Origin of the sequence: Streptomyces sp. NPDC127038, assembly GCF_042725875.1 — a bacterium.
GTDB lineage: Bacteria > Actinomycetota > Actinomycetes > Streptomycetales > Streptomycetaceae > Streptomyces.
This window is the reverse complement of record NZ_JBHXDQ010000004.1, coordinates 45,237-101,021: the sequence shown is the minus strand read 5'-3', so window position 1 is coordinate 101,021 and position 55,785 is coordinate 45,237. Positions and strand designations below refer to the sequence as shown.

Sequence of the window (55,785 nt, the reverse complement as noted above, 5' to 3'; positions counted from 1 at the left end):
AGGCGGCGAGGTGGTGCGCCGTGTCACGGGCCGGCCAGCCGCCCCGGTCCTGGAGCACCTGGGGCAGGTCCCAGTGGTAGAGGGTGACCGAGGGCGTGATGCCCGCCTCCAGCAGACCGTCGACCAGCGCGTCGTAGTGGTCGAGCCCCTTGGCGTTGACCGGGCCGTCGCCGCCCGGCATCACCCGGGGCCACGCGACGGACAGCCGGTAGGCGTTGGTGCCGAGCCGGCCCATGAGGGCGATGTCCTCGCGCCAGCGGTGGTAGTGATCGCAGGCGACGTCCCCGTCGTCACCGTTGTCGATCTTGCCGGGGGTGTGCGAGAAGGTGTCCCAGATGGAGGGGGAGCGGCCGTCCTCGGCGACGGCGCCCTCGATCTGATAGGCCGACGTGGCCGTGCCCCACAGGAAGTCCTCGGGGAGGGCGGCAAGGTCGATGGTCACTGAAGTCCCTTCGTCATCAATGGGGTCGATGTCCTCGGCGGAGCCGGTCACTTGACGGCTCCCGCCGTGAGGCCGGCGACGAGATAGCGCTGGAGCAGCAGGAAGCCGGCCACCACGGGGACGCTGACGACCAGCGAGGCGGCCATGATCTGGTTCCAGTACACGTCGTTGAGCGTGGAGTAGCCCTGGAGGCCCACGGCGAGCGTGCGGGTGTCGTCGTTGGTCATCACCGACGCGAACAGCACTTCGCCCCAGGCCGTCATGAAGGCGTAGACGGCGACCGCGACGATGCCGGGGATGGCGGCCGGGACGACGACGCGGAAGAGCGCCCCGAGCGGCCCGCAGCCGTCCACCAGCGCCGCCTCGTCGAGATCGCGGGGCACCGAGTCGAAGTACCCGATCAGCATCCAGATCGAGAACGGCAGCGAGAAGGTCAGATAGGTCAGGATCAGACCTCCGCGCGAGCCGAACAGCGCGATCCCGGTGGCGTTGCCGATGTTGACGTAGATGAGGAACAGCGGCAGCAGGAAGAGGATGCCGGGGAACATCTGCGTGGACAGCACGGTGACCGTGAAGACGCGCTTGCCGCGGAACTCGTAGCGGCTGACGGCGTAGGCGGAGAAGACCGCGATCACGACCGAGCAGGCCGTGGCCGCCCCCGCGACGATCAGCGAGTTCGCGAAGTACTTCGCCAGCGGCACCGTCGACCAGATGTCGATGTACGGCCGTATCGTCAGTCCGCTCGGGATCCAGCGGAACTTCCCGGAGACGTCCGCGAGCGGTTTGAGCGAGCTGGAGACCATCACGTAGACGGGCACCAGGACGAAGCTCGTGAGCGCGGTCAGGAAGATCCGCCGGGACCACAGGAAGGACCGCGGCGGGGCCATCGGGGAGCGGTGCGTGGTGGAGGCGCTAGACATCGGCCGTCTTCCTTCCCCGGGAGGTCAGCAGCAGGTAGACGCCGGTCACCACGAGCAGGAAGAGCAGCAGCAGCACGGACATCGCCGAGCCGGTGCCGAAGTTCCAGGTGACGAAGGACGCCTGGTAGATGTGGACCGAGATGAGGTCCGCGGAGTCCGGGGCGGTCTTGCCGAACAGGACGAACGGCGTGTTGAAGTCGTTGAACGTCCACAGGAACAGCACCAGCACCAGCACCTGGTTGACCGGCCGCAGCGACGGCAGGGTGATGCGGCGCAGCTGCTGCCACATACCGGCGCCGTCCAGGGAGGCCGCCTCGTACAGCTCGCCCGGGATGTTCTGCAGGCCCGCCATCACGATCAGGAAGGCGAACGGCCAGCCCTTCCACACGGACACGGTGAGCAGGGCGTAGAAGCTGTTGTCGCCGATCAGCCAGAACGACGGCTTGTCGGTGAGGTGGAGCTGGTCGTGCAGGACGTGGTTCACCAGGCCGTTGTCGTGCTGGAACATGAACACCCAGGTGATCACGGCCGCGTAGACGGGCAGCGCGTAGGGCACCAGGAACAGGGCCCGCAGCACACCGCGTCCGACGAAGTTGTCCTGCATGTAGACGGCCGCCGCCGTGCCGATCAGCCAGCACAGGCCGACCGAGAGCAGGGTGAAGGAGACGGTGACGAGGAACGAGTGCAGCAGCGCCTTGCCGACGGGCTCGTCGAAGTGCACCGAGACCGAGTAGTTGTCGAAGCCGGCCCAGGGCGCCGTGCCCCAGTCGCGGATGTAGAACTGCGTGAGCTCCTTGAAGCTCATCACGATGCCGATCACCATCGGCACCAGGTGCACCAGGAGTTCGAGCACCAGCGCGGGCAGAAGCAGCAGGTAGGGGAGTCCGATGCGCTTGATCCGCCCGGTGCGGCGCGGGCCTCGCGCCGCACCGGGGGAGCTCTTGCGCACCGTCCGCTCGCCGGGTTCGGCGGAAGCGGCGGTCGTGGTGGTCATGACGGTGTCCGCACTCACTTCTTCGGCATCTGCTGCTGGGCCTTCTCGAGCGCGGCCTTCACCGACGCGGTGGTCACCGCGCGTCCGCCGGCCGCGTCGGCGAACAGGCCCTTGATGGCCGTACCGACGGCCGTCTCGAACTGAGACTCGTCGGCGACCTGCGGAAGCGAGGCGGCACTCTTGGCCAGGGTGTCCTTGATGACCGTGTTCGAGGGCGTGTCGAAGGCGGCGTCCGTCTGGGCGGACTTGATCGGCGGGATCGTGGTGTAGGCCTGGTTGAGGATCTTCTGTTCGGCGTCACTGGTCAGGAACTTCACGAACTTCGTGGCGCCGTCGAGGTTCTTGGAGTTCTTGAACACCGCGACGTTGATGCCGGCGACCATCGAGTTGACGTTCGCGCCCTGGCCCGGCGTGCCGGACTGCACGGGCACCGGGGCGATGCCGTACGCGTCGTCGGCCATGCCCTGGCTCTTGAGGTTGGCGGCCGCGGACTGCCACAGCAGCATGGCGTTCTTGCCCTTGGCGAAGTCGCTCACCGACTGGTTCTGGGCGTACTCGGCGTTGCCCGGGGCGATGATCTTGTCCTTCGCCATCAGGTCGACGTACTGCTTGACCGCGGCGACGACCCCGTCGCTGGTGAAGTCGGCCTGGCCGTCGGCGGTGAAGAAGTCGGCGCCGTGCTGCTTGGCGAAGACGAAGGCGTGGTGGATGTTCTCCGAGGGGTTGGAGCCCTCCGCGCCGAGGCCCCAGTGACCGCCCTTGGAGAGCTTCTTGCCGTCGGCGACCAGCTCGTCCCAGGTGGCCGGCGGGTTCGCGATCCCGGCGTCGGCGAACATCTTCTTGTTGTAGTAGAGCGCGTACGACATCGAGTACAGCGGCACCGCGGCGGGGTCCTTGCCCTCGGCGCCGGTGGAGCCGAGTACCGACTCGACGAAGCGGTCCTTGCCGCCGATCTTGGCGAAGTTCTTGGCGTCCCAGGGCAGCAGCGCTCCGGTGGCCTGGAGCGAGGCGCTCCAGCTGTTGCCGATGTTGAGGACGTCGGGGCCCTGACCCGAGGTCGTGGCGGTGAGGATCCGGTTCAGCAGGTCGGTCCAGGGCACGACCTCCAGCTTCACCTTGATGCCGGTCTGCTTCTCGAACTTGGCCAGCTCGGGGGCGAGCGTCTGCTTGTCGATCTCGATGCTGGCGCCCTGGTTGGAGGCCCAGTACGTGAGCGTCTTCGGCGAGGCGTTGGACCCGTCGCTCGACGAGCCGCCACCACAGGCGGTCGCGGCGGTCAGCAGGGTGATGGTGACCGCACCGGCGGCCGCGGCTCGGATTCTGCGCATGGCTGCTTCTGTCCCTTTCCCGGAGGGAGCGATGACGGCGTCCGTGTTCACTTCCCGAACGACCCTCATGGCTTAATTTAGGACGTGAGTTAAGACCCGGAAGAAAGTCGCGTCAAGGGATCGCACAGGGGTATCTTGCAGGTCGGGCAGGTCGGAAGGGACATCACATGGCGGGTCGGAACGGTCGGACAGTGCGTGACCTGCGGCGGGGCAACCGGACCGCCGTACTACAACGGTTGTATTTCGACGGGCCGTTGAGCCGCTACGAACTCGGTCCCGCGACCGGTCTGAGTTCCGGATCCATCAGCAACGTGGTCGCCGAACTCGTCGCCGACGGCCTCGTGGAGGAGGCCGGAAGCGTCGACTCCGACGGCGGCCGCCCCCGCACCCTGCTGCGCGTCGTGCCCGGCAGCGGCCACATGATCGGCGTCGATGTCGGCGAAACCCGCGTCCGCATCGAGCTGTTCGACCTGACCCTCACCGAACTCGCCCGCGTCGAGCGTCCGTTGGAGCACCCCGGGTACGAGACCGACCGGCCGCTGCGGCGCCAGGAGTACGACGTCGACGTCATCGTCGGTCATATCCGCGACGGCATCGCCGAGGTCCTGGCCGAGGCGGACATCGCCCCCTCACAGCTCCTCGGCGTCGGCATAGGAGTGCCCGGCATCGTCGCCCGCACCCCGGAGCAGGGTGCGGTCGTGCACGGCCAGACCATCGGCTGGGACGCCGTCCCGCTGGAGTCCCTGCTCCGCTCCGCCTGCGAACTCCCCGACACCGTCCCGTACTTCGCGGACAACGGCGCCCGCACCCTCGGCCAGGCCGAGATGTGGTTCGGCGCCGGACGCGGCGCCCGCAACGCGGTGGTCGTGCTCTTCGGTTCCGGCGTCGGCGCCTGCCTGGTCACCGAGGACGTCGAGAACGGCCGCTCCGTCGAATGGGGGCACCTGACCGTCCGGGTCAGGGGCCGCCGCTGCCGCTGCGGGGCACTCGGCTGTCTGGAGGCTTACGCGGGAGCCGAGGCGCTGCTCGACCGCTGGCGCGAGGAGGGCGGGCGGCCCCCGGAGGGCACCGACGAGGAGACCGCGCTCACCGCGATGCTCGCCGCCGCCTACCCGCCCGAGGGCACCGAGCCCGACCCGGTCGCGCTCGCCGTCCTGGAGGAGACCGCGGAGTACCTGGGCGCGGGCCTCTCCGACCTGATCAACCTGTTCCAGCCCGAACGCATCCTCATCGGCGGCTGGGCCGGACTCCAGCTCGGCTCCCGCTTCCTGCCCGCCGTCCGCCGGTACGCCTCCTCGTACGCCCTGCGCTACCCGGCCCAGCACGTCACCGTGGACCTCGGCCGCCTCGGCCCCGACGCGGTCACCGTCGGCGCCGCGATCCTGCCGCTGGCCGACTTCTTCGCCCGCGGCGGCCGGCGGGCGGAACCCGCGCCGGCGGGCCCGTCCCCGGCCTGGCGCACGGCACTGGAGGAACGGGCACCGCACTGAGCAGGGTCCCGCCCGCGGGCACGGCCTCCGGGGCGATCGACCCCGTGCCGGCGTCCGCGCGGTTCACCCGAAGGCGTTCACCCCGGTCAGCTCCGCCGACAACTCCCAGAGCCGGGAAGCCTGTTCGGGATCGGTGGCGTAGTCGCGCACCCCGGTCCTGCCGCCGTCCGCCGGGGCGGGCTCGGCGATGTCGCAGTCCTCGCAGTACACCCCGCCGAGGCCGTCCAGCCGTGGCGAGGTCGCGGCCCACACCTGGGTGGCCGCGCCCTGTTCGGGGGTCTTGAAGCCCTCCGGGTTCAGCGGCTTGCCGTCCTCGTCGATCCAGCCGCGCTCGACCATCTCCGCCCGGGGCAGGTGCCGCTGGAGCGGGGTGAGGATGCCGCCGGGGTGCAGCGAGAACGCCCGTACGCCGAAGTCCCTTCCGCGGCGGTCGAGTTCCACGGCGAACAGCACGTTCGCCGTCTTGGCCTGGCCGTAGGCCTCCCACTTGTCGTAGCCGGTCCGCCAGTGCGGGTCGTCCCAGCGGATGCCGGAGTTGTGGTGGCCCGCGCTGGAGACCGAGACGACTCGCGCGCCGCCGGGCGCGATCGCCGGCCAGAGCCGGTTGACCAGCGCGAAGTGGCCGAGGTGGTTGGTCGCGAACTGGGCCTCCCAGCCGGGGCCGACCCGGGTCTCCGGGCAGGCCATGATGCCGGCGCTGTCGATCACGATGTCGACGACCCGGCCCGAGGCGAGGAACCGCTCGGCGAAGCCGCGCACGCTGTCCAGGTCGCCGAGGTCGAGTTCGTCGGTCTCGGCCCCCTCGATGTCCGCCAGCGCCTCGCGGGCGGCCGCCGGGCGCCGCGCGGGGACCACGACGTGGGCGCCCGCCCGGGTCAGCGCCCGGGTCGTCTCCAGGCCGAGTCCCGAGTAGCCGCCGGTGACGATCGCGAGTTTCCCGGAGAGGTCGATGCCCCGCAGGACCTCGTCCGCGGTGCTCCGGGCGCCGAACCCCGAATCGATCTTGTGCTGTGCAGTGCTCATGCCCCGCACGCTACGAACTGGAGCGGACTCCAGGTCAAGCGGACACGGCCGCCGCCGCGAACGGCCGGGCCGGAAAGGGCTGATCCGGCCCGGGCCGGGGCAAGGGAAAGGCCCCGACCGGACGGGGGAATCTCGGTCGGGGCCGTTCTGTGGCGGGCGCCGGCGGTGATCTCGCCCCGCACCCACGATTTGTTCAACGGGTAACTATCTGGAGGTGTTCCCGGGAACGGGGCCTCCGGCGGTGACGTGCGTCACGGTGTCTCCCGGGTCCTGGTCCAGGTCAGCAGCCGCTCAAGGGGCCAGGTGGTGACGATGCGCTCGGGCGGCACCCCGCACTCCTCGGCCCGGGCGCACCCGTGGATCTGCCAGTCGAGCTGTCCCGGCGCGTGCGCGTCCGTGTCGAGGGAGAACAGGACACCCGCGTCGACCGCCCGGCGCAGCAGCCGGCGGGGCGGATCCAGGCGCTCCGGGCGGCTGTTGATCTCGACGGCCGTGCCGGACTCCGCGCAGGCCGCGAAGACGGCGTCGGCGTCGAACGCGGACTCGGGCCGGCTGCGGCCCGAGATCAGCCGGCCGGTGCAGTGGCCGAGGATGTCGGCGTGCGGATTGCGCACGGCGGCGATCATCCGGCGGGTCATCGGCCGCGACTCCATCCGGAGCTTGGAGTGCACGGACACGACCACCACGTCCAGCTGTTCCAGCAGCTCCGGCTCCTGGTCGAGCGATCCGTCGTCGAGGATGTCGCACTCGATGCCGGTGAGCAGCCGGAAGGGGGCCCAGCGTTCGTTGAGCGCGGCGACGACCGCGAGTTGCTCGCGCAGCCGCTCGGGCGACAGGCCGTTCGCCACGGTCAGCCGGGGCGAGTGGTCGGTGAGCACCGCCCACTCGTGGCCGAGTCGTGCCGCCGTGCGCCCCATCTCCTCGATCGGGCTGCCGCCGTCCGACCAGTCGGAGTGCAGATGGCAGTCCCCGCGCAGCAGCTCCCGCAGTCCCTGGCCGCCCTCGGCGAGCGGCCCCGCGGCCTCGCGCTCGACCTTCTCCAGGTAGGCGGGCACCTCGCCGGCCAGTGCCTCCCGCACCACCTGCGCGGTCTTGGGCCCGATCCCCTTGAGCGACTCCAGCGTGCCGTTCCCGGCGCGCTCGCGGACCTCGTCGGGGGGCAGCCCGGCCAGCAGGGTCTGCGCGGTCCGGAACGCCCGTACGCGATAGGTGGGCGCAAGACTCCGCTCCAGCAGGAACGCGATCCGGTCCAGGGCCTCGACGGGGTCCATCGGCACTCCTCCCTGCGGTCGCGCCGGCGGGCGCACGCCCTCCCAGCGTTGCCCAACCGCCGTCCGGCCGCACGGCGGGGTGCGCGGCGCGACTCCACCGGGTCCGCGGAGAGGTGGCACAGGGTCCCAGGGGCGGGCGGCCGCGGGGCCGAGGGGCGGGTGGCCCGTGCCCGCCCGCCGGGGCCGCCGGTTCACCCGGCCGGGCGAACGCCCGCCTCCCCGGCACCGCGTCCCGGCCGGGCGGCACCGCCGGACCATCACCGGGGTGCCACCGCTGACCAGCGGGAACGGCGGGAATCGCCTTACGCTCTAGTCATGACCGAAAGCGCGAGCCCTCACATCTCCCACCCACGGATCATGGTGCTCGGGGTGCAGCCGGGCACGCCCCCGTTCCGGATCATGGAGATCGACGGCGAGATGGTGGGAGAGGCGAAGGCGATCACGGACGTCCTGGAGTACGCGGCCGCGTACGGCATCACGGTGGACGATCTGGACGACCCCGACCTGGTCCGCTGGGTGGGCGGCGACAAGCTCACCTGGCATCCGCACTGACCCCGGCCCTCAGGCGCGCAGCCGCTTCCTGGGGTGCACCGCCCGGCCCAGCCGGCGGCCCAGCAGGAGGTAACCCACCAGCGCCCCGGACGTGTTGAGGATGACGTCGTCGATGTCGAAGGAGCGTCCGGTGATGAGCGCGCCCTGGACGAGTTCGACCAGGAGCATGACCGCGGCGGTGAGCGCGAGGACGCGCAGGATGCCGCGGGTGCGCGGGAACACGACCGGCAGCAGTACGCCGAAGGGCACCCCGAGCACGATGTTCCCGCCGATCTGCTTGACGGCGTCACGCAGCTCCGGCTGGTCGAGATAGGCCTTCAGCGAGGCCCCGGGGTGGAGGTTGTTGTGGATCAGCGCCGTGGACGCCGGTGAGGGCTCCAGGGTGAGCCGGGCCAGTACGACGGCGAACGCCACCATGGCCGCGAACGCGACCAGCATGGCCAGGAGCCGGAAGGGCAGGGGCAGCGCGCGGGTCTCCGGCGCGGGTGCGGGTGCGGGGGTCCGTTTCGGGGTCCGGCGGCCGAGGAACGACCGCCTCCTGTTCTCCGTGGCCCCCTTGTCCCGCCCGTTGTCCCGCCCGGCCTTCGGTGCCGGCTTCCCGCGGCCGAAGAACGACCGCGACTTCCCCGGCTTCTCCTGCCCGGCCTTCGCCGCGCCCTTGCCTCGGTCCGAACCCGCCTTCGGTGCCGGTTTGCCCCGGCCGGCCTTCGCTGTCCGAGCGCGCAACGCGGTGCGGACCATGAGACCCTCCCCTTTTCAACTGCTCTCTGGTGGAGCCCGCTTACCCCCGACCGGGCCGAGGATGCCGGTGGTTCGCGGCGAGGGGTTCCCTTTGCGACAGCCCCCGCCGAACCGGGGTTCGGCGGGGGCCGGGGTGGTTCGGCGGACACCGGGGTGGGCCTAGGCGTCCTTCGCCTTCGCGTAGTCCGTGGCCATGGCCCCGGCGAAGTCGTACACGATGACCTGTTCGTCGCCCACGACCCAGGCGTCGTGTCCGGGCGGGCACACGTAGACGTCGCCCGGTCCCACCTCGCCCTCGCCGCCGTCGTCCATGACCAGGTGCATCCGTCCCTGAACCACGTATCCGTTGTGGTGGATCTCGCACGTCTTGGTTCCTGCGATCGGGCCGACCGACTCCGACCAGCGCCAGCCCGGTTCGAAGGTGCCCACGGCGAAGTCGAGCCCGGTCATATGGACCGATTCCAGGTGGCCGCGCGGGAAGTCGCGTCGCTCGTCGGGCTTGTCCACCGTCTTGATCTCCAGCATGACGGCTCCCTTCCCTTGCCTGCCTCCATCGTCTGCCTGCCCGGCAGGGGCTGTCATCCGGAGCGCCGCCCGGGACCGCCGCAGGCGCCGGGACGGGGGTCCGGCCCGGTCCCGGCGCCGATGGATGGCCTCCTGGGGGTTCAGGTGCCGTAGGTGACCGTCACGTCGGTGAAGCCGAGGGAGCGCAGCAGGCCTTCGAGCATGGCGGTGGTGTTCGTCTCGGCCCGCGCGGTGAGGCGGCTGTCCTGTGCGGCCTTGCCGATGTGCTGGGCCGCGAGCCGCTGCACCGCCCGCTCGTCGTTCGGGTTGTCCGAGAACAGGTCCCCGAGCCGGTCGAGGAGCCCCCGCTGCTTCGAGACGGCGTAGGAGTGGTCGGGGTCGAGGGCGGGTTTGCCCAGGGCCGCGTGCGGCAGCCGGAGCGTGGCCGACGTACGGTCACTGTTGACCGTCACGTCCTTCCCGCCGATGCGCCCGAGATCGACATAGGCGTCGACGGTGCCGGCTCCCACGTACAGCGTGCGGGTGCCGCGGATCGCGTCGGGCAGGTACTTCGCGTCCTTCTCCAGGTCCACGACCACCTGGAAGTTGCCCGAGGCCGCTTCGTAACGGCTCATGTCCTGGATGGACTTGAGCAGCGCGGGCCCCGAATTGTCGTGGCTCTCCGTGCCGAACACATCGCGCAGCCCCGGCAGAACGGCCAGCCGCAGCCCGGCGAAGAGCACCACGAGGACCAGCACGAGGGCGGAGACGGCCTTCGCCCAGCCGGGCATGCGCTTGATGGACGTCGTCATGTCGGCGTTCCTCCTTTCGACGTCCGTCTACCCTCCAAGTCCCTTGGCAGGCCGCCGGGCACGCCCCGCACCCGCCGGGCGGATCCGCAACCGGAAAGTCCCCGGTCGAAGGCCTGAAAGACGCCCAGTAGCATGAGGTGCGGGCTCCGGGCCGATCTTGGGCCCGGCTACGCGATCCGGTTCGACCATGCGAGGAGCGGACGTGCGTGACATCGCCGTGTTCAGCGGTAGTGCCCATCCAGAGCTCGCGGCCGAGCTCTGCGCGCACCTCGGTGTGCCCCTCAGCCCGACCCGGGTCAGCCGGTTCGCCAACGACTGCCTGGAGGTCCAGCTCCAGGCCAACTGCCGCGAACGCGATGTCTTCCTGGTGCAGCCCCTCGTCACTCCGGTGCAGGAACACCTGGTCGAACTGCTGATGATGTGCGACGCGGCGCGCGGTGCCTCCGCCGGACGCATCACCGTGGTCATGCCGCACTATTCGTACGCCCGTTCGGACAAGAAGGACATGCCGCGGATCTCCCTGGGCGGCCGGCTCGTGGCGGACCTGCTCGTGGCGGCCGGGGCGAGCCGTGTCCTGGCGATGACGCTGCACTCCCCGCAGGTGCACGGGTTCTTCTCGGTGCCGGTCGACCATCTGCACGCCCTGCGGGAGCTCGCCGCGCACTTCAGGACCAACGACCTCTCCCGTACGACGGTGGTCTCGCCCGACCTCGGCAACGCCAAGGAGGCCGCCGCGTTCGCACGGCTCATCGGCGCCCAGGTGGCCGCGGGCGCCAAGCAGCGGTTCGCCGACGACCGGGTGAGCATCAACTCGGTCATAGGCGAGATCACCGGGCGCGATGTCATCGTGCTCGACGACGAGATAGCCAAGGGCAGTACGGTCCTCGAACTCCTGGACCGGCTGCGCGAGTTGGGCCCGAGGTCGATCAGGGTGGCCTGCACGCACGGTCTGTTCGCGGCGGGCGCGCTCAAGCGGCTCAGCGAACAGCCCGACGTACTGGAGATCGTGTGCACCAACACCGTGCCGGTCCCGGTCGAGGAGTACACCGAGAAGCTGAGCGTCCTGTCCATCGCCCCGGCACTCGCCGAGGCGGTACGGCGGATTCACAACGGTGAGTCCGTCAGCGCCCTGTTCGACGCGCCCCGGAGCCAGTAGCCGGCGGGGTCCGGGGCGCTCAGGTCAGGTCCGAGACCGCTTTCGGGCGGCTCAGCGCCTCCTCCACGGAGGCCGAGGGCGGCAGGATCCGTGACAGACCCGTCAGCCGGAACATGCGCAGGGTCAGCGGATGGGTGCAGACCAGGTGCAGCCGGCCGCCCCGCTCCTCGACGCGCCGTCTGGCCCGGTACAGCAGTCGCAGGCCCGAACAGTCGAAGAACTCGACGCACCGCAGGTCGATCACGACCCGCGGTGCGGGGTCCGACGTCACCGCGTCCAGGAGCGGGGTGAGCTCCGTCGTGGCGAGCAGGTCGATCTCCCCGTGCAGTTCCAGGACCGCGTGACCGCGGTCGTGGTGGATCCGCAGATGCCTCGTGCACGGTGCGGAGTCGCTCGTCACGCGGACATCACCTCCAGCCGGCTGTCGGCCCGCTCCGGGCGACACGGGAGCAGAACCGTTTTCTGCTCTGCAAGTTACCCTCGCCGAGGTGAATTCCAGCATGTTCGATTGACATATGTCTGCGCTGTGCGCGGCGAGTTGGACGTCTGTGCCCCGCCGCGCGGTCGCGTGTCGTGAGCCGGCCACCGGGACGGACTTCCCCGTGGCGCGGCCCGTTCTCGTCAGTCGACCACCAGGACGAGCTTCCCCGTGGTGCGGCCCGTGTCGCCCAGGGCGTGCGCCTTCGCGGCGTCGGCCAGCGGGAAGGTCTCGGCGACCGTGGCGCGCAGCGCGCCCTTCTCGACCAGGTCCGCGACCGCCTCCATGCCCGTCCGGTCCGCGTCGACGAGCATCCGCACCGCCCGCACCCCGAGCCGTTCGGCCTCCTCGTAGAAGTCGTCGGACCCCACGGGCAGGATCGAGACGACCACGCCTCCGGGCCGCAGCACGCGCAGCGAGCGCAGTCCGGTCTCACCGCCGATCGTGTCCAGGACGACATCGACGTCCCGTACGGTCTCGGCGAAGTCGACGGCGGTGTAGTCGACCGCCTCGTCCACGCCGATGGAGCGCAGGAAGTCGTGCTTGCCCGCGCTCGCGGTGCCGATCACGTACGCGCCGAGCGACTTGGCGATCTGGACGGCCACGTGGCCGACCCCGCCGGCGGCCGCGTGGATCAGCACGCGCTGCCCGGGCCGGACGCCGGCCCGCTCGGTCAGCGCCTGCCAGGCGGTCAGGGAGACCAGGGGGAGGGCGGCGGCCTGGACGTGGTCGATCGCCGCCGGCTTGTGGGTGAAGGCGCGGGCCGGAGCGGTCACGTACTCGGCGTGCGAGCCGTGGCCGAACGGGTAGGACAGCATGCCGAAGACCTCGTCCCCGGGCCGGAAGTGGGCGACGCCGATCCCGGTCTCCTCGACCACTCCGGAGACGTCCCAGCCGAGGACGAAGGGCGGCTCGCCGAGGAACCCCCCGGTCGCGCGGTGCTTCCAGTCGGTCGGGTTGACGCCCGCGGCCCGTACCCGGACCAGGATCTCGTTGGGCCGGGCCGAGGGCCGTTCCAGGGTCACTTCCTCAAGGACGTCGGGACCGCCGAGGACGGTCTGGCTGATGGCTCGCATGGTGTTCTCAGTGCTCATGGTGAACCAGCCTGCCGCCCGGCACCCCGACAGGAAATGGCATGATTGCCAACCTTCGATAAGATCGTGCCATACGGTGGCGGCGGACACGGGAACGGGAGCGGCGGATGGAACGGCGTGCGGAGCGGGTCGTGGTGCTGGCGCTCGACGGCGTCTACCCCTTCGAGCTGGGCATGCCCAGCCGGATCCTCGGCGCGGCGGACGGCCGCTACGAGGTCCTGACCTGCACGGTCGACGGAGGCCCGGTCCGCACCGACGCCGACTTCTCCGTCACCGTCGACCACGGCCCCGAGGTGCTGGGCACCGCGGACACGGTGGTGATCGCGGCCGTCAGCCCGGCCCGGATCGCCTCGGCCCTGACCGAGGAGGTGTCCGCCGCCCTCGCGCTGATCCGTCCTGGCACCCGGGTCGTGTCCATCTGCACGGGCGCGTTCGTCCTGGCCGCCGCCGGACTCCTCGACGGCCGCCGGGCCACCACCCACTGGCACGTGACCGACGCCTTCCGGCGCATGTTCCCGCTGGTCGACCTGGACCCGGACGTCCTCTTCGTCGACGACGGCGACATCCTGACCTCGGCCGGAGCCGCCTCCGGCATCGACATCTGCCTGCACATCATCCGCCGCGACCACGGCAGCGAGCTGGCCAACAAGGTGGCCCGCCGCTGTGTCGTGCCGCCGCTGCGCGAGGGCGGACAGGCCCAGTTCATCGAGCAGCCCGTCCCGGAACCCTCCACGGCGAGCACCGCCGCTACCCGCGACTGGGCGCTGGCCCGCCTCGGTGACCCGCTGACCCTGAGCGATCTCGCCGCCCACGCCGGGATGAGCCTGCGCACCTTCGCCCGCCGCTTCAACGACGAGGTGGGCCAGAGCCCCGGCCGCTGGCTCATCCAGCAGCGGGTCGCCCGCGCCCGCCACCTGCTGGAGGCCAGCGATCTGCCCGTGGACCGGATCGCGGGCGAGGTCGGCTTCGCCACGGGCGCCTCGCTGCGCCAGCACCTCCAGGCCACGATCGGCGTCTCGCCCCAGACCTACCGCCGGACCTTCCAGACCACCCACTGACCCCGGGCCCGTCGAACGAACCTCCGCGTCCCGGCGTCGTAGGAGCACGAGCGACGGGTGGAGGAACTGTGGTGGGGACGCGCAGCGGGATCGTGGCCGCGGTGGTGGCGCTGGCGGGGTTCGCGGCGGCGGGGTGCGGCGGGGACGCGCACGAAGGGGTGGTGGTGACCGGCACCGTCCCGGCCGCCCCGTACACCGGTCCGCTGGACCTTCCGTACACCGCGGAGGGCGACGGGGACGCGGAGCAGAGTGCGGGGGCGGCGGGCCGGGCCCTGGAGTGCGACGGGGCGATCCGGGCGGGTGACGCGGGCGACGCCTGGAGCAAGGGGGACGGCGGGTCGACGCCCGAGGGCGGGCTGAAGGCGTACTTCGCCATCTACCAGCCCGAACTCCCGGATCGGGGCTACCGGGTCGAGCGGGTCGAGGGGGACCGCGTCCTGTTCTCGTACGACGTCGGAGGCAGGACCAAGGTCGCCGTCGTCGTCGCGAAGGACCAGCCGCGGCGCCCGGGCTGGGGCCCCGAGACCAGCGCGTCCTGCGACCCCTCCGAGTTCCCGGCGAGCTGGACGAAGGCGCACGGATACGAGATCTGGACGGACCGGGACGGCCGCCGCGTCCCCACCACCGTCGTGTCCAGCTCGGCCGGTCCCGAGCACTGCGACTGGCAGAGCGCGCACTTCCTCGACCTGGGCCGGTACGGCCGTCAGTACGCGCGCGATCCGCGCGGGGTCCTCCCGGCCGGGGCCCTCACCGGCGCCTACGAGGCGCACGTCCGCATGCCCGCCGACGCGCGGGACACCGGCTACCGCTACGGCGACCGGCGGCTCTGGCTGACGCCGGACAGGGCCACGGCGTACGTCAGGACCTCCGACGGGGTGGAGGCGTGGCCGTCGACGACCTCGCCCTTCGGCTGCCGGTGAGCCACGGGCGGGGCCGCCGTCCCGTCCTGCGCGTCACCTGCTCATGTGCAGGGCCACGAGCAGCTGCCAGACCTCGTCCGCGACGGTGTCCGGGGTGCCCTCCAGCAGGCCGTGCAGCCAGTCCGCGAGGACGCCCGCGAAGGTTGCGGCCACGGCGGAGGCGACGAGCGGCGCGTCCGGTGCCCCGGCGAGCGTGCGCTCGGCCAGGCTGCGGGCCCGCAGGTCGCGGTGCAGCACCAGGCCGAGCGGTCCGCCGCCGCCCGGGCTCAGCAGCGCGCGGTAGAGACCGGCGTGCGGGGCGAGTCCGGTGAAGAAGGCCCGCAGGGCGGGGGGCGCGGACACCGGGTCGGGCCGGCCGCGCCAGGCGTGCAGCGCCTCCACGGCCTCCCGTACGACATCGGCGCAGGCGTCGACCGCCAGCGCCTCCAGGTCGGCGTAGTGCAGATAGAAGGTCGCCCGGCCGACGCCGGCCCGCCGCACCAGCGCGGCGACGCCGGTCTCCTCCAGCGGGTGCTCGGCGCATTCCGCGAGCAGCGCCTGCCGCAGCTTCGCGCGGGTCCGGGCGGCGCGCGGGTCGTCGGCTGCCGCCGGCCGGGTGCCGGGGGTCATCCGGCGAGCAGGACGGCGGCGAGGGCGACCGCCCCCGGAAGCGCCTGGGCGAAGAGGATGCGGCGGTTCGCGGTGACGGATCCGTACACCCCCGCGACCACGACACAGCACAGGAAGAAGACCTGCGCGTCGTGGCCGGTCGGGTCGGACGCGATCAGCCCCCACACCAGGCCCGCGGCCAGGAACCCGTTGTAGAGCCCCTGGTTCGCGGCGAGCGGAGCGGTCTCGCGCGCCATCTCCGCGCCGAGTCCGTGCAGTCCGCGCCCGGGCTTCTTCTGCCACAGGAACATCTCCAGCACCAGGATGTACACGTGCAACAGGGCCACCAGGCCCACCAGCACGTTCGCGGCCGTCTCCATCGTCACCGGACTCCGATACGCCTCGTCACCTCTTGGACAGGTGTCCACTATAGCTGGACGACTGTCCAAGAAGTGACGGGCGGCGGCGCTCAGGCGTCCGGGGCCGCGTACACGCGCTCCCCTCCGACATAGGTGAGGGCGACCCCGGTCTCCTTGATCGCCTCCGGCGGGCCCGCGAAGGGGTCGCGGTCCAGGACGACGAGGTCCGCGAGGGCGCCGGCCCGCACGCTCCCGGTGTCATCGAGGTGGTTCACGTACGCCGTTCCCGCGGTGTACGCCGTCAACGCGGCGGTCAGACCGAGGCGTTCGGCCGGCAGGAACACCGGGCCCGGCTCGTCCGGGCTCACCCGGTTGACCGCGACATGGATGCCCTGGAGCGGGTCGGGACTGCTGACCGGCCAGTCGCTGCCCGCCGCCAGCCGTGCTCCGGAGTTCAGCAGCGACCCGAACGGGTACTGCCAGGAGGCGCGTTCGGGCCCGAGGAACGGGATGGTCAGCTCGTCCATCTGCGGTTCGTGGGCGGCCCACAGCGGCTGGATGTTCGCCGTGGCGCCGAGCGCCGCGAACCGCGGGACGTCGTCGGGGTGCACGACCTGGAGATGCGCCAGATGCGGCCGGGTGTCGCTCGGCCCGTTCGCCTTGCGCGCCGCCTCCACGGCGTCCAGGGCGTGCCGTACGGCGCCGTCGCCCAGCGCGTGGAAGTGGCACTGGAAACCGAGCGCATCCAACTCGCTCACGTACGAGGGCAGATGGGCCGGATCGATGAAGCTCTTGCCCCGGTTCGACGTGGCGCAGCCGCACTTGTCGAGATAGGGGTCGAGCAGCGAGGCGGTGCCGTTCTCGGCGACCCCGTCCAGCATCATCTTCACGCTGGTCGCCCGGAACCTCCCGTGCGTCAACGCGGCCCGCCGCTCGACGAGTTCGGGGATCTGCTCGGCGCCCCGGGCGCGGTCCCACCACAGGGCACCGACCACCCGTGCGGTCAGCGAACCGTCGCGGGCCGCCGTCATGTACGCCTCGGACGGATCGTCCATCCCGACGAAGGTGCCGACGATCGCGTCCTGCCAGGCGGTGATTCCCAGGGCGTGCAGATGCCGCTGGGCGCGCAGCAGCGCGGCGAGCCGGTCGGCCGACGTGGCCGGGGGAGCGAGCCGCCCGACCGACTGCATGGCCCCTTCCTGGAGCATGCCCGTGGGCTCGCCCGAGGCGTCCCGCTCGAAGCGCCCGTCGGCGGGGTCGGGCGTGTCCCGGGCGACGCCGGCGAGTTCGAGGGCGCGGCTGTTGACCCAGGCGCCGTGATGGTCCCGGTTGGGCAGATAGACCGGGCGGTCCGGTACGACGGCGTCCAGGAGCTCCTTGGTCGGCGTACCGCCCGAGAAGGCCTCCATGGACCAGCCGCCGCCCGTGATCCACTCCTGCTCGGGGTGGGCCTCCGCGTACGCGCGGACGGCGGCCAGGGTGTCCTCGGCGGTCCGCGCGCCGGTCAGGTCGCACCGGGAGAGCTCCAGGCCCGCCGGGAGCGGGTGGACGTGCGCGTCCTGGAACCCGGGCAGCAGCAGCCGCCCGGCCAGGTCGACGACCTCGGTGCGCGGGCCCGCCAGGTCGTGGACCTCGGCGTCGCCCACGGCGGTGATCCGGTCGCCGGTGACGGCCACCGCGGTCGCGGTGCGGCCCTCGGGGGTGAACACCGGGCCGCCGGTGAAGAGAAGGTCAGCGTGCATGGTTCCGTTTCCTTGTCGGGGGGCGGCGCTCAGCCGGAGGTGACCAGGAGTTCGGGCGCGTCCGCGTCCGTGCCCCGCCCGGTGGTGAAGTACGCCGACTTGCGGCCCCACTTGGCCCAGGCCCCGGCCACGAAGCCCGAGACCACCATCAGGGTCGGGGTCAGCAGCAGGAACCAGCCGTTGTCCGCGCTGATCTCGAAGTGGTCGGCCGAGTCGTAGAAGGACCAGGCGAGGTAGCCGCCGAGGCCGAGCAGCGCCACGGCGCTCAGCGCGGGCAGGACGACCGCCCGTATCCCGTCCCACAGGTTCTCCCGCAGCAGTCCGCGGAACCGGGCGGCCGCCGCCAGCGCGATGAGCGCGTACGACAGGGCCACGACGATCCCGACGGCGTTGACCGTCGCCATGATCATGTCGGCGAGCCGGGGGATCACCAGCGAGAGCGTCGCCACCACCACCGCCATCGCGCCGATGAGCAGCGTGCCCGCCGCCGGAGTGCCGTACCGGGCGCTGACCTTGGACCACACGGGCCCGAGCGTACGGTCCCGGCTCATCGCGAACATCCCGCGCGCCGTCGGGATCACCCCGGCCTGGAGCGAGGCGACGGCCGAGAACATCAGCGCCACCAGGGGCAGCGCGGCCAGCGGCTGGTCGGCGAGCCGGTTCCCGAGGAAGGCGAGACCCTCGGCGCCGTGCCCGGCCAGCTCGTTCTCCGAGAGCACCCGCTGGAAGGCCACCGAACCGAGCAGGAACAGCCCCAGCATGGTCACCAGGGTGATGGTCCCGGCCCGTGAGGCGTCACGCGGGTCGCGCACCTCCTCGTTCACGGTGAAGGCCGCCTCGAAGCCCCAGTAGCAGAACACCGACAGCAGCAGCCCCTGGGCCAGTGCCGTCGCCGAGGGGATCTGGAACGGGTCGAACCAGCTGAGGCTGAAGGGGTGCGGGCCGGTCACGATGCCGTAGCCGCAGAAGCCCAGCAGGACGACGTACTCGAAGACCAGCAGCCCGGCCTGGAGCCGCGCCGCCGTCCTCACGCCGGTCACCGCGGTGAAGGTGACGGCGACCAGGACCAGGACGCCCACCGCCGTCGTCTGGGCGGTCGAGCCCGGATCGAGCGTCAGCCCCGAGATCTCGTGCAGGCCCGCCTGCCCGGCGAGCTGGATCATCGCCGAACCGGTCACCGCCGTGGTGTACGCGAGGAACGCCACCGTGGCCACGATGCTCACCCAGCCGACCAGGAACCCCAGCCAGGGGCTGAGCGAACGGCCCACCCACACATATCCGTTGCCCGCGTTGGGCTCGACCTTGTTCAGCCGGGAGAACGCCCCCGCGATCCCGAGGATCGGCACGAAGGCCAGCAGCATGATCGCCGGCAGATGCAGCCCGACCACCCCCGCCGTCACTCCGAGGCCGATCCCGATGCTGGTCGTCGCCGCCGTGCTGGAGGCGGCGATGGCGACGCCGTCCAGCACGCCCAGCGTCTTGCGCAGGGACGGGGGATCCACACCGTACGACTTCTGCGTCATGGCCTGCTCCGATCGCACCCGGGGCCTGATTCCGGCCCGATGACCGGAAATGAAACTGCCCGGGGCCTTAACAGGTCAACGCCGTTGACATAAGGTGCCCGCACCGGACCAGGACCGCACCCGGGAGACGGGGCACCGCACCCGCCAGACCGGCCACCGCACCCGGGAGACCGGGCACCGCACCGGAGGGAGACCCCATGACGTCCGCGCACGACCGCGTCGTCCCGCCCGCCGCCCGGCGGCGACGGCGCCCGACCAAGACCGGTGTCGTCCTCTCCGAGGAGCTGATCGTCGAGACCGCCCTGCGCCTGCTCAAGGAGCACGGCGCCGACGCCCTCACCGTCCGCCGCCTCGGCCTCGCCCTCGGCGCCGACCCCAGCGCCCTGTACCGGTACTTCCGCGACACGGACGACCTGCTGCTCGCCATCGCCGACGAGCTCATCGGACGGACGCTGCACGACTGGCACCCCACGGGGGACTGGCGGGCCGACCTCAGGGAGCTCGGCCTGCGCATGCACACCGGGTCACTCGCCCACCCGCAGGCCGCCGTGCTCAGCTCGTACCGGGTGACCGGGCGGGTCCACGAGATCGAGGCGGTGGAGAGGATCCTCGGCGTGCTCCGGGGGGCCGGATTCCCCGACCCCGAGGCCGTGCGGATCTACCACGCCTTCGTCGACCAGGCGCTCGCGTTCGCGGCCCTGGACGCCGCGAGCGTCGCCCTGCCCGCTGCGGCGCGGGACGCCGAGGCCGGCGTGTGGCGGGCGACGTACGCCCGGCTGCCCGCCGACAGCCATCCGAACATCGCGGCGACGGCCCGCCATCTCGTGCTCGACATGCAGCACAGTTCCTATCCGACGGCGCTCGACCTGTTGCTGAGCGCCGCCGCGGCCCGGCTCGCCGAGATCGGGGCGGCCACCCGCGCGGCGGGACCCGGGAACGGGGGCGGCTGAGCGGAGGGACCGGAAATCCGTGACGCGGGGGCCCCGGCCTGTCACATCGGGGGCCGCTCCGCCGTCATACCAGGGGAGCGTCCGCCCGCCGCCGAGGAGGGCGCGCCGCCCGCATGCCGTACGAACACCGTACGTACGCCGTCGACCAGGAGGCCGTCCGCAGATGAACCCGCCCGTCCGCACCCTTGAGCAGCGCAAGAAGGACACGCTCGCCCGGCTGGAGAACGACGTCGACACCTGGGTGTCCACCGCCGACGGCACCGGGGGAGTGCCCCGGCTCGTTCCGCTGTCCTACCTCTGGGACGGAGCGGCCGTCCTGCTGGCCACCCCGGCGTCCAGTCCGACCGGCCGCAACCTGCGGACCACCGGCACGGTACGGCTCGGCTTCGGGCCCACGAGGGACGTCGTCATGATCGACGGCACCGTCCGGACGTTCGAGGCCGACGAACTCCCGGAGGGCGCCGGGGACGCGTTCGCCGCCCGGACCGGGTTCGACCCGCGCGGACTCAGGACCCACTACCAGTACTTCAGCGTCACCCCGGTACGGGTGCAGGCCTGGCGCGAGGCCGACGAGCTCTCGGGACGCGACCTCATGCGGGACGGTGTCTGGCTCGCGGCCGACTGAGATCCCCGGACCGGGGAACCCGGAACGGGCAGGGCGGTGGCGGTCGGCTGCCACCGCCCTGACGTACCGGAACCCGCGCGGGCCGGGCCCGTTCCGCGAGTGGGCCGCCTCAGTCGCGGCCGGACCGGTCGGGGGCGGGCCACACGCCCGTGGACCGCTCGATGGCCTTCGCGCCCGAGCGGTCCACCGCGCTGCGCACGACGGCGAAGATCGCGCCCTGGAGGGCGGCGGCGAGCAGCACCTCGCCCCAGCCGCGGTCCCGGTCCAGGGCGTCGGGAGCGTCCTCCTCGTGACGTATCGCCATCCAGGTCTTCTGGAAGGCGATTCCGGCGACGGCGCCCCCGGCCCAGCTCAGCACGAAACCGATCGGCTTGTACGCCAGGGACAGTTTGCGCTTCTTCGGCTTCTTGGACACCGGGCTCCTCCTCCGCTGTGGAGGCCACGGACCCGCGCCGGCCTCCTTCGACCGGGTACGGGTGCCCTGGGCGCCGCCCCCGTACCCCTCGGTCCGATTGTTCCGGCCCGTCCGGTGTGAGGTGGGGCCACTTGGGAAACCGGCCGGTGTGAGTGGAGAAGAGACAGCACAAGTGGACGGCCCGGGCGCCTCGGAAGGCGCGGACGGTGCGGACAGGTCGGACGCCTCGGACGGCGCGGACGGTTCGGACGGCAGGACCCGCGTCACCGTGATCGTGGCGCTGGGCGCCAATCTGCTGATCGCCGTGGCCAAGGCGGTCGGCGGTCTGGTCTCGGGATCGCCCGCGCTGCTCTCGGAGGCCGCGCACTCCGTCGCGGACAGCATGAACGAGGTGTTCCTGCTGGCCGCGCTGCGCCGCAGCCGCCGGCCCGCCGACCGGAAGCATCCCTTCGGCTACGGCAAGGAGCGGTTCTTCTGGTCACTGCTCGCGGCCGTCGGCATCTTCGTCATGGGCGGCTGCTTCTCCTTCTTCCAGGGCTTCGAGGCACTCCGCGACGGCGCCGACGAATCCTTCCGCGGCTATATGACGGGGATCGCGGTGCTCGTCGTGGCCCTGCTCGCGGAGGGCGCCTCGCTGCTGCGGGCGCTCGTGCAGGCGCGGGGCAAGGCGGGCGACGGTCTGCGCGACCCGGCCCTGCGGACGGTCGTCGCCGAGGACGGCACGGCGGTACTGGGCGTGAGCCTCGCGATCGTCGGCATGGTGCTCCACATGGTCACCGGCCAGGTCGTGTGGGAGGCCTGCGCGTCCTTCGCGATCGGGCTGCTGCTCGTGTGCATCGCCTTCTGGCTCGGCAGCGACGCCCGCGAACAGCTCATCGGGCGGGCCGTCGACGAGGAACAGAGCGGGCGGATCCGCGAACTGCTGAGGGCCCAGCCCGAGATCGACAGCGTCGAGGCGCTGCTGACCATGGAACTGGGCCTCGACTCGACCCTGGTGGCCGCCCGGATCGACCTGGTGCCCGGCCTCGACAGCGAGGAGGTGGAGGAGGTCGCCATCCGCATCAAGCGCTCCGTCGCCCACACCTTCCCCGAGGCCGACCAGATCTTCCTCGACGTGACCGACGCGGGAGCGGCCCGGGCCGCCGCGCGCCGCGGCGGGAGTGTGGCCGGCGACGCCTCCGAGACAGGCCGCCCGACGACGGGAAGCCCCGCCGCGACGGGGGAGCGCGGCGGGGCCTGAACCGCGGGTGCCCGGTCTCGTCCGGTTCATGCGCACCGGCGTCGCGGACCACCCGGGCGTACGGGGCGGAGCCGGATCAGCCGGCGGGCTCCAGCACGAAGACGGGGATCACCCGGTCGGTCTTCTTCTGGTAGTCGGCGTACGGGGGATACGCGGCGACCGCCCGCTCCCACCACTGCTCCTTCTCCGCGCCCGTGATCTCCCGGGCCGTGAACTCCTTGCGCTCGGGCCCGTCCTGGAGCTCGACATGGGGGTCGGAGGTGACGTTGTGGTACCAGACCGGGTGCTTGGGAGCGCCGCCGAGGGACGCGACCACGGCATAGCGTCCGTCGTGCTCGACGCGCATCAGCGGGGTCTTGCGGATCTTGCCGCTCTTGGCACCGCGTGTCGTGAGAATGATGACGGGCATCCCGGTGTCCATCAGGGTGTTCCCCTTGGTCCCGCCGGAACTCTCGTACAACTCCACCTGGTCCCGGACCCACTGCGTGGGGCTGGGCTCGTACTCGCCCTCAAGTGGCATGACTTCCGTCCCATCGTCGCGTCGGACTGGTCGTGTCTCGGCACGATTCAACACCAGGGCGGACGCGAATCTTCCGTACCGCGGCCCGCGTGGCTCCCCGCGCCGGGCCGATCCCCCGGTGGGGCGTACCGGGCGTGCGCCGGCCGCCGGAACGCGGTCTCATGACGGGGCCGTCAGCACGCGCACGGCCAGCAGCATGATCACGCCGCTCGACACGAGCCCCGTCACCAGCCGTCCCCGGTCCCCGGTCAGCGTCCGGCCGAGCAGGGCACCGCCGCCGGCGATCAGCAGCTGCCAGCTCGCCGACGCGGCGAACGCGGCGAGGACGAACACGCCCTGATCCAGCGGGTCCACCGCGTCGGCCGTCCGGCTGCCGAGCACCAGGGCGGCGAAGTAGACGACGGTGGTCGGGTTCAGCAGGGTGATGCCCAGGAGGGCCAGATAGGCGCGGCCGGGGCGCGGGGGATCCTGCCCGGTCCGCTCGGCGCGCCGGCGTTCGCGGTACCCGCGGACCGTGCCGATCGCGCCCCGGACCGACAGCACGGCGAGGACGAGCGCGGAGGCCCGGCTCAGCGGGAGCATCACCGGCTGGAGCGCCGCGGCGAGCGCCGTCCCGCCGAGGGCGGCGGCCAGTGCGTAGAGTCCGTCGGCCGTCGCGACGCCCAGCGCGGCCGAGGCGCCGATCCGCAGGGACGTACGAGCGGTGAGGGAGACGAGGTAGGTCGCGACCGCTCCGACGGGCATGGCGATACCGAAGCCCGCGAGAAGCCCCGCGACGAGCGCGGCGGTCATGACCGGGGAAGCTCGGGCCTCCGGGGTCGGCCGGGCTGCTGCTGGACCCGCACCGGACGGACGGCAGCGGAGGTCGGCGGCAGGAAGGCTTCGATCGTGGACATGGGCAGATGTTCGGGCAGCCGGGCAGGCCCGCGCAACCGGTTTTCGGAAGGGGTCCTCCGGGGTGTTCGAGCCAGCCCCGGGCGGGCGCGGGGCCGGCCCGGGCGAAGGAGGGGCTCTGGATCCGGGGGAACCGGAAGCGCGCCCACCGCGCTTCGGCCAGATCGTGCGGGCGGCTCATCTGGCCGAACTTCGCGTGGCCGCATAGATGCCTGGGGCATCTAATGAAGATCGGCAAGAGGGAACCGTCGCTTGCGAGGTCACTGATGACAGAAACCCCCCTGACCCGATCCCAGGCCCACCTCACTCAGGCTTCCGGGCTCCCGCAGCCCGAGCCGCATCCACTCGCGCCACCCGCCGTCGCCCCGGTCGCCGCCTCGTCGGTCGCCGCCCCTTCGGTCCCGGCGCCCGCCGATCTCCCGGTCGCAGCGTCTCCCGGCCCGGCGCCCGCCGTCGCCCCGGTCGCCTTCCCGCAGGACCGGGTCTGTCCGTATCACCCGCCCACCGCCTACGCGCCGTTGCGCGAGGGGCGTCCGCTCTCGCGGCTCTCCCTCTTCGACGGGCGGGTCGTCTGGGTGGTCACCGGTCACGGTGCCGCCCGTGAACTCCTCGCCGATCCACGGCTGTCCTCGGACCGCACCAGGCCCGAGTTCCCCGCGGTCACCGAGCGGTTCGCCGCCGCGCGCAACCGCAGGGTCGCGCTGCTGGGACTCGACGACCCCGAGCACCACGTCCAACGCCGCATGCTGGTACCGAGTTTCACGCTCAAGCGGATCGGCGCACTGCGTCCCGGCATCCAGGAGACCGTCGACCGGCTGCTCGACCGCATGGAACGGCAGGGCCCGCCCGCGGAGCTGGTGAACGACTTCGCGCTCCCGGTGCCCTCCATGGTGATCTGCGCGCTCCTCGGAGTGCCGTACGGGGACCACGACTTCTTCGAGGCGCAGTCCCGCCGGCTGCTGCGGGGCCCGGACGCCGCCGACATCAATGACGCCCGCGACCAACTCGACGCCTACTTCGGCTCGTTGATCGACCGCAAGCAGAAGGAACCCGGGGACGGACTCCTCGACGAACTCATCCGCGACCGGCTGCGCGAGGGGAAGGTGGACCGCGAGGAGCTGGTCTCGCTGGCGACGATCCTGCTGGTGGCCGGGCACGAGACCACGGCGAACATGATCTCGCTGGGCACGTTCACCCTGCTCAGGCATCCGGACCAGCTGGCCGAACTGCGGGCCGAACCGGCGCTGATGCCCGCGGCGGTGGAGGAACTGCTGCGGTTCCTGTCCATCGCCGACGGGCTGTTGAGGGTCGCGCTCCAGGACATCGACATCGCCGGGGTGAGGATCCGCGAGGGCGAGGGCGTCGTCTTCTCCACGTCCGTCATCAACCGCGACGAACTGGCCTTCCCCGAGCCCGACACCGTGGACTGGCACCGGTCGGCCCGGCACCATGTCGCGTTCGGCTTCGGCATCCACCAGTGCCTCGGCCAGAACCTGGCACGGGCCGAGATGGAGATCGCGCTGCGCTCGCTGTTCGACCGGTTCCCCGGCCTGCGGCTCGCGGTTCCCGCCGACACCGTGCCGTTCAAGCCCGGGGACACGATCCAGGGGATGCTCGAACTCCCCGTGACCTGGTGAGGAGCCGCGTGACCATGGACTCCGGCATCGCGATCGACAAGGACGTCTGCATCGGCGCGGGCCAGTGCGCCCTCGCCGCTCCGGGTGTCTTCACCCAGGACGACGACGGCTACAGCACGTTGCTGCCCGACCCCGCCCGCCGCGCGGACGACCCGATGCTGAGGGAGGCGGTACGGGCCTGCCCGGTCGGCGCGATCACGCTGACGGAGCGCTCCGGCTGAGTCGCCGACGTGCCGCAGGCCTCCCGTGGGGAGCCGGGAGGTGCGGCGGGCTCCGTACCGCGCACGGCACGGCGGGCCCGAGCGGGGCCTTCAGCGGGGAGATCCGGGACCCACAGGGACACCATGCACCAGGAACCGGCCACTCGGATAGATCATGGCCGGAACTATCGGGTCGTGACGTCACGGTCCGGGGCGCCGCGCCGCCCCGGACCGGCTCACGGCCTCCGGAACAGGGTGATCGAGTGGCCGACCTCGTCGATCCGTACGCTCGTCCCGAGCAGTGCCTTCAGACGGGCGTCGGCCTTGTCGATCCAGGTGTCGGACACGGCCAGCAGCCCGTGCACCCGGGCCGCGGGCACCGTGCGCGGGTCGGTCGCGTCGATGCCGTACGCGGACGGCACCCCGGCGCCCTTGTAGACGAGCCACACCTTCTCGTGCGGGTAGCGCGCCTTCAGCCGGTCGGCGAGGCGGCCGAGGTCCTGGCCCCAGTCGACGTTCGAGTCGTGCAGCTGCTGATACGTCCGGCTCGGCCCGCCGAACGCCTCGTTGGAGTACGTCAGGTAGTACGGGTACGTCAGCAGCGAGCTGACGGCGACGAACAGGACCAGCCCGGCCGTCGCGACCCCGGCCCGTTCGGACCGGAGCCGCCGCGGGATCCCGGCCCACCCCGGCCCGGGCCGGCGCCCCGGCTCCGCCCGCTCCGGCCCGCGCCCGCGTGCCACGACCGCGCAGCCCGCGGCGACCGCCAGGAACACCGGCATGAACAGGGCGTAGCGCACGCCGAGATCGCGGGAGCCGGTCATCGCGGAGGCGAGGAGCAGCACCGGCGGGACCAGGAGGTACGGGACCGCCGGGCGCAGTCGGCGTACGCGCAGGAGGGCGAGTGAACCGGCCGCCCACAGCGCCGTCATGCCGAGCGGCGTCTTCACCAGCAGCGCGGCCGGCAGGTAGTACCAGAGCGAGCCCTGGTAGAGCCGGCCGAAGAGGAAGCCCTGCCAGGTCGTGTTCTCGAAGCCGAACTGGTACCGCATCCCGTCCCGGTAGGGCCTCGGCACGGGCAGGTGGTCGATGACGAACGCGCGCAGTCCGTGCACGGCCGGGAGGTCCGGGGGTTCGGTCCAGCGCAGCCGGGGGTCGACGGCGAGGTACGTCGCCCACACCACGGCGACGGCGACCACGGCCATCGCGGCGGCGGCCGCGGCGCCGGTGCCGAGCAGCCGGGCCCGGCGCGCCCGGGTGTCCCGATCCGGTTCCGCGCCGGTGTCGGAGCGGCCCGCGTGCCACACGGACACGACCGCGAGGAGCAGCACCAGGGGTACCGCGGGCAGCATGCTCATCTTCGTCGCCACCGTGGCACCGAGCGCCGCCGCGGACAGTGGCAGGTACAGCCACGGCCTTCGCCTGGCCCGCCACACCAGCCACACCGACGTCAGCAGAAAGCCCGTGGCCGGTACGTCGAGCGTGGCCAGCGAGCCGTGCGCGATGACGTCGGGCGAGAACGCGTAGAGCGCGAGGGCCACCAACGCGCCCGTACGGCCCGCGAGTTCACGGGCGAAGGAGAGGACGACCAGGCCGAACAGCAGCGTCAGGACGATCACCGGCAGCCGTGCCCACAGCATCACCCGCCAGGGATCGTTGCCGGACTCGTACAGCACGTGCCGTCCGAGCTCCGTCTGGTCGCCGGTGAATCCCGGCTCGAGGTGCGGGTGCGCGAACAGCAGCCCGGCCCCGATGACCAGCTTGCCCAGGGGCGGATGCTCGGGGTTGAAGCGCAGGTCGTGCTGCTGGACGTAGACCGCCGCCGTGCCCACGTACACGGGCTCGTCGATCGTGGGGGTCTGCTCCACGGCCGTACTGACCATGGCGACGGCCATCTGGAGCAGCATCAGCGCCGCGGCGACGGCGAACACGGCCCGCCGGTGCCGGCGCAGCCACCCGAGGAGTGTGTGCGGTTCGACCGCGCGGTTCACCGGCACGAGCTCGTCGTGCCTGCTGGCCAGGTATGTCGGCATGCCCTTTGTTACGTCCGCTCCGTACGGGCCTGCTCATCGGGCGGCCCACGGATTCGGGCACACGTCGAGGTGCCGGCCGGACGATCCGGCCGGCACCCGGGCAGGGGAGTCACGAGTATGCCCCGGACCTCCGCACAACTCGATGAATCGTGGGCGGCGGTGTGCGGAGGGCGGGGAGCGCTCGGCCTCCTCTTTTCCGGCCGCCTCAGTAGGGGGAGGCCGGGTCACGTGGCGCGACGGAGACCGCCCGTCGCAGGGCGGCCCGCCAGGCGAAGGCCACGGCGAGTTCGACCAGCCCGATCAGGACCATCCACAGACCGAGCAGCCGGGTCAGGGCACGGGCCGACTCGGTCGGCAGGGCCAGGACGACGATGCCCGCGATGATGCCGATCGCCGCCCCGCACAGGACGAACCCGCGGTGCGGCAGATCCCTGGCGGCCAGGGCGGTGTACGCGGTCAGCACGCCGGACACGAGCCAGACGACGCCGAGGATCAGGGAGAGCGCGGCGATGGTCTGCATCGGGTGGCGCAGGCACAGGACGCCCGCGAGCACGTAGAGCACCGAGATCAGCAGCGTGGCGAAGCGGTTGCCCTGCTCGCGGTGGCCGAAGACGGACACGAACCGGAACACGCCGATGACCAGCAGGTAGAGGCCGAGGAGAACCGCGAGGACGTGCAGGGTCTCCTCCGGCCAGACCAGGACCAGGATGCCGGGGATCAGTGTCGCGACGGCCGAGCCGAGGAGCCAGGTCCAGGAGGCGCCTATCCGGTCCAGCACCACCACGGGGTCGCCCGGGGGCGCGGAAGCCGGGCCGCCGGGCCCGGATACCGGTCCGGTGTGCGGTGCCGAACCATGCGGTTCCGTCATGGTTCCTCCTCACGCGGTCGAGCGGACCGGTCGTGGACCGCCGACGGGACGGTGGGTGGATTCCCGTCGTCCACGCTCCCGTGCGACGGCCTCCGGCGGCTCACCCCCGGCGGGTGATCCTCGGGCCCCCTGGCTACTCGGGCAGTTGGCGCATCTCCACGACGCGCAGTCCGAGCGTCCGGCAGCGGGCCAGCAGCCCGTACAGATGCGCCTCGTCGACGACCGGGCCGAACAGGATGGTCTGGCCGGAGATCAGCACGTGGTCCATCTCCGGGAACGCCTCGGAAAGCGTCTCCGAGAGATGTCCCTCGACGCGGATCTCGTACTGCATGCGGGGCTCCCCGGCAGGCGGCCTGGGGCAGGCGGACGGCACCCTTCCCCACGATCATCCGCCCGCGGGTCCCGCTCGCCCTCACCCGCAGAAGGTGAACCTGGGCGCGTGCGGACCCGCCACCTCCCCGCGCCCGCGCCGGCCCGAGGGGGCCGACCCGTTCACGCCGGTCCGAGGGCATCCGCCCGTTCACGCCGGTCCGAGGGAGGCCGCCGGGGTGCCGTCGCCCGGGGACTTGGTGCGGCCCGCCGGCCCGGTCGGCAGACGTGTCGTCACCAGGAAGCTCGCCAGGGTGATCCCGCCCGCCGCCAGGATCGCCGCCTTCAGACCGTTCAGCTGCGCCGTCGCGTAGGAGTTCGTGACGGCGTCCACCTCGGCCGGCGGCAGCCCGGCCTGCTCGGCCGCCGAACGCACTTGGTCGGTGGGGACGAAGCTGATGCCGGCCTCGAGCGCGATGCTGGTCTGCGCGCGCGCCTCCTGCGACACGTCCGGGTGCTTGGCCACCTGGGTGGTGAAGGCGTGGGCCAGCGCGCCGACGAGGATCGAGCCGATCAGCGCGGTGCCGAGCGCGGAGCCCAGGTTCTGGGCGGTGAACTGGAGCCCGCCGACCTCGCTGCGCTCCTCCTCGACGGCGCTGGACTGCACGACGTTGCCCAGCTGCGAGGCGAGCAGGCCCATGCCGACCCCGAGCACGGCCATCGCCCCGGCGAACTGGGCGTCGTCGATGACCGGATCGATGGTGGCCAGCAGCCAGGTGATCGCCGCGAGCAGCGTCAGCAGGGCCAGTCTGACCACACGGCGCGGCCCCATCACCCGCCCGAGCCGGGAGGCCAGTACGGAGGCCGCCAGCATGGTGACGGACACCGGGAGCAGCCGCAGTCCCGTCTGGAACGCGTCGAAGCCCTGCACCACCTGGAGGTACAGCGGGATGGCGAAGAACAGCCCCAGCAGGATGAGGTTCTGGCTCACCAGCGTCAGCAGGCCCGAGCGCAGGGGCGGCCGGTGCAGCAGCGACAGATGGATCAGCGGGTCGGTGCCCCGCGCCTCCCGTCGGCGCTCCCACTTGGCGAAGGCGGCCAGGACGAGCACCCCGGCGGAGACGACGAACAGGGTCGGGGCGAAGCCGAAGACCGTGAACGGGGGGTTCTGGGGCTGCACCCATCCCCAGGTGCCGCTCTGGAGGACACCCAGCACGCCGAGTCCGAGACCGGCCGCCGACAGGAAGGCGCCCACGCCGTCGAGCCGGGGGCGGTGTTCCGGCCGGGGCGACTCGGGGATCGCCCGGCGGAAGCAGAGCATCGCGATCACGACCACGACCTCCCCGGCGAAGACCAGACGCCAGGTGAGATACGTCGTCACCCAGCCGCCCAGCAGCGGTCCGACCGCGATGCCCGCACCCGCGAGCCCGCCGATCACACCGTAGGCCGCGGCCCGGTCCCGTCCGGTGTAGGACTCCGCGACGAGGGCCGCCATGGCCGGCAGGACCAGCGCGGCGCCGAGGCCCTCGATCACCGACCAGCCGAGCGCCAGCATCCACAGGGTGGGCGCCACCGCGGTCAGGGCCGACCCGATCCCGTAGACGACGAGCCCGACGAGGAACAGCCGGCGCCGGCCGAGGATGTCGCCGAGCCTGCCGCCGGTGGCCATGAAGGCGGCCATGACCAGCGCGTAGAGGGTGATGACGGCCTGGATGGCGGTCACCTCGGTGTCGAAGTCCTCCACCAGCTGGCTGATGGACACGTTCATGACGGAGGTGTCCAGGACCATCAGGAACTGGGCCGTCCCGAGCACGGCCAGAGCGCGCCAGTGTTTCACCGGTGACCACCTCATCGATCCGGCCCGCGGGACCGCCCGCCGGACGGGGCGTCCGGGACGGCTCCGCTTGCGCCGCACCTCCATGGCACCCGCAGCTCCGCTCCCGCGCCACCCGGGCGACACGCGGCGGACGGAAAGGGCCTGCCTTGCGACATTCCGGACAGCGAGTGACGATCGGGGTGCGGGGGTTACACCGGGGAGGGAGCCGTGGACCCGGACCACATCGGATCGGACGCGTCGCCGCAGCCGAGAGGCCGCGGAGGGCCGACGGGAGACGGCGGAGGGCCGACGGGAGGCCGCGGGGCGCCGCCGCGAGACCGCACGGGGCTCCCGGGAGACCGCGCCGGGCTGCCGCTGCCGGGAGACCGTGGAGGCGGGGTGCCATGGCAGGGCTGCTGACCCCGGGCGGCGACCCCCTGCTCGCCGTACGCTTCACCGTCCCCGACCTGACGGAGACCTTCGTCCGCAGACCCCGGCTGGTCGAACGGCTCACCGAGGGCGTCCAGTGCCCCCTCACCCTGGTCAACGGGCCCGCGGGCGCGGGAAAGACGCTCCTGGTCGCCCACTGGATCTCCACGCGGGACCGCCCCGAGGACGTGGCCTGGCTGACCGTGGAGCACGAGGACACCGGCCCCGGCATCTTCTGGACCTACGTCCTGGAATCCCTGCGACGGCACGGAGCCGCCGTTCCTGACGACATCGGCAGCCCGTCCAGCCCCGGAGACGTGGACCACTCCCTGCTGACCCGGCTGGCCGCCTGGCTGAGCGAACGCCCGGAACCCGTGGTCCTGGTGCTCGACGAGTTCGACCGGGTGGGAGCCTCGGCCGAGGTCGCCGACGAGCTCCAGTTCGTGCTGCGCCACGCGGGCGGCGGGTTGCGTCTGGTCGTCGTCAGCCGTACGGAGCCGCAACTGCCCCTGCACCGCTACCGGGCCGCCGGGGCGGTCGCCGAGGTCCGGGGCGCCGACCTGGCGTTCGTCCCGGGCGAGACGGCCGCCCTGCTGAGACACCACGACATCCGCCTCTCGGAGGACGGCACCCGCTCGCTGACCGAGTGGACCGGCGGCTGGGCGGCCGGACTGCGCCTGTGCATCCTCGCCGCCCAGCACGTCGACGACCCGGACACCTTCATCAAGAACTTCGAGGCCGGCCAGAGCACGCTCGCGGACTTCCTGCTGGCCGAGGTCCTGGAGGCGCAGTCGCAGGAGACACAGGACCTGCTGCTGCGTTCGAGCATCCTCGACCAGATCCACCCGGATCTCGCCAACGCCCTGACGGGCCGCGACGACGCCGATCCCATCCTGGCCGGGCTCCAGCACGCCAACGCCTTCGTCGAGGCGATCGGCCACTCCTGGTACCGGCTGCACCCCCTGTTCGCGGAGATCCTGCGGGTCCACCTGAGGGTCAGGCTGCCGGGTCTCGAACCGGAACTGCACCGGCGGGCCGCCCGCTGGCTGAGCGGCGAGGGACTGCTGGCCGAGGCCCTGCCGCACGCGGCCGGGGCGGGCGAGTGGGAACTGGCCGCCAACCGGTTCGTCGACGAACTGGCCATCGGAGAGCTGCTGACCGGACTCGACGCCGAGCGCCTCGACGGTCTCTTCGCCGCCATGCCCCTGGACGCGGCCGGACCGGCCGCCTGTCTGGTGCGCGCCGCCCGCGAGCTCGTACGCCACGACGTCGGCCGCGGACTCGACTATCTGCGCCGGGCCGGGGAGAACCTGGGCGAGGACGGGGCGGACACCGCGGCCCTGCGGCTGAGCCACGCGCTGCTGCGGGTGTTCGCCGCCCGGCTGACCGGCTCCGCCGACCGGGCGCAGGCGGCCGCCGACGACATGACCGCGGCGGAGCCGGCCCTCCCGGCCGAACGGCTGGAACGCCACCCGGAGCTGTCCGCCCTGATGCTCACCGGCCTGGGATCGGCGCAGCTGTGGGCGGGGCGGTTCGACGCCGCCCGGGCCTCGCTGGCCGCCGCCGCGCAGACGGACGACGGCCCGTCCACCGCCTGCCCCCGGCACGAGTCCCTGAGCCGGCTCGCCCTGATCGACCTCCTGTGCGGCCGCCCGGGCCGCGCGGAGTCGCACGCGCGGGCCGCGGTCGCCGAGGCGGAACGCTCCGGACTGCCGCCCGCCGCCCGCACGGGCGTCGCCCAGCTCGTGCTCGCCGCCGTCGCCGTCGACCGCGACGACCTGGTCGCCGCGCAGACCCATCTGGACGAGGCGACCGCCTCCGGCACGGCCCCGCACGACCCCGTCGAGACGGCGGGCCTCGCCCTGCTGCGCTCCCACCTGCTGCTGGCCAAGGGGCACCCGAAGGAGGCGCTGCGCGTCCTCCAGGAGCTGAGGCGCCCGCCGCAGGGGGTCGAGCCGTCGCCGTGGGTCCGCGACCGGGTCGCGCTGGCCATGTCCACCGCCCATCTGGCCCTCGGCGATCCGCTCGCCGCGGCGGACGTGCTCTCGGAGGAGGGGACCACCGGGCCGGAGGCCGCGGCCCTCGCCGCCCGCGCCCGGCTCGCGACCGGTGACCGCGAGGCCGCGCGCACCCTGCTAGACGGGCTCTCCCCGGAGCCGGAAGAGGGCCCGGGGGTCGTGGTGCGGGTCCTGCTCGCGCGGGCGCAGACCGCGGACGCCCTGGGCGACGACTCCACCGCCCAGCGGCTGATGGCGCGGGCCCTGCGGACGGCCAGGCCGGAGCATCTGAGAAGGCCGTTCCTGGAGGCCGGGCCCTGGCTGCGGACCTTCGTGCGGCACCGGCCCGTACTGGCCCAGGGCCATGAGTGGCTCCCCGGGACGGCCGCGGTCCGGGGCGCGGGCCAGGCCGCGCCGCCGGGACCGGAACCTCTGGCGGAGCCGGTGATCGAAGCGCTCAGCGAACGCGAGCAGGAGGTGCTGGAGCGGCTGGCGCAGATGATGTCGAGGGACGAGATCGCGGCCGACCTGCATCTGTCGGTCAACACGGTCAAGACCCACCTCAAGAGCGTCTACCGCAAGCTCGCGGCCACCCGCCGGGGCGAGGCCGTACGACGGGCCCGCGACCTGCACCTCCTGTGAGCGCGGCTCGGTGCCGCGCCCCCGCCCCCGCCCCCGCGAACGGTGGACCGGCGACCGGCGCCGGCCCCTCGCTCAGCCCATGTCCCTGTCAGGCCGGGCCACGCACAGCGCCCAGATGACGAATCCGTACAGGGCTATCAGGGTCAGCGACCAGACGGGGTAGTACGGGATGTCGAGGAAGTTGGCGATGATCAGCAGCGCGGCGATGCCCACGCCGATCACGCGTGCCCAGGTGGCCGCGGCGAACAGGCCGAGGCTCACGACCACGGCCAGCGCGCCGAGTGCCACGTGGATCCAGCCCCAGCTCGTCAGGTCGAACTTGAAGACGTAGTTCTGGGTGGTGACGAAGACGTCGTCCTGGGCGACGGCCATGACGCCCCGCAGGATGTCCAGGACGCCGGCGACGAACAACATCACCGACGCGAAGATCGTCAGGCCGCCGGCCGCCGTCAGGGCTGTCTTGGAGTGGGTGCTGTGATGCTGGGTGGTTGCCATGGCGAGACCTCCGTTGCACGGGCTGCGACCGCAGCCACTCACCACCGAGCCTGCGACAGCCCGGCGCCCGCGGCCTCACCCGCCAAGGGTGACGATGAACGGACACGCCGCCGCGGGTCCCGGGCCGCCGGGGCCGTCCCTCAGTGCCCCAGCAGCACCCTCAGCCCGGGCTGGAGCAGATCCCCGTGAGCCCGTACGAGGTCGTCGCACAGGTCCCAGATCCGCTCGACGGGGAGCGCGGCGGCCGTCGCCGGGTCGGCCATCGCCGCGTGCCGGATGTGGCGGGGCTCGTCCTCGGTGGCCGCGCGGACCACCAGATCGGTGACGGAGACGTACGCGCTGTTCAGTGCCGCGCACTGCGGGGGCAGTGCGCCGACCCGGGTCGGCTGCACCCCCAACGCGTCGGTCAGGCAGGGGACTTCGACGACACAGTCGGCCGGGAGGTTGTCGATCAGGCCGCGGTTGGGCACATTGCCGTAGATCGTGCGGGGAGTGCCGGTCAGCACGCTGTGGATGATCTGCGGGGCGTACTCCAGGGTGCCCTCGACCGGGAGGGGCGTCCCGGCGGCCAGGGCGTCGCGGGTGCGCCGGTAGCTCGCCGCGTTCTCCTCGATGATCTCCAGATAGGCGCCCACCGGCAGCCTCAGCCGCTCGATCTCGCTGTCGTGGTGGAGGTACCACGGCACGTACTCCGAGGAGTGCTCGCTCGTCTCGGTGGGGTAGTGGCCGAGACGGCGGTACATGTCCACACGGACCCGGCGCAGCAGCCCGGGGTCTCTGGCGACGGCCTCGTCCAGGAGCGGGTACAGGTCCTGGCCGGCGCGCTCGAAACGCAGCACCCAGGCCTGGTGGTTGACCCCGGCGGCCAGATGCGTGACCTCCTCGAAGGGGACGCCGACGAGCTGGGCGAGGTCGTGCACGGTCCAGTGCACCGAGTGGCACAGGCCGGTGACCCGCAGCCGCGGGGCGATCCGGCTCAGATAGAGGACGTTCATCGCCATGGGGTTGGTGTAGTTCAACAGCAGCGCGTCCGGGCAGAGTTCGCTCATGTCGGCGGCGAGCGCGCGGAGCACCGGGAAGGTCCGCAGGGCGCGGAAGACGCCGCCGACGCCGAGCGTGTCGCCGATGGTCTGGCGCAGTCCGTAGCGTGCGGGCACGTTGAAGTCGGTGCGGGTCGCCGCGTCCATGCCGACCTGGACGATGTTGATGACGAAGTCGGCGTCCTCCAGGGCCGCCCGCCGGTCGGGATGCGCGGTGATCGTGGGCTTGGCACCGCGTACGCCCGCGATGTACCGGGCCGCGCCCTCGGCCGTGGCCAGCCGCTCGGGGTCGATGTCGTGCAACGCGATCCGCGCGTGGGCGAGTTCGGGGAACGCGAACAGATCGGCCAGCAGTCCCTGGGTGAACACCACGCTCCCTGCTCCGATGAAGGCGATCTTCGGGGCGGTGACGTCGTTCATGAACGGCTCCTGGTCTCGCGGGGGCGGGGTGCTTGTGGCGGGGTCCGGCCCCCGGAGGTGTCCGGGACGTCGGGGAGGCCGGGGAGGTTCGCGCGGGCCGCGGCCAGCGCCTCGTCCCAGGTGGGCTGTGCCGCCGTACCGCCGTGCGCCCGGGTGGAGAGCGAACCGCAGGCCGCGGCCACCGTGAGCGCGGCGAGCGGGTCCAGTCCGCGCAGGGTCGCGGCGACGAACCCGGCGTCGAAGCTGTCGCCCGCGCCGACCGTGTCCACGGGTTCCACGGCCACGGCCGGCGCGCGCGTCAGCCGTGCGCCGGTGTGGGCGAGGGCGCCGTTCGCGCCGTCCTTGACCACGACCGTCGGACCCCGGCCGGCCAGGGCGGCGGCCGCCGCGGCCGGTTCGCCCTCCCCGGACAGCGCCGCCGCCTCGGCCGCGTTGGGCAGCAGGAAGTCGGTGAACTTCAGCACGGGGTCCAGGAGTTCGGGGTCCCAGCGACCGGCCGGGTCGTCGTTGGTGTCGAGCGAGGTCGTCGCCCCGGACTCCCGCGCGAGCACGAACACCGCCGCCAGACAACGCGCCAGACGGGGCATCAGGAAGAACGAGGCCGCGTGCACGTGCCGCGAGGCCCGGATCAGGTCCCGGGGCACGTCCTCGGGACCGGTCGCCGTGAGACAGCCCTGCGCCGTGAGGATCGCCCGGTCCCCGTCCCCGGCCATGACGACCGCCGTGAGCGGCGTGGGCCGGACAGGATCGGTGACCAGGAAGCCCACGTCCACACCACGGGCGGCGAGCGCCTCGCGCACGAAGGAACCCGCGGGATCGTCACCCACCCGGCCCGCGAAGGCGACCCGCAGCCCGAGCCGCGCGGCCCCGCACGCCGTGATCGCCGCGGAGCCGCCGAGCACCAGCCCGGCGTGCTCGACGAGCTGTTCGCGCTGCCCGAACTCCAGCGGGCCGCGCAGCGGGCCGACGACGACGTCCGGATTGGCGTCGCCGACGACCAGGAGATCGAAGGATGTCATCGTGTCCTAGCCCTTCAGGCCGCTCGAAGTGAGCGACTGGACAAAGGTCTTCTGCGCCAGCAGGAACGCCGCCAGCACGGGCAGCACGGTGATCACGTTGCCCGCCATCACCGCCGACCACCGTGTGTGGTGCTGTCCCTGGAACGTGGTCAGACCGAGCTGCAACGTGTACTGCGTGTCGTGGTTGATCGCGATGAGCGGCCAGGACAGGTCGTTCCAGGTGCTCAGGAACGTCAGCACGGCGACGGTGGCCAGCGCGGGCCGTGCCAGCGGCAGCACGATCGAGAACAGCACCCGCAGCCGCGAACACCCGTCGATCCAGGCCGCCTCCTCCATCTCCCTGGGCAGCGCCAGGAAGAACTGCCGGAACAGGAAGACCGCGAACGGGGTGACGAGCGAGGGCACGATCAGCGCGCCGAGCGTGTCGATGAGCCCCAGCTCCTTCATCACCAGGAAGGTCGGGATCATCGTGAGCTGGAAGGGGATCACCATCGTCGCCAGCATCAGGGCGAGCAGGGTCCGCGACCCGGCGAACCGCATCCGCGCGAACGCGTAGCCGCCGAGCGCGCCGAGGAGCAGATTCGACAGGACGGCCGTGACCGCGACGATCAGCGAGTTCACGAACCAGCGCGGGAACATCGCGTTGCCGAGCACGTACCGGTAGCCGCCGAGGTCGATCCCGCCGGGCCACAGGGCGGGCGGGAACCGGTTGATCTCGGCGTCGGACATCACCGAGCTGAGCACAAGCCACACCAGCGGCAGCGCGAAGCACAGGGCCATCGGCGCGAGCAGCAGATGCCAGCCGCTCGGCCTGCGGGAGGTGACGGGTGAGGTCATCGGACCGCTCCTTCGGTACGTTCCTGCCGGCGCCGTACGAGCCGCAGCGCCCCGCCCGTCACCAGGAGCGCGACCGCGAGGACGTACGCCGCCGCGGCCCCGTAGCCGGCCGTGAACATCTGGAACGCCTGCTGCCAGACGAAGTAGACGACCACGCCGGTCGAGCCGAGCGGCCCGCCCTTCGTCGTCACATAGATCAGGTCGAAGACCTGGAGCGCCGTGATCAGCTGCCACAGCAGCAGGAACACGGTGACCGGGGTGAGCGTCGGCAGGACGATGTGGCGCAGCACCCGGCCGCGGCCCGCCCCGTCGATCCGCGCGGCCTCCACCAGTTCGGGCGGGACGTCCTGGAGCGCGGCGAGATAGACGACGACACAGAAGCCGACCCCGCTCCACAGCGAGATCAGCACCAGCAGATAGATCGCCTGGTCCGGGTCGGTGAGGAAGCCCTGCGGGGACAGTCCGACCGTGTGCAGCAGGGAGTTCGCGACACCGAACTCCGGGTCGAGGATGAACGAGAACAGCACGCCCTGCGCGGTCGCCGACACCACGAAGGGGACGAAGACGAGCGTGCGGTAGAGGCCGATGAGCCGGATGCGGCGGTTCAGCGCCAGGGCCAGCACCAGCCCGCCGACCAGGCTGAGCGGCACGTACAGCGCCGTGTACAGCAGGGTGTTGCCCACGGCCGTACGGAAGTTGGGGTCCTGGGCCAGCGCGCGGTAGTTGTCGAGGCCGACCCAGCGGCCGGGGGTGACGAGGTCGTCGGCGCGGAAGGAGAGCAGCAGCGACCAGATCACGGGGACGATGCTCAGACCGAGGATCACGACGACCGCCGGGCTGATGAAGGTCCAGGCGGTGGCGCTCTCGCGACGGCCGCGGCGGCGGGCGGCGCGCCGGGCCGCGGCCGGGGTCACCACGGGGCCGGGTACGACGGTGAGGGCGCGGGGAAGGGTGGACATGACGGCCTCCTTCAGCTGGAAGTCAGCTGGGAACGTCTGAAGTCGGGGTCACCGGGGACACGGCGGGGTCACCGGGGGACGGCCGGGTTCACCGGGGGATGAGCAGGGCCGCGTCGGCCGTCTCGGCGCACCGGCGGACGGCGTGGGCGGGGGAGTCCTTGCCGAGCAGGACCGAGACGATCGCCTCGCCGAAGGCCTGGGAGATCTGCGGATAGGCCGCGTGCACGGGCCGGACCCGGGCGGAGGCCAGCGTGTCGGTGAACACCCCGAGTCCGGTGGTCGTCGCCGAGTGCTCGCGCCACTCCGGACGCCGGGCGGTGGCCGAACTGAGCGGAAGGCCGCCGGCCGAGACGTCCCAGCGCGCGTCCTCGGCCGGCCGGATCATCCAGCGCACGAACTCGACGGCCGCGCGGGAACGGGCGGAACCGTTGTCGAACACCGTCCAGGTGTCGGGACCGGAGATGGTCATCGGCCGGCCGCTGTAACTGGGGAGCGGGACGACGCCGTAGTCGACCTTGGCGGTGACGACGTCCGGGAGCTCCCAGGGGCCGGTCGCCACCATCGCCATCCGGCCGCTGAGGAAGACCTGGTACATCTGCTCGCTGCCGGGCTTCGGGTCGACGTACACGCTCTTGTCGTGGGCCAGCCGGGCCAGCGTCGACAGGGCGCGGGGACCCTGCCGGGCGAAACCGATCCGCTTGCCGTCGGCTGCGATCACCTCGCCGCCGAGGTCCCAGATCATCGGCCACAGCCGCCAGACGGTGTCCTCGTCGCCGGTGCCCGGCCAGCCCGTGCCGAACACCCCGCGCCCGGGGTCGGTGAGCCTGCGCGCGGTGTCGGTGAAATCGTCCCAGCTCCAGCCCGCCTCCGGGAACGGGACGCCGGCCCGCCGGAACAGTTCCTTGTTGTAGACGACGGCCAGCGAGTCGAGCACCGCGGGGGCCGCGCGCACCTTGCCGTTGACGGTGACGGCCTCGCGCACCGGCGCCCAGAAGGAGTTCCAGGGCGGGGTGCCCCGGTGCAGCGCGGACGTGAGGTCGACGACCCGGGGGCTGCGGGCGACGCTCGCCAGGTCCGAGCCGAAGATGTAGGCGATGTCGGGGTACGAACCGGCGGCGAGCGCCGCCGTGACCTTCTGGAGCATGGCGTCGGCCACCACTCCGCCGCCCGAACTGTCCACCCGTATATGGGGATGGGTGCGGTTGAACTCGGCGACCAGCGCCTCCAGTGCCTTCCTGGCGGTGTCGTTCTGGCCGTGCCACAGTTCGACGGTCACCCTGCCGTCGGCGCCGACGCCGTCCGAGGGACCGCCGCAGCCGGCCAGTGCCCCGGCGGCCGCCGCTCCCAGGAGCACGGTGCGCCGCGCTATCGCGTGGGTCATCGTGGCCCCCGTCAGCGCGTCTTGCGGACGTAGTCCGCGCTGCCGGGCGTCGAGACCATCACGTCCCGGCGCACGATGCTCAGCCGGCCGCCGAAGGCCGCTCGGGCCTTGCGCAGTCCGCTGTCGGTGTACTCGATGACCACCACCCGGTCGTGGAAGGCCTTCGCGTACGCGCCGCACTCGTCGTACTGGCCGCACTCCTCGGCGACCGCGAAGTCGAGCCCGGTGCGCGACCTGAGTCCGGCCAGTTCGACCGTGTTCTTCTGGCCGATCGCCAGACGGCGGGCGTGGGCGTGCCGGGAGAGCAGCGTGATGAACGCGGTGGCGTCGTCCGCGGTCAGCAGGTTCCGGGAGCGGGTGTAGCTGTCGTAGTTGTCGGGCTCGACGGCGTCGAATCCCTTGTCGGCGCATTCGTCGATCCACCGGTCGACCCGCGCGGCCACCCGACGGCGCTTGTCCGGCGTCCGGATGTCCAGCAGGGCCTCGTTCCAGTCCTTGTCGACGACGACCTTGCCGTCCGCGTCCCGCAGCAGCAGATCGGCGGGCCACTGCGCGCGTTCCTCGGGCTGGGCCTGGAAGGCGTTGACGTAGCAGATGTTGTAGAGGCCGGGGGCGGGGGAGGAGGAACGGTCGCGGCTGACGATCCGGACGTCGGCGGCCGGGGGATAGGCGCCGCCGATCTGGTAGTCGAACCCGGCGTGGAGCGGCGGGAGTTCGACGGCGGTGGCCGTCCGGTGCGGGCTGGGTTCCGGTTTCGCCGAGACGCTCGTTCCCTTGCCCGCGGCGCAGCCGGTGAGGGCCAGGAGGCCGGCCACGGCCGTGGCGGTGACCTGGACTCCGGTGCGCGGAGCACGTTTGACGGGGGGCATGTCCGCTCCATCAAATCGCGAGTACGTCCCCGCCTCGGACGCTTCGAGCGATCCTGGCGACTTTGGCCGGACTTGAACCTGGTCCTCTACCGGCTGGGCGCACCTCTGCGTGCCGGGTCGCGCCACGGCACGCAAGGATCAAATCGTGCATGCCCGACTTCGTCAAGTGCGGTCCCCGGCGCGGGGAGTCCCGTGGTACGGGCGGCCACCGGGCCGGTGGTGTCAGGGGTGCGGGTGGTGCGGAGGGTGCGGGGGAGGCGGCGGCAACGTCGCGACGTCCGGGGCCGGTTCGGGCCAGACGAGCAGCACCGGGCAGGGGGCGTGGTCGACGACGAAGCGTCCGGCGGGACCCAGACTGTGCGGGCCGAGCCGGCTGCGGTCGCCGTCACGGGCCAGGACGAGCAGACCGGCGCCCTCGGCCGCGGCGACCACCTCCCGCTCGACCCGGCCGGTGCGCTCCAGACGGGTCGCCGGACCGCCGAGCCGCTCGGCCGCCGCGTCCAGCAGCTCGGCAGCGGAGACCGTGCCGAGGGTCTCCAGCAGGTCGCCGGGATCGGGTTCGGAGCGTCCGCGGCCGAGGAGTCCCGCGAACGCGCCGTGCGCGAGACCGGGCACGGCGGGGTCCGCGACGTGCAGCAGCACCACCTCGCTCGCACCGGGCGCGTACGTCCCCACGGCGTCCACGCACGAGGGCCAGGTTCCCTCGACCAGCCAGACGACCACCCGCATGCCCATCAGCCTCCGATCACGTGGAGCGAGACCCACAGCGCCAGCACGGCCGGGACCAGGGCCGCGGGGACGGCGATCAGGCCCAGCCGGGTGAACTCCTTCAGGTCGACGCCGTGTTCGTGCTGATGCACGATACGACGCCACAGCAGCGTCGCGAGGGAACCCGCGTACGTCAGATTGGGCCCGATGTTGACGCCGAGCAGGACGGCCAGCACCGCGCCCGCGCCCGAGCCGGAGGCCAGCGGGAGCAGCACGAGGACCGCGGGCAGGTTGTTGATCAGGTTGGCCAGGACCGCGGCGATCGCGGCGACACCGAGCAGCGCCGGCAGGGAGCCGCCCGCCGGGAGGAGGTCGTCGAGGGCGCCCGCCAGGCCGTTGTCGACCACCGCGCGCACCACGATGCCGAGCGCGAGGACGAAGGCGAGGAAGGAGGGCGCGGCGGCGCGCATCACGGTGAGCGGGGTGGTGCGGCGGCGGACGAGCGCCCGTCCGGCCAGCACGAGCGCCCCCGCGGCGGCGGACCAGGCCGGGTCGATCCCGACGGCCGAGGCGAGGACGAAGCCGGCGAGCGTGCAGCCCACGGTGATCAGCGCGAACAGGGGCACGTCGGGCGGTTCCACGGTGTGCCGGGAGGTCGCGCCCGCAGCGAGGTCACGGGCGAAGAAGCGTCCGAAGACCAGGTACTCGGCGCCGATCGCCACCAGCCAGGGCAGCACCATCAGCGCGGCGAACCGGGTGAAGCTCAGGCCGCTGGCGGTGAACGCGAGCAGGTTGGTGAGGTTGGAGACCGGCAGGAGCAGCGAGGCGGTGTTCGACAGATGGGTGCAGGCGTACACGTGCGGCTTGGGGCGGGCCCCCATCCGCGCCGCCGTCGCGAACACGACGGGGGTGAGGAGCACGATGGTGGCGTCCAGGCTGAGCACCGCGGTGATCGCCGAGGCGAGCACGAACACGGCGGTCAGCAGGCGGCCCGGCTGTCCCGCGGCCCAGCGGGCCATCCAGGCGCCGCACGCCTGGAAGAGGCCCTCGTCGTCGCAGTACTTGGCCAGCACGAGGACGGCCGCGAGGAAGCCGATCACGGGGCCCAGATGGGCCGCCTCGGCGCGGACGTGGTCCCAGGAGATCGCCCCGGTGGCCAGGACCAGTCCCGCCGCGGGCACGGCCACGACGGCCTCGGGCCAGCCGAACGGCCGTACCACCGCGCAGACGAGGACGGCCGCGAGCAGGACGACGGACAGGGTCTCGGCGAGCGGGCTCGCGAGGGCCGCGGCCAGGGGGGTGCCGGTCGCGCCGGGGACGCCTTGGACGAGTGGGCTGTTCAGGATGGTGTTCCTCCGGGCGGTGATGGCGGCACCCTCCATCACATCAGACGGGACCCCGCCCGCCGGTGAACACCCTCCCCTCGCGTCGCCGCCCGTCCGGTCCACCGCCCCGGACGGACCTGTGGGCGCGCGGGTGAACCGGACCCGGGCGGCCGGTCAGTCCTCGCCGAGCAGGGACAGCTCCGCCCAGATCGTCTTGCCCTCCGGGGTGTGCCGGCTGCCCCAGCGCTGGGTGAGCTGGGCGACGAGGAGCAGCCCGCGCCCGCCCTCGTCGAACGTCTTCGCCCGGCGCAGATGGGGCGCGGTGTGGCTGCTGTCCGACACCTCGCAGATCAGGGTCTCGGCGTCGTGGATGAGCCGCAGCCGGATGGGCGGTTCGCCGTAGCGGATGGCGTTGGTGACCAGTTCGCTCACCACCAGTTCGGCCGTGAACGTGGCCGCCGTCAGACCCCAGGTCTCCAGCTGGTCGGCGACCTGCTTGCGGATCGGCGCGACGAGGGCGGGGTCCGCGGGGATGGCCCAGGTCGCCACGTCGGAGGCGGCGAGGCCCTGGGTACGGGCGAGCAGCAGCGCCACGTCGTCCGGCGCGCCGCCCGCGGGGAGCAGCGCCTTGAGGATGGCGTGGGCCGCACCCTCCAGATTCCGCGAGGACTCCTGGAGCGCCTGGCAGAACAGCCGCAGACCGGCGTCGACGTCCCGGTCCCGGCTCTCCAGCAGGCCGTCGGTGTACAGGGCGAGCACCGTGCCCTCCGGCAGGTCGAGTTCGGCCGACTCGAAGGGCAGCCCGCCCAGACCGAGGGCGGGACCGGGCGGCACGTCGATCTGCCGGGGCGGTCCGTCCGGCGGCAGCACGACGGGTGGCGGATGGCCCGCGCTGGCGAGCGTGCACCGCCGCGAGACCGGGTCGTACACCGCGTAGACGCAGGTCGCGCCCACCTCCCCGGTGATCCCCTCGGCGCCGGCCTCGGCCGACAGCCGTACGACGAGGTCGTCGAGGTGGGTGAGCAGCTCGTCCGGAGCCAGGTCGATGTCGGCGAGGGTACGGACGGCGGTGCGCAGCCGGCCCATCGTCGCCGAGGCCTGGATGCCGTTGCCGATGACGTCACCGACGACCATGGCGACCCGCATCCCGGACAGCGGGATCACGTCGAACCAGTCGCCGCCGACCCCGGCACGCGCCGCGGGCAGATAGCGCGACGCCGCCTCCAGGGCCGCCGTCCGCGGCAGGGACTGGGGCAGGAGGCTGCGCTGGAGTGCCAGCGCGGTCTGCCGCTCGCGGGAGAAGCGCCGGGCGTTGTCGATGCAGACGGCGGCCCTGGCCGTGACCTCCTCGGCGAGCAGTATGTCGTCGGCCGTGAAGGGGTCGGGCCGCCGGAACCGGCTGAGGACGACGACCCCGAGGGTCCGGCCGCGCGCCCGGACGGGCACCGACATGGTGGTGTGGACGCCGTGCTCCCGGACGTGCTCACCGCGCGGTCCGTCCCAGCTCAGCCACTCCTCCAGCGTGCCGTTCGCGTTCGGCGCGACGAGGGGACGGCCGACGATCAGCGAGTCGGCCTGCGGCGAGGACACCGGATACACGTCGACGTCGCCGGGTGCGACGACCGCTTCCGGGTTTCCCGCGTTCACCGACCGGTGGGCGGCCCGGCGCAGTGTGACCGGGGCGGCCGGCGGGCCGACGCGGTACTCGTCGCCGTTCTCCGGCGGGTCCAGCAGATCGACGCTGACGAAGTCGGCGAGCGCGGGCACGCAGACGTCGGCCAGCTCCTGGGCCGTCCGGGTGACGTCGAGGGTGGTGCCGACGCGCACGCTGGCCTCGTTGACGAGCTGGAGCCGCTCGCGGGCCCGGTACTGCTCGGTGAAGTCGTGCGCGGCCACACAGACACCGATCACCCGCCCGTGGGTGTCGGTGAGGGGGGCGATCCGCGCGAGCCAGTGGTGCGCCCGCTCCTCGCCGCCGGCACGCGCGTACGTCTCCACGGCACGGCTCCGGCCGGAGGCGAGGACCTCGGCCATCTCGCGCTCCAGGGGCTCACCGGTCTCCCGGGAGCCGATCTCGGAGGGCCGCAGTCCCCGGAGGCGCTCCTCGGGGATGCCGATCACCTCGGCCATCGCGTCGTTGAACCCGTACAGCCGCAGCCGCTCGTCGTAGACGGCCATGGCGCAGGGTGCCTGGGCGAGGAAGGCGCGGGCCAGCGGGTCGTCCGGGGTGCGGGGCTCGCGGCCACCCACCGGGGTGAGCACGAGCCAGCCGCCGCCCCCCGCACGGCGATGGGCGAGCAGCCACACGGACAGCACCCGGCCGTCGCGGTGGCGCAGGGAGAGCACGGCGTGCCGGCGGTCGCCGTCGCCGCCCGGCAGGGGAACGGTGCTTCCGGGGGCCAGGAGCTCCGCCGCCGGGCGGCCCTCGACCTCCCGCGGCGTGTGGCCGAGGAGCCGGCGGGCTCCCTCGTTCCAGTGGATCAGGGTGCCGTTCCCGTCGATGACCGCCCGTGCGGTGGTGGCCTCGTCGAGAGGGTGGACCGGGCTCATCGTCGCCACTTTCCCTTGTACGCACACTTGCGGTGATCAAGCGCGCCGTCCGGGTTCCAGACTAGTGGCTGCGCGTCGTGCGCACCGTCGAACGCAAAGGGCCCGGACAGCCATTCGTACGGACCGGGCCGGCCGGACCCGTGACGGCGTGCTCCGCGGACCCGGCGGTGGGCCTTCCCGGGGCCGCCGACCGAGGGCGGGAGGAACGGGGTCGGCGGCCGGTTTCGCGGGGGAGAGCCGCCGTCCCGCGCGGGGCCTCCGAGAAGGGCCGGTCCCAGTGGACTACGGAGCCCGGTGCGCGGGGAGCGTGCGCGAGTACCCGGAGTGCGTGAACGGTTCACACGGGGCGCATGGAATCACCGGGTGCACGGAATAGCGAAAGCCGTCGCGGCCCCGCCGAGTCGGCGATCGTTTTTGACATTCTTTCAATAAGCCTGATCTCGCCCATGCGCCTTGTTGGTAACGAGTGTGTTGTGCGAGGGTGAGCCTCCCGCGCTTGGTCAAGGGCCGGGTCTGAATCGCTGTTCGCCATTCCCGGCTGTCGACGAGCTCAAGAGGCTCCCTGAGCGACGGTCGCCGCACGGCCTTCGTCCCCCGGCCGTTTTCCCGGCGCTCCGTCAAAAGGTCCACACCAATCGGGACTCCTTTTCGACGGGCAAGCACGTCCTGTGTGCCACCTTGCACCTCGGAAGGAACCCGCTCCCGTGCGCACCCCCCACCCGCCGCTGCCCGACCGTCCGCCCGGCGGATACTTCGGCGAATCCGACGAGGAGCTCGCCGCTCTGCTGACCGGCGGGGCGGAGGCCGAGAGCACCCGTGCGGTCGCCCTGCTGACGGCCCGGCACTGGCGCCCGGCGTACGACTACGCGGTGATCTGCCTCGCCACCTCGTCGCGGGTCGCCTCCATGGTCACCGAGGCCGCCTTCCGTCACGTCCTCGACGGCCTCGCCGAGGGCGAGCAGCCGCTCGCGCTGCGGCCCCGGCTGCTCGTGGCCGTGCGGGACACGGTCCGCAACTGGGCCGCGGACGACCGGATATGCGAGGCCCTGCCCGCCCTGCGGAAACCCGCGGGAGGCCGCGGTATGCGTGCCGCGAAGTCCATGACGGCCGAAAACCGCAAGCTGGCCGAATACGCTTTCCTCGGTCTTCCGGGCGCCGCCCGATGCCTGTTGTGGCACACCGAGGTCGAGGCCGAGTCGCTGTCCGTGCCGGCGGGACTTCTGGGCCTGGACGCCGAGAGCGCGGCCGCCGCCTGGGAACAGGGCCGCGAGCAATTCCGCCAGGCGTGCCTGCGCGCCCACCGGGAACTCGCGCCGACCAGGGAATGCGGTTTCCACAACCGGCTTCTCGACGCGTCGATCCGGCGCGGCGGGGCGTTGCTGCCCGAGGTGCGCCAGCATCTGTCCGAGTGCTCCTACTGCCGTCATGCTGCGGCCCAACTCGGCCATTTCGAGGGCGAGTTGGGGATGCTGATCGCCGAGTCGGTGCTCGGCTGGGGCGCCCGCCGCTATTTCGACTCCCGTCGGGCCCGCGGGCGGCAGGCGCTGCGCGCCCGCAGTGTGTCCCCGTTCGGCGGCCGGCGGCAGCGGGGCGGTGAACGTCCCGGGCGGGGCGCCGCGCGGTTCCTGGGCGGCGGACGCGGGGCGGACCCCGGTCTCCCCGGACCTGGCGGGCCTGCCGCGGACGGCCCGCGCCCGTCCACCGGCGCGACCGCGACCGGCCGCTTCCGCAGCGCGGCGCGCCCCGGAGCCGAGGAACGCTTCGAGGACGCGCAGCGGTTCGAGGACGCGGAGCGGTTCGGAGCGGCGGAACACCTCGGGGCCGAGGAGCACTTCGGAACGGAGACGCGCGCGGGGGACGGGCTCCTTGAGAACGGCGTGCACCCCGGAGATCTCGGACAGCCCGGAGGCCTCGGGCACACCGGAGACATGGGGCACCCCGGGAACGGGCTTCCCGGAGGTGCCGGGCTTCCTGGGGTTCCCGGACAGCCGGGGGGCCTCGGTCACCCCGGAGATGGGCATCCCGGAGGCCTGGGGCTCGCCGGAGACATGGGGTACCCCGGGGGCGGGCTTCCCGGAGGTGCCGGGCTTCCTGGGGTTCCCGGGCAGCCGGGGGGCCTCGGCCACTCCGGAGAAGGGCATCCCGGAGGCTCCGGGCGTCCTGAACGGCTTGGGTTCTCCGGAGGTTCCGGGCATCCCGGAGACGCCGAGGTCGTGGAAGGCGCCGGGTTCCCCGACGGCGAGGGGGGACTTGGCGGCGAGAGGGATCCCGTCGGCGAGGGGCGTTCCCCCGGAGAGTCGCGCGCGACGGGTCGCGGGCGGGCCGGGGCGGGCGGGCGGCGTCGCGCGTCGGCCCCGTTCGCGTCGACCGGACGCCGGGCGGCGAGGCCCGCGGAAGGCAACCAGCAGGCGCTCGTCACCGGCGCCGGACTGTCGGCGGCCCTGCTGGCGACCGTCCTCGCGGTCAGCCTCTGGCCCAACGAGGAGGGCGGCACCGACCCCGCCGCGGCCATCGGCGCGAGCAGCAGCCGCACCCTGGCGCCCGGCCAGGACGTCCAGGCCCCGTCCGTGAACTCCACACAGCCGCCCGCGGCCGGTGCCCCGACCAGGCTGCGCAACGTGGACGCCGGCCTGTGCCTCGACGTCCGCGGCTCCCGGGCCGTGGAGGGCGCCGAGGCCACGCTGGACGCGTGCTCGTCCGCCGCCACCCAGCAATGGGCGTACGAGAAGGACGGACTGCTGCGCAGCGTCGCGGCCCCCGCGCTCTGCCTCGACGCGCGCGCCGACGACGGCGTCCTCCTCCTCGGCCGCTGCGCGGAGGGCGACGCGAAGCAGCGCGAGAACATGCAGTACGACTTCACCGACGAGGGCGAGGTGCTGTCCCGGGGGCGTGACGGACTGGCCGTCGCACCGGCCTCCACGGACCCCGGCGCCGACATCGTGGTCAAGGTCCGCGACTACTCCGGCATCCAGCGCTGGCGGAGCGAGCGCCCTTAGGGCCCGTCCGAACCATTCCGGGCGCATCCCCGCCCGCCGAACCGGCCCCGGGCCCGCGTACCTCCCGTACGCGGACCCGGGGCCGGCCCTTCGTGAGCACCCGGGCCACCCTCCGGCGTGCCGGGAAACGGACTCCTCGGGTCACAGGTACGACACGAAGCGTGCACGGATCATCCACCCCACGTTACGAAGGCGCCACAATGAGGCGCTCAAACAGTCCTGGGGGGGACCATGCACGCAAGAACCGCGCGCGGCCGCTCCGTGTCCGCGCACCGCGGACCCGGCTCGGCCCTCACCCGGGCCGGCCGGACGAACCGGTGCGCCCGTGAGGTCCCGTCCGCACAGGAGCCGCCTACGGGGAGCGGCATCCGGCGATCACCAGTGGGCCTACCGGCCGAACACCCCCACGGGACCGGAACGATCAAGTAGTCAGCCCGAGCAGAAGAGAAGCCCTTATGCAACGCCGTGCTGCCATCGTCGCCATCACCGCCTTGTCCGTCTCCGCCCTCGGCGCCTGCGCCGGCGCCCCACAACCCAAGAACTCCAAGTCGTCCTCCGGGTACGTGGCCGGCAGCGTCAACGCGCGCTGCACGGCGCAGGAATGGCCCCAGCCCATGCCCGACATCAAGGGTCAGGCCTTCGACCCGCTCAGCAAGGACCTCATGTGCTTCAACAACATAGAGGCCGTGGCCCCCGACGGGCATGACGTGATGAACGACTCGGGCAGCGGCCTGGGCACCTGGACCGTCGTCTCCAGCACCCCCGCGCCCGGTGCCCGCGTCCGGATGACCACCCCGATCACGATCCAGCTCCGCGAGACCGGCTGACACTCGGGCGAGGCCGGCCCCGGGCGCCCCTGTGGCCCACCCGATTCCCGGGCGGGCCACAGGGGCGACGAGGAGAGCGCCCGCGCTACGACACGACGTCCAGCGGCGGCTCGCCCGCGATGAAGGCCGCCGCGTTCTGGACCGCGGCCAGCGCTATGCGTACGAGGGTCTCGCGGGTGACACCGGCGACGTGCGGGGAGAGCACGACGTTCGGGGCCTTGAGCAACCGCAGGGCCGGGGTGGGCGGTTCGGGGTCGAAGACGTCGAGGCCCGCGCCGGCCAGCGTGCCCGCGTGCAGCGCGTCCGCGAGGGCGTCCTGGTCGATCAGCGCGCCCCGCGAGGTGTTGACGACGAACGCGGTCGGCTTGAGGAGCGCGAGCCGTTCGGCGTCCAGGAGATGGCGGGTCGCCTCCGTGAGCGGCGCGTGCAGACTGACGTAGTCCGACACCCGCAGCAGTTCATCCAGTTCGACATGGCGGGCGCCGAGCCGGGCCTCCGTCTCGGCCGACGCGCGCGTGGGCCCCGCGTACACGACGCTCATGTCGAAGGCGACGGCGCGCCGGGCGACCTCCTCGCCGATGTGGCCGAGCCCCACGATGCCGAGGGTCTTGCCGGACAGTTCGGTGATCGACTGCTGGAGCCGGGGCAGGGCCCAGTCCGCCTCGGTCAACGCGGTGTGCGCCGGCACCAGTTGCTTGGCCAGGGCGAGCATGAGGGCGAAGGTCTGCTCGGCCACGTTCTGCTTCTCGGCGCCGCTGGAGCCGATGTTGCACACCGGCACGCCCCGCTCGCGCGCCGGCTCCAGATCGACGTAGTCGAAGCCGTGACTGGCGCACTGGATCAGCTCCAGGTCCGGCGCGGCCGCGATGTGTCCGGCGGTCACCGGGCCCAGTCCGGTGACCACGACGTGGGCCTCGCGCAGCGCGACGGGGTCCTCGTCGGCGGTCTCCACGACGGTGACACGGGCCTGCCCGGGGAAGAGCGTGGCGAGCGCCGCTCCCGCCGTACGGCCGCCCACATGGGGGGAGACCACGGCGAGCACGTTCTTGACGTCGGTCATGCGTTGTCCTCGATCAGGTCGTCGGGGCCGAGCGTGTCCGGGCGGGCGTGCCCGGACAGGGCGAGGGTCAGGTCGAACTCGGCGAGCAGACAGCGGACGACGTGCTCGACGCCCGCCTGGCCGTCGAGGCCGAGACCGTAGGCGTACGGGCGTCCGAGGAGCACCGCCCGCGCGCCCAGGGCCAGGGCCTTGAAGACGTCGTCGCCGGTGCGGATGCCGCTGTCGAAGAGCACGGTGAGCCGGTCGCCCACCGCCGCCGCGACCCGGGGCAGCGCGTCGGCGGCCGCGACGGACCCCGCCACCTGCCGGCCGCCGTGGTTGGAGACCACCACGCCGTCCATCCCGGCCTCGGCGGCCTTCCGGGCGTCGTCCGGGTGCAGGATGCCCTTGAGGACGATCGGTCCGTCCCAGTTCTCCCGCAGGAAGGCCAGATCGGGCCAGGTCTTGCCGGGGTCCGCGAACATGCTCACGAAGTGCATCACGGCCGCGTTCGGGTCCTCGTGCACCGGCTTGGCCAGCCCCGCACGGAACGCCGGGTCGGAGAAGTAGTTGGCGGTGCCCACGCCGTGCAGGAAGGGCAGGTACGCCTGGTCGAGGTCGCGCGGGCGCCACGCGAGCAGCGGGGTGTCGAGCGTGACGAACAGCGCGGTGAACCCGGCCGCCTTCGCCCGGTCCAGGAAGCTGCGGGTGACCTCGCGGTCCTTCGCCCAGTACAGCTGGAACCAGCGCTCCCCGTCGCCCATGGCCTCGGCGACCTGCTCCATGGGGGTGCTGGACGCGGAGGACAGGATGTACGGCACGCCCTGCGCGGCGGCGGCCCGTGCAGCGGCGCACTCCGCGTCCGGGTGCATGATCGACAGCACGCCGATCGGCGCGAGCGCGAGCGGCGCGGGCAGCGGGCGCCCCAGCACCTCGACGGACAGGTCGCGTTCATGGACGTCCCGCAGCATGCGCGGCACGATCCGGCGCCGGCCGAGCGCCTCCCGGTTGGCGCGCGCGGTGCTTCCGTCGCCCGCGCTCCCCGCCACATAGCCGACCGGACCGGGGCCCAGCCGCTGCTCGGTGAGCTCCTCCAGCCGTGTCAGATCGGTGGGCAGCCGCGGCACGGCGCCCGTCATCCCGTTCAGATAGATCTCGTACTGGAAATCGGCCCAGTGCTTCGCCATCCGTACGTCCCGCCTCTCGTCCCCAAGACCGCGCTGTACGGGGTCGATCCTTGCGAGGGTGACAAGTCCCGTCCACCGCGGTGCGCACAACGTGCGGCTGGGATCATCACGGTGTGACAAACAAGCCGCCCGGGATCCGGGAGCGCATCCGGCAGGAGATGGTCGCCGACCCGCGGGTCGTGGAGGCGATCGTCGCGGCGGTCCACGAACAGGTCCCGGTGTACGCGGCGCTCGACGACAGCCGGCTGCCGGAGGTACGGGCCATCGCGGCCTGGGGCCTGGAGCGGCTGCTCCACCTGTGGGCCACCGACGGCACGCTGGGGCCGGCCGATCTGCGGCGCTTCCGTGGCATCGCCTCGGCCCGCGCGGCGGACGGGCGCCCGGTACGGGCCGTGCTGCGCGCCTACCGGGTCGCGGGCACCGTCCTCACCGACGAGGTCGCCGCCCGCGCGCCCCGCCTCGCCGCCGCCGACGCCTTCGCGCTGGCCCGCATGCTCCTGGTCAGCCTCGACACGCTCTCCGAGGAGATGGCCACCGCGTACGCCGCCACCAGCGAGGACCTGGCGGGTGACCGGAACCGGGCACTGCGGCTGCTGCTCGACGACCTGATCGCGGGACGGCACGCCTCGGTGGGCGCGCTGACCGACCGCTCCGCCCGGCTGGGCATCCAACTGCCGGATCCCTGCTGTCTGCTGGTGGCCGAGCAGGCCGCGGCGGACCGGCCCGATCCCGCCCACGGGACGGCGGCGGACCTGCTCGGCGAACTGGCCCCGCCCGGGGGCGAGGTGACGTCCCTGGCGACGGTACGGGGCTCACGCGCTGTCCTGCTGCTGCCGCTGGCGGCGTCGGCGCGGGTGGCGGAGGTCCTCGGCGAACGGTCCTGGCGCGGATGCGTCGTCACCGGCGAGAGCCTGGACCGGATCGCGCTGGCGCACCGGCTCGCGGCCGACGCGCTCGACACCGCCCCGGCGCACGCCCACAGGTCCGGGCACGTGCTCACCGACGCCGACGCGCAGGTCCTCGCCCTGCTCGCCGGGCGTCCGGCCGCCACGCCCGGCCACATCGCGCGGCTGGTGCTCGGGCCGCTCACCGAACCCGTCCAGGCGCATCTGCTGGACGCCCTCACGGCGTACATCGACTCGGGCTCGGCGAACGCCGCCGCGCGGGCCCTGCACCTTCATCCGCAGTCCCTGCGCTACCGGCTGCGGCGCGTGCGCGAACTGACCGGGCGTGACCCCCGCGACCCCTGGCACCGGCTCACCCTGGACATCGCCCGGACGGTCCGCGACTGAACTCCCTGGGCGGCGCCGGGCGGATCACTCCTCGTCGGCGGGTGCTTCCGGCGCCTCGGCGTCCGGGCCCTGCGCGCGGACCCGTTGCACGTGCTCCAGCGACTCGCGCAGTTCGCCCAGCCAGTCGTCGGTGTGCCGCTGCACCAGACGTACGCACCAGGCCAGGGCGTCGCTGCGGCTGCGGGCCACCCCGGCCGCGACGAGCGTGTCGAGGACCTCGCGCTCGGGCTGGCGCAGCCGGGTCATGACGGGCGCGGCGACATGGGTGAACAGGGCGCGCTGGGTGCCGCACTCCACGCCCCAGGAGACCTTCTTGCCGAAGCGGTGCTCCGCCTCGCGCGCGACCTCCATGCGCTCCTCGCGGGTCCGTTCGCGGAACTCCTGGACCCGGGACCTGAGCGCCGCCTCCCGCTCGGCGTCCGAGGCGCCCTCGGCGAGCCTCGGTTCGGGGATGCGGCCGACGACGGTGATCTCCTCGCGGTCGGCCCGCACCTCCGTCAGGCTCTCGAAGAGATCGTCGGGCAGGCGGCCGGCGAACCAGCCGCGCAGCTTCTCGCGTTGCTCCGATGTAATCATGTAATCACCATTACTCCGTCGCGATCGCGGCGCAAGGGGTGCCGGAGAACTCCGCCGAGAGCGGAAGTCGAGGCGGCATGCCGGTTCAAGCGGAATGTTTCAGGCCTATTGCTGAGCCGTGTCATTCCGGCCAGGTGGCTGTCCGCAGTTGTCGCCGGGCGCTCGGTTACTGGCCTCACCCGATCGAATTCTGTGACTTCGCGCCACTGATTCAATACTCAAAGTTACCGAAACGTGTGGGGTCGATGTGTGTTTCCTGTGCGGACTCGGCAGACTCGCGCTCGCCGAACCGGCACCGACCGAGCCGGTATCGCATTTCGATCGAGCGGAAGGATGCACACAATGCCGAACACCGCGCGTTGGGCAGCGACTCTCACCCTGACGGCCACCGCAGTCTGCGGCCCCCTCGTGGGGTCGGCCCACGCGGCCCCGTCCGGGCTCTACGCCCCCTCCGCCCTGGTGCTCACCACGGGCCACGGCCAGACCGCCGCCGCCGCGACCCCGGAACGCGCGGTGACCCTCAACTGCGCTCCGACGGCCTCGGGGACCCATCCCGCCGCGCCCGACGCCTGCGCCGAGCTCCGCGCGGTCAAGGGCGACCTCGACGCGCTGACCCCCAGAAACGGTGTCTTCTGTACCAGGTTGTACGACCCCGTGGTCGTCACCGTGGAGGGCGTCTGGCAGGGCAAGCGCGTCTCGTACGAGCACACCTTCGCCAACGAGTGCGTGAAGAACTCCTACGGGATGACGGTCTTCGCGTTCTGAGAGACCGGGATCGCGTGGCCGTCGTGAACATGGACCGGGAGCCGTAGCTGGGGAGTGCGGGACCCGTCACGAAGCGCCATGTGATTTCGCACCGAGGGCCGGTCAGACGGAGTGGGGCCGTCGACCGGCCCTCGGCATGTCCGCGTGCGCCCCGCCGCCCGGAGGCGGTAGGGATGTCACCCCGGGGGTCCGTGCGCCGCACGGCCCAGGCCCGTCACCGTCGCGAGTCACCCGGGATGCGGGCGTGGCCGACACGGAGTAGCGGTGGAGCATGGGTGCACTCCTCGACTGGGACCAGCGGCTGTTCACACGGGTGGCCACCGTACGGGTGCCCGGAGCCGATCCGGCGCTGCGGCGGCTCAGCCACGCGGCCGACCACGGCCGCCTCTGGCTCGGCACGGCCGCCGGGCTCGGCGTCCTCGGCGGCCCCGCCGGGCGCCGGGCGGCGCTGCGCGGCCTCGGTTCGCTGGCCCTCGCCTCGTTCACCGTCAACACCCTGGTGAAGTGGAGCGCCCGCCGCCCCCGCCCGCTGCTGGAGGGCGTCCCCGCGATCCGGCGCCTGGCCCGTCAGCCGCACACCACCTCCTTCCCCTCGGGACACTCCGCCTCCGCCGCGGCCTTCGCCACCGGAGTCGCCCTGGAGTCCACGCGCTACGGCGTCCTGGTCGCGCCCGTGGCCGCCGCCGTCGCCTTCTCGCGTGTCTACGTGGGGGTCCACTACCCGGGAGACGTCCTCGCCGGCGTGGCCGTCGGCGCCTGCGCGGCCGCCCTCACCTGCCGCTGGTGGCCGCCGCGCCCCGTCGTACCGGAGCCGGAGCGGCCCCCGGCACGGGCACCCGCGCTGCCGCTCGGCAGGGGACTGGTCGTCGTCGTCGACCGTCCGGCCGGTACCGCGGTGCCCGCGACGGCGCTGCACGCCCGGCGGCTGCGTGCCCTGCTGCCCCAGGCCGAGGTGATCGAGCGCGGCCCCGACGAGGACCTCGCGGAGCTGCTCGCCGCGGCGGCCGGCCGGGCGGCCGGGGCGGAGGGCGCTCTCGGGGTCTGCGGCGGCGACGCCACGCTCGGCGCCGCCGCCCGTGAGGCGGCCGCCCGGGGGCTGGCACTGGCCGTGTTCCCCGCCGGCACCGACGACCGCTTCGCCCGGGACGTGGGCGTCCACGACTTCGAGGACGCCTCCGTCGCGGTCGCCCGGGGCGAGGCGGTGTCGGCGGACGTCGGCGTGGCCCGTTCGGGCACCGGGGAGGAGACCTGGTTCGTCAACGAGTTCAGTCTCGGCCCGTACCCCGAACTCGCGCGGCTGCGCGCGCGGTTGGAGCGGCACTGGGCCGGTGTCCCGGCGGTGGCCGCGGCCCTGGTGCGGGTGCTCGGCGCCGCCCGCCCGGTCGAGCTGACCCTCAACGGCCGGCCCCGCAGGCTGTGGCTGCTCCTCGCGGGCAACGGCCGCTTCGCGCCGGAGGGGCTCGCCCCCGCCTTCCGGCCGCGTCTGGACGACGACCTGCTCGACGTGCGCCTGGTCGACGCCGACCGCGGTCTGGCCCGTACCCGCGCCGTCGCCGCCGCGGTACTCGGCACCCTGGAACACGCGCGGGTCTACGAGGCCGAGCGCGTCCCCTGGGTGGAGCTGGACGGGATCCTCGGCGCGGACGTCCCCGCGTTCGACGGTGAACCGCGCCCGGGCGCGGCCGGGCTGAGGCTGGAGAAGGAGTACCGGGCCCTCGTCGTGTACCGGCCCGTCCGGGCACGCGACGAGACGGTCCAGGAGGCGAGCGAGGCCCGGGACCTGTGAGACGGGCCCCGGGACGTGTCCGAGGAGGAGCGAGGTGGGCCGGGCCCGCCCCGGGACCGGGGAGGCGTGAGGGGCCCCCGACGCCCTGAGTGCGGCCGCCCCCCCGCCGGTCCGCCGGCGGGCACGCCCGGGGCCGCCCCCCCA

The 55,785-nt window shown here is 72.8% G+C and carries 51 protein-coding genes (1 of these 51 cut by a window edge); 16 read left to right on the top strand and 35 right to left on the bottom strand.

Features of this window, described 5'->3' with window-relative positions:
* The 4 genes in view from ACFWI4_RS04505 to ACFWI4_RS04490 are tightly spaced (at most 47 nt apart) and all read right to left on the bottom strand, a layout consistent with a single transcriptional unit that may run on beyond the window.
* On the bottom strand, window positions 1-442 hold the start of the coding sequence (locus ACFWI4_RS04505; RefSeq protein ID WP_387190916.1) for a GH1 family beta-glucosidase. It extends 917 nt beyond the left edge of the window; only the first 442 of its 1,359 coding nucleotides appear in the window; it begins with the start codon at window positions 440-442; the stop codon falls past the left edge of the window.
* A gap of 47 nt (window positions 443-489) precedes the next feature.
* Window positions 490-1,329 carry a carbohydrate ABC transporter permease gene (locus ACFWI4_RS04500; RefSeq protein WP_385401229.1) on the bottom strand — a complete coding sequence of 280 codons (840 nt, stop codon included), beginning with the start codon at window positions 1,327-1,329 and terminating at the stop codon, window positions 490-492.
* A 25-nt stretch (window positions 1,330-1,354) separates the two neighbouring features.
* Complete coding sequence (locus tag ACFWI4_RS04495; protein WP_387190914.1) at window positions 1,355-2,356, bottom strand: carbohydrate ABC transporter permease; 1,002 nt, start codon at window positions 2,354-2,356, stop codon at window positions 1,355-1,357.
* 14 nt (window positions 2,357-2,370) lie between these two features.
* Window positions 2,371-3,684: an ABC transporter substrate-binding protein gene (locus tag ACFWI4_RS04490; RefSeq protein ID WP_387190912.1), complete on the bottom strand. Its 1,314-nt coding sequence runs from the start codon at window positions 3,682-3,684 to the stop codon at window positions 2,371-2,373.
* Window positions 3,685-3,851: 167 nt separating this feature from the next.
* Between ACFWI4_RS04490 and ACFWI4_RS04485 the strand changes: the two genes are divergently transcribed.
* Complete coding sequence (locus ACFWI4_RS04485) at window positions 3,852-5,174, top strand: ROK family protein (RefSeq protein ID WP_387190909.1); 1,323 nt, start codon at window positions 3,852-3,854, stop codon at window positions 5,172-5,174.
* Window positions 5,175-5,237: 63 nt separating this feature from the next.
* Here ACFWI4_RS04485 and ACFWI4_RS04480 read toward each other — a convergent pair whose 3' ends face one another.
* On the bottom strand, window positions 5,238-6,197 hold the full coding sequence (locus tag ACFWI4_RS04480; protein WP_387190906.1) for an SDR family NAD(P)-dependent oxidoreductase: 960 nt from the start codon (window positions 6,195-6,197) through the stop codon (window positions 5,238-5,240).
* A 251-nt stretch (window positions 6,198-6,448) separates the two neighbouring features.
* Complete coding sequence (locus ACFWI4_RS04475) at window positions 6,449-7,468, bottom strand: PHP domain-containing protein (protein ID WP_387190903.1); 1,020 nt, start codon at window positions 7,466-7,468, stop codon at window positions 6,449-6,451.
* Between the two features lie 315 nt (window positions 7,469-7,783).
* Here ACFWI4_RS04475 and ACFWI4_RS04470 point away from each other — a divergent pair, with 315 nt between their 5' ends.
* A complete protein-coding gene (locus ACFWI4_RS04470; RefSeq protein WP_339133166.1) occupies window positions 7,784-8,020 on the top strand; it encodes a hypothetical protein in 237 nt (78 codons plus the stop codon).
* Between the two features lie 9 nt (window positions 8,021-8,029).
* Here the strand turns inward: ACFWI4_RS04470 and ACFWI4_RS04465 are convergent, their stop codons facing one another.
* From ACFWI4_RS04465 to ACFWI4_RS04455, 3 genes are all read right to left on the bottom strand, one after another.
* Window positions 8,030-8,485, bottom strand: a complete 456-nt coding sequence (locus ACFWI4_RS04465) for a VanZ family protein (RefSeq protein ID WP_385401232.1) — start codon at window positions 8,483-8,485, stop codon at window positions 8,030-8,032.
* A gap of 435 nt (window positions 8,486-8,920) precedes the next feature.
* Window positions 8,921-9,286: a cupin domain-containing protein gene (locus ACFWI4_RS04460; protein WP_387190900.1), complete on the bottom strand. Its 366-nt coding sequence runs from the start codon at window positions 9,284-9,286 to the stop codon at window positions 8,921-8,923.
* A gap of 140 nt (window positions 9,287-9,426) precedes the next feature.
* The gene (locus ACFWI4_RS04455; RefSeq protein ID WP_387190898.1) at window positions 9,427-10,077 is read right to left on the bottom strand and encodes a DUF4230 domain-containing protein; all 651 of its coding nucleotides are present in this window, start codon (window positions 10,075-10,077) and stop codon (window positions 9,427-9,429) included.
* Window positions 10,078-10,279: 202 nt separating this feature from the next.
* Here ACFWI4_RS04455 and ACFWI4_RS04450 point away from each other — a divergent pair, with 202 nt between their 5' ends.
* Complete coding sequence (locus ACFWI4_RS04450; protein ID WP_387190896.1) at window positions 10,280-11,233, top strand: ribose-phosphate diphosphokinase; 954 nt, start codon at window positions 10,280-10,282, stop codon at window positions 11,231-11,233.
* Between the two features lie 19 nt (window positions 11,234-11,252).
* On the opposite strand, the gene ACFWI4_RS04445 is transcribed toward ACFWI4_RS04450, so the two are convergent.
* Window positions 11,253-11,633, bottom strand: a complete 381-nt coding sequence (locus ACFWI4_RS04445) for an anti-sigma factor antagonist (RefSeq protein ID WP_387190893.1) — start codon at window positions 11,631-11,633, stop codon at window positions 11,253-11,255.
* 221 nt (window positions 11,634-11,854) lie between these two features.
* On the bottom strand, window positions 11,855-12,805 hold the full coding sequence (locus tag ACFWI4_RS04440) for an NADP-dependent oxidoreductase (protein ID WP_387190891.1): 951 nt from the start codon (window positions 12,803-12,805) through the stop codon (window positions 11,855-11,857).
* A gap of 107 nt (window positions 12,806-12,912) precedes the next feature.
* Between ACFWI4_RS04440 and ACFWI4_RS04435 the strand changes: the two genes are divergently transcribed.
* Window positions 12,913-13,863, top strand: a complete 951-nt coding sequence (locus ACFWI4_RS04435; RefSeq protein WP_387190889.1) for a GlxA family transcriptional regulator — start codon at window positions 12,913-12,915, stop codon at window positions 13,861-13,863.
* 71 nt (window positions 13,864-13,934) lie between these two features.
* A complete protein-coding gene (locus ACFWI4_RS04430; protein ID WP_387190887.1) occupies window positions 13,935-14,783 on the top strand; it encodes a hypothetical protein in 849 nt (282 codons plus the stop codon).
* A 33-nt stretch (window positions 14,784-14,816) separates the two neighbouring features.
* On the opposite strand, the gene ACFWI4_RS04425 is transcribed toward ACFWI4_RS04430, so the two are convergent.
* The 4 genes from ACFWI4_RS04425 to ACFWI4_RS04410 all read right to left on the bottom strand — a co-directional run bounded on the left by ACFWI4_RS04425 (window position 14,817) and on the right by ACFWI4_RS04410 (window position 18,995).
* Window positions 14,817-15,392, bottom strand: coding sequence for a TetR/AcrR family transcriptional regulator (locus ACFWI4_RS04425; protein WP_385401134.1), 576 nt, complete (start codon window positions 15,390-15,392; stop codon window positions 14,817-14,819).
* Entirely contained in the window at window positions 15,389-15,751 is a 363-nt protein-coding gene (locus tag ACFWI4_RS04420; RefSeq protein WP_385401234.1) for a DUF1304 domain-containing protein, read from the bottom strand. Before ACFWI4_RS04420 ends, ACFWI4_RS04425 begins: the two co-directional genes overlap by 4 nt.
* 89 nt (window positions 15,752-15,840) lie before the next feature.
* A complete protein-coding gene (locus ACFWI4_RS04415; protein ID WP_387190884.1) occupies window positions 15,841-17,472 on the bottom strand; it encodes an amidohydrolase in 1,632 nt (543 codons plus the stop codon).
* A 29-nt stretch (window positions 17,473-17,501) separates the two neighbouring features.
* Complete coding sequence (locus ACFWI4_RS04410; RefSeq protein ID WP_387190882.1) at window positions 17,502-18,995, bottom strand: APC family permease; 1,494 nt, start codon at window positions 18,993-18,995, stop codon at window positions 17,502-17,504.
* A gap of 197 nt (window positions 18,996-19,192) precedes the next feature.
* On the opposite strand from ACFWI4_RS04410, the gene ACFWI4_RS04405 reads away from it, so the two are divergent.
* Both ACFWI4_RS04405 and ACFWI4_RS04400 read left to right on the top strand, forming a co-directional pair.
* Window positions 19,193-19,945: a TetR/AcrR family transcriptional regulator gene (locus ACFWI4_RS04405; RefSeq protein WP_387190879.1), complete on the top strand. Its 753-nt coding sequence runs from the start codon at window positions 19,193-19,195 to the stop codon at window positions 19,943-19,945.
* 163 nt (window positions 19,946-20,108) lie between these two features.
* Window positions 20,109-20,570 carry a pyridoxamine 5'-phosphate oxidase family protein gene (locus tag ACFWI4_RS04400; protein ID WP_385401144.1) on the top strand — a complete coding sequence of 154 codons (462 nt, stop codon included), beginning with the start codon at window positions 20,109-20,111 and terminating at the stop codon, window positions 20,568-20,570.
* Between the two features lie 109 nt (window positions 20,571-20,679).
* On the opposite strand, the gene ACFWI4_RS04395 is transcribed toward ACFWI4_RS04400, so the two are convergent.
* Window positions 20,680-20,985: a DUF4235 domain-containing protein gene (locus ACFWI4_RS04395; RefSeq protein WP_385401147.1), complete on the bottom strand. Its 306-nt coding sequence runs from the start codon at window positions 20,983-20,985 to the stop codon at window positions 20,680-20,682.
* Between the two features lie 148 nt (window positions 20,986-21,133).
* On the opposite strand from ACFWI4_RS04395, the gene ACFWI4_RS04390 reads away from it, so the two are divergent.
* Window positions 21,134-22,225 (top strand): cation diffusion facilitator family transporter, encoded by a 1,092-nt coding sequence (locus ACFWI4_RS04390; RefSeq protein WP_387190871.1) that lies wholly within the window; start codon window positions 21,134-21,136, stop codon window positions 22,223-22,225.
* Between the two features lie 76 nt (window positions 22,226-22,301).
* Here the strand turns inward: ACFWI4_RS04390 and ACFWI4_RS04385 are convergent, their stop codons facing one another.
* Window positions 22,302-22,745 carry a nitroreductase family deazaflavin-dependent oxidoreductase gene (locus tag ACFWI4_RS04385; protein ID WP_387190869.1) on the bottom strand — a complete coding sequence of 148 codons (444 nt, stop codon included), beginning with the start codon at window positions 22,743-22,745 and terminating at the stop codon, window positions 22,302-22,304.
* A 159-nt stretch (window positions 22,746-22,904) separates the two neighbouring features.
* Window positions 22,905-23,537, bottom strand: a complete 633-nt coding sequence (locus ACFWI4_RS04380; RefSeq protein ID WP_387190866.1) for a LysE family transporter — start codon at window positions 23,535-23,537, stop codon at window positions 22,905-22,907.
* Between the two features lie 368 nt (window positions 23,538-23,905).
* On the opposite strand from ACFWI4_RS04380, the gene ACFWI4_RS04375 reads away from it, so the two are divergent.
* Both ACFWI4_RS04375 and ACFWI4_RS04370 read left to right on the top strand, forming a co-directional pair.
* Window positions 23,906-25,276, top strand: a complete 1,371-nt coding sequence (locus ACFWI4_RS04375; protein WP_387190864.1) for a cytochrome P450 — start codon at window positions 23,906-23,908, stop codon at window positions 25,274-25,276.
* A gap of 14 nt (window positions 25,277-25,290) precedes the next feature.
* Window positions 25,291-25,497, top strand: coding sequence for a ferredoxin (locus tag ACFWI4_RS04370; RefSeq protein ID WP_387191183.1), 207 nt, complete (start codon window positions 25,291-25,293; stop codon window positions 25,495-25,497).
* 215 nt (window positions 25,498-25,712) lie between these two features.
* Here the strand turns inward: ACFWI4_RS04370 and ACFWI4_RS04365 are convergent, their stop codons facing one another.
* The 4 genes from ACFWI4_RS04365 to ACFWI4_RS04350 all read right to left on the bottom strand — a co-directional run bounded on the left by ACFWI4_RS04365 (window position 25,713) and on the right by ACFWI4_RS04350 (window position 30,523).
* Window positions 25,713-27,509: an ArnT family glycosyltransferase gene (locus ACFWI4_RS04365; protein WP_387190862.1), complete on the bottom strand. Its 1,797-nt coding sequence runs from the start codon at window positions 27,507-27,509 to the stop codon at window positions 25,713-25,715.
* 205 nt (window positions 27,510-27,714) lie between these two features.
* Window positions 27,715-28,377, bottom strand: coding sequence for an HdeD family acid-resistance protein (locus tag ACFWI4_RS04360; protein ID WP_387190860.1), 663 nt, complete (start codon window positions 28,375-28,377; stop codon window positions 27,715-27,717).
* 133 nt (window positions 28,378-28,510) lie between these two features.
* Entirely contained in the window at window positions 28,511-28,708 is a 198-nt protein-coding gene (locus ACFWI4_RS04355) for a hypothetical protein (RefSeq protein WP_385401163.1), read from the bottom strand.
* 189 nt (window positions 28,709-28,897) lie between these two features.
* Window positions 28,898-30,523, bottom strand: coding sequence for an MFS transporter (locus ACFWI4_RS04350; RefSeq protein WP_387190858.1), 1,626 nt, complete (start codon window positions 30,521-30,523; stop codon window positions 28,898-28,900).
* A gap of 383 nt (window positions 30,524-30,906) precedes the next feature.
* Here ACFWI4_RS04350 and ACFWI4_RS04345 point away from each other — a divergent pair, with 383 nt between their 5' ends.
* Window positions 30,907-33,570, top strand: coding sequence for a LuxR C-terminal-related transcriptional regulator (locus tag ACFWI4_RS04345; protein ID WP_387190856.1), 2,664 nt, complete (start codon window positions 30,907-30,909; stop codon window positions 33,568-33,570).
* Window positions 33,571-33,642: 72 nt separating this feature from the next.
* On the opposite strand, the gene ACFWI4_RS04340 is transcribed toward ACFWI4_RS04345, so the two are convergent.
* From ACFWI4_RS04340 to ACFWI4_RS04295, 10 genes are all read right to left on the bottom strand, one after another.
* Window positions 33,643-34,065 (bottom strand): hypothetical protein, encoded by a 423-nt coding sequence (locus ACFWI4_RS04340; protein WP_385401171.1) that lies wholly within the window; start codon window positions 34,063-34,065, stop codon window positions 33,643-33,645.
* A gap of 140 nt (window positions 34,066-34,205) precedes the next feature.
* Complete coding sequence (locus tag ACFWI4_RS04335) at window positions 34,206-35,525, bottom strand: alpha-glucosidase/alpha-galactosidase (RefSeq protein ID WP_387190854.1); 1,320 nt, start codon at window positions 35,523-35,525, stop codon at window positions 34,206-34,208.
* Complete coding sequence (locus tag ACFWI4_RS04330) at window positions 35,522-36,544, bottom strand: carbohydrate kinase family protein (protein WP_387190851.1); 1,023 nt, start codon at window positions 36,542-36,544, stop codon at window positions 35,522-35,524. Before ACFWI4_RS04330 ends, ACFWI4_RS04335 begins: the two co-directional genes overlap by 4 nt.
* 6 nt (window positions 36,545-36,550) lie before the next feature.
* Complete coding sequence (locus tag ACFWI4_RS04325; RefSeq protein ID WP_387190848.1) at window positions 36,551-37,381, bottom strand: carbohydrate ABC transporter permease; 831 nt, start codon at window positions 37,379-37,381, stop codon at window positions 36,551-36,553.
* Entirely contained in the window at window positions 37,378-38,340 is a 963-nt protein-coding gene (locus ACFWI4_RS04320; protein ID WP_387190846.1) for a carbohydrate ABC transporter permease, read from the bottom strand. The genes ACFWI4_RS04325 and ACFWI4_RS04320 overlap by 4 nt, the downstream gene beginning before the upstream one ends.
* Window positions 38,341-38,428: 88 nt before the next feature.
* Window positions 38,429-39,721, bottom strand: coding sequence for an ABC transporter substrate-binding protein (locus ACFWI4_RS04315; RefSeq protein ID WP_387190843.1), 1,293 nt, complete (start codon window positions 39,719-39,721; stop codon window positions 38,429-38,431).
* 11 nt (window positions 39,722-39,732) lie between these two features.
* On the bottom strand, window positions 39,733-40,590 hold the full coding sequence (locus ACFWI4_RS04310; RefSeq protein WP_385401189.1) for an endo alpha-1,4 polygalactosaminidase: 858 nt from the start codon (window positions 40,588-40,590) through the stop codon (window positions 39,733-39,735).
* 222 nt (window positions 40,591-40,812) lie between these two features.
* Complete coding sequence (locus ACFWI4_RS04305; RefSeq protein ID WP_387190840.1) at window positions 40,813-41,319, bottom strand: universal stress protein; 507 nt, start codon at window positions 41,317-41,319, stop codon at window positions 40,813-40,815.
* A 5-nt stretch (window positions 41,320-41,324) separates the two neighbouring features.
* Complete coding sequence (locus ACFWI4_RS04300) at window positions 41,325-42,680, bottom strand: arsenic transporter (RefSeq protein WP_387190838.1); 1,356 nt, start codon at window positions 42,678-42,680, stop codon at window positions 41,325-41,327.
* Between the two features lie 117 nt (window positions 42,681-42,797).
* On the bottom strand, window positions 42,798-45,173 hold the full coding sequence (locus ACFWI4_RS04295; RefSeq protein WP_387190836.1) for a SpoIIE family protein phosphatase: 2,376 nt from the start codon (window positions 45,171-45,173) through the stop codon (window positions 42,798-42,800).
* Between the two features lie 704 nt (window positions 45,174-45,877).
* Between ACFWI4_RS04295 and ACFWI4_RS04290 the strand changes: the two genes are divergently transcribed.
* Complete coding sequence (locus ACFWI4_RS04290; RefSeq protein ID WP_387190834.1) at window positions 45,878-48,169, top strand: RICIN domain-containing protein; 2,292 nt, start codon at window positions 45,878-45,880, stop codon at window positions 48,167-48,169.
* Window positions 48,170-48,624: 455 nt separating this feature from the next.
* Window positions 48,625-48,996, top strand: a complete 372-nt coding sequence (locus tag ACFWI4_RS04285; RefSeq protein ID WP_387190831.1) for a hypothetical protein — start codon at window positions 48,625-48,627, stop codon at window positions 48,994-48,996.
* 85 nt (window positions 48,997-49,081) lie between these two features.
* Here the strand turns inward: ACFWI4_RS04285 and ACFWI4_RS04280 are convergent, their stop codons facing one another.
* Window positions 49,082-50,056, bottom strand: coding sequence for a 2-hydroxyacid dehydrogenase (locus ACFWI4_RS04280; protein WP_387190829.1), 975 nt, complete (start codon window positions 50,054-50,056; stop codon window positions 49,082-49,084).
* Window positions 50,053-51,222 (bottom strand): lactate 2-monooxygenase, encoded by a 1,170-nt coding sequence (locus ACFWI4_RS04275; protein ID WP_387190827.1) that lies wholly within the window; start codon window positions 51,220-51,222, stop codon window positions 50,053-50,055. The genes ACFWI4_RS04280 and ACFWI4_RS04275 overlap by 4 nt, the downstream gene beginning before the upstream one ends.
* 113 nt (window positions 51,223-51,335) lie before the next feature.
* Between ACFWI4_RS04275 and ACFWI4_RS04270 the strand changes: the two genes are divergently transcribed.
* Complete coding sequence (locus tag ACFWI4_RS04270; protein WP_387190825.1) at window positions 51,336-52,514, top strand: PucR family transcriptional regulator; 1,179 nt, start codon at window positions 51,336-51,338, stop codon at window positions 52,512-52,514.
* 24 nt (window positions 52,515-52,538) lie between these two features.
* On the opposite strand, the gene ACFWI4_RS04265 is transcribed toward ACFWI4_RS04270, so the two are convergent.
* On the bottom strand, window positions 52,539-53,090 hold the full coding sequence (locus tag ACFWI4_RS04265; protein ID WP_387190823.1) for a hypothetical protein: 552 nt from the start codon (window positions 53,088-53,090) through the stop codon (window positions 52,539-52,541).
* Between the two features lie 342 nt (window positions 53,091-53,432).
* On the opposite strand from ACFWI4_RS04265, the gene ACFWI4_RS04260 reads away from it, so the two are divergent.
* Window positions 53,433-53,855, top strand: coding sequence for a protease inhibitor (locus ACFWI4_RS04260; RefSeq protein WP_387190821.1), 423 nt, complete (start codon window positions 53,433-53,435; stop codon window positions 53,853-53,855).
* A 271-nt stretch (window positions 53,856-54,126) separates the two neighbouring features.
* Window positions 54,127-55,641, top strand: coding sequence for a phosphatase PAP2 family protein (locus ACFWI4_RS04255; protein WP_387190819.1), 1,515 nt, complete (start codon window positions 54,127-54,129; stop codon window positions 55,639-55,641).
* Window positions 55,642-55,785: the final 144 nt, after the last annotated feature.

Excerpts from the sequence above, each read along its gene's own strand:
- ACFWI4_RS04500 (WP_385401229.1), bottom strand. The coding sequence starts at position 1,329 with ATGGCCCCGCCGCGGTCCTTCCTGTGGTCCCGGCGGATCTTCCTGACC.
- ACFWI4_RS04495 (WP_387190914.1), bottom strand. The coding sequence starts at position 2,356 with ATGACCACCACGACCGCCGCTTCCGCCGAACCCGGCGAGCGGACGGTG.
- ACFWI4_RS04490 (WP_387190912.1), bottom strand. The coding sequence starts at position 3,684 with ATGCGCAGAATCCGAGCCGCGGCCGCCGGTGCGGTCACCATCACCCTG.
- ACFWI4_RS04485 (WP_387190909.1), top strand. The coding sequence starts at position 3,852 with ATGGCGGGTCGGAACGGTCGGACAGTGCGTGACCTGCGGCGGGGCAAC.
- ACFWI4_RS04480 (WP_387190906.1), bottom strand. The coding sequence starts at position 6,197 with ATGAGCACTGCACAGCACAAGATCGATTCGGGGTTCGGCGCCCGGAGC.
- ACFWI4_RS04475 (WP_387190903.1), bottom strand. The coding sequence starts at position 7,468 with ATGGACCCCGTCGAGGCCCTGGACCGGATCGCGTTCCTGCTGGAGCGG.
- ACFWI4_RS04470 (WP_339133166.1), top strand. The coding sequence starts at position 7,784 with ATGACCGAAAGCGCGAGCCCTCACATCTCCCACCCACGGATCATGGTG.
- ACFWI4_RS04460 (WP_387190900.1), bottom strand. The coding sequence starts at position 9,286 with ATGCTGGAGATCAAGACGGTGGACAAGCCCGACGAGCGACGCGACTTC.
- ACFWI4_RS04455 (WP_387190898.1), bottom strand. The coding sequence starts at position 10,077 with ATGACGACGTCCATCAAGCGCATGCCCGGCTGGGCGAAGGCCGTCTCC.
- ACFWI4_RS04440 (WP_387190891.1), bottom strand. The coding sequence starts at position 12,805 with ATGAGCACTGAGAACACCATGCGAGCCATCAGCCAGACCGTCCTCGGC.
- ACFWI4_RS04435 (WP_387190889.1), top strand. The coding sequence starts at position 12,913 with ATGGAACGGCGTGCGGAGCGGGTCGTGGTGCTGGCGCTCGACGGCGTC.
- ACFWI4_RS04425 (WP_385401134.1), bottom strand. The coding sequence starts at position 15,392 with ATGACCCCCGGCACCCGGCCGGCGGCAGCCGACGACCCGCGCGCCGCC.
- ACFWI4_RS04420 (WP_385401234.1), bottom strand. The coding sequence starts at position 15,751 with ATGGAGACGGCCGCGAACGTGCTGGTGGGCCTGGTGGCCCTGTTGCAC.
- ACFWI4_RS04415 (WP_387190884.1), bottom strand. The coding sequence starts at position 17,472 with ATGCACGCTGACCTTCTCTTCACCGGCGGCCCGGTGTTCACCCCCGAG.
- ACFWI4_RS04410 (WP_387190882.1), bottom strand. The coding sequence starts at position 18,995 with ATGACGCAGAAGTCGTACGGTGTGGATCCCCCGTCCCTGCGCAAGACG.
- ACFWI4_RS04405 (WP_387190879.1), top strand. The coding sequence starts at position 19,193 with ATGACGTCCGCGCACGACCGCGTCGTCCCGCCCGCCGCCCGGCGGCGA.
- ACFWI4_RS04400 (WP_385401144.1), top strand. The coding sequence starts at position 20,109 with ATGAACCCGCCCGTCCGCACCCTTGAGCAGCGCAAGAAGGACACGCTC.
- ACFWI4_RS04385 (WP_387190869.1), bottom strand. The coding sequence starts at position 22,745 with ATGCCACTTGAGGGCGAGTACGAGCCCAGCCCCACGCAGTGGGTCCGG.
- ACFWI4_RS04380 (WP_387190866.1), bottom strand. The coding sequence starts at position 23,537 with ATGACCGCCGCGCTCGTCGCGGGGCTTCTCGCGGGCTTCGGTATCGCC.
- ACFWI4_RS04375 (WP_387190864.1), top strand. The coding sequence starts at position 23,906 with ATGACAGAAACCCCCCTGACCCGATCCCAGGCCCACCTCACTCAGGCT.
- ACFWI4_RS04370 (WP_387191183.1), top strand. The coding sequence starts at position 25,291 with ATGGACTCCGGCATCGCGATCGACAAGGACGTCTGCATCGGCGCGGGC.
- ACFWI4_RS04365 (WP_387190862.1), bottom strand. The coding sequence starts at position 27,509 with ATGCCGACATACCTGGCCAGCAGGCACGACGAGCTCGTGCCGGTGAAC.
- ACFWI4_RS04360 (WP_387190860.1), bottom strand. The coding sequence starts at position 28,377 with ATGACGGAACCGCATGGTTCGGCACCGCACACCGGACCGGTATCCGGG.
- ACFWI4_RS04355 (WP_385401163.1), bottom strand. The coding sequence starts at position 28,708 with ATGCAGTACGAGATCCGCGTCGAGGGACATCTCTCGGAGACGCTTTCC.
- ACFWI4_RS04345 (WP_387190856.1), top strand. The coding sequence starts at position 30,907 with ATGGCAGGGCTGCTGACCCCGGGCGGCGACCCCCTGCTCGCCGTACGC.
- ACFWI4_RS04340 (WP_385401171.1), bottom strand. The coding sequence starts at position 34,065 with ATGGCAACCACCCAGCATCACAGCACCCACTCCAAGACAGCCCTGACG.
- ACFWI4_RS04335 (WP_387190854.1), bottom strand. The coding sequence starts at position 35,525 with ATGAACGACGTCACCGCCCCGAAGATCGCCTTCATCGGAGCAGGGAGC.
- ACFWI4_RS04330 (WP_387190851.1), bottom strand. The coding sequence starts at position 36,544 with ATGACATCCTTCGATCTCCTGGTCGTCGGCGACGCCAATCCGGACGTC.
- ACFWI4_RS04325 (WP_387190848.1), bottom strand. The coding sequence starts at position 37,381 with ATGACCTCACCCGTCACCTCCCGCAGGCCGAGCGGCTGGCATCTGCTG.
- ACFWI4_RS04320 (WP_387190846.1), bottom strand. The coding sequence starts at position 38,340 with ATGTCCACCCTTCCCCGCGCCCTCACCGTCGTACCCGGCCCCGTGGTG.
- ACFWI4_RS04315 (WP_387190843.1), bottom strand. The coding sequence starts at position 39,721 with ATGACCCACGCGATAGCGCGGCGCACCGTGCTCCTGGGAGCGGCGGCC.
- ACFWI4_RS04310 (WP_385401189.1), bottom strand. The coding sequence starts at position 40,590 with ATGCCCCCCGTCAAACGTGCTCCGCGCACCGGAGTCCAGGTCACCGCC.
- ACFWI4_RS04305 (WP_387190840.1), bottom strand. The coding sequence starts at position 41,319 with ATGCGGGTGGTCGTCTGGCTGGTCGAGGGAACCTGGCCCTCGTGCGTG.
- ACFWI4_RS04300 (WP_387190838.1), bottom strand. The coding sequence starts at position 42,680 with ATGGAGGGTGCCGCCATCACCGCCCGGAGGAACACCATCCTGAACAGC.
- ACFWI4_RS04295 (WP_387190836.1), bottom strand. The coding sequence starts at position 45,173 with ATGAGCCCGGTCCACCCTCTCGACGAGGCCACCACCGCACGGGCGGTC.
- ACFWI4_RS04285 (WP_387190831.1), top strand. The coding sequence starts at position 48,625 with ATGCAACGCCGTGCTGCCATCGTCGCCATCACCGCCTTGTCCGTCTCC.
- ACFWI4_RS04280 (WP_387190829.1), bottom strand. The coding sequence starts at position 50,056 with ATGACCGACGTCAAGAACGTGCTCGCCGTGGTCTCCCCCCATGTGGGC.
- ACFWI4_RS04275 (WP_387190827.1), bottom strand. The coding sequence starts at position 51,222 with ATGGCGAAGCACTGGGCCGATTTCCAGTACGAGATCTATCTGAACGGG.
- ACFWI4_RS04265 (WP_387190823.1), bottom strand. The coding sequence starts at position 53,090 with ATGATTACATCGGAGCAACGCGAGAAGCTGCGCGGCTGGTTCGCCGGC.
- ACFWI4_RS04260 (WP_387190821.1), top strand. The coding sequence starts at position 53,433 with ATGCCGAACACCGCGCGTTGGGCAGCGACTCTCACCCTGACGGCCACC.
- ACFWI4_RS04255 (WP_387190819.1), top strand. The coding sequence starts at position 54,127 with ATGGGTGCACTCCTCGACTGGGACCAGCGGCTGTTCACACGGGTGGCC.